The sequence below is a fragment of the Amycolatopsis sp. NPDC051758 genome (assembly GCF_044453095.1).
GTDB lineage: Bacteria > Actinomycetota > Actinomycetes > Mycobacteriales > Pseudonocardiaceae > Amycolatopsis.
The window spans coordinates 1-54,552 of record NZ_JBITCJ010000022.1 but is presented as its reverse complement, the minus strand read 5'-3'; the positions used below and the strand labels follow the sequence as shown (position 1 = coordinate 54,552).

52 protein-coding genes, 22 tRNA genes and 1 pseudogene (1 of these 75 only partly in view) are annotated in these 54,552 nt (G+C 68.7%); 8 read left to right on the top strand and 67 right to left on the bottom strand.

Going from position 1 to position 54,552, the window contains the following annotated elements:
• The 3 genes from ACIA5G_RS51285 to ACIA5G_RS51275 form a co-directional block, all read right to left on the bottom strand.
• Positions 1-1,303, bottom strand: partial view of a hypothetical protein gene (locus ACIA5G_RS51285; RefSeq protein WP_395937401.1) — the 5' portion only. It extends 716 nt beyond the left edge of the window; only the first 1,303 of its 2,019 coding nucleotides appear in the window; it begins with the start codon at positions 1,301-1,303; its stop codon lies beyond the left edge, outside the window.
• A 158-nt stretch (positions 1,304-1,461) separates the two neighbouring features.
• Positions 1,462-3,228, bottom strand: coding sequence for a hypothetical protein (locus tag ACIA5G_RS51280; protein WP_395937399.1), 1,767 nt, complete (start codon positions 3,226-3,228; stop codon positions 1,462-1,464).
• Positions 3,228-5,030 (bottom strand): tyrosine-type recombinase/integrase, encoded by a 1,803-nt coding sequence (locus tag ACIA5G_RS51275; protein ID WP_395937397.1) that lies wholly within the window; start codon positions 5,028-5,030, stop codon positions 3,228-3,230. The genes ACIA5G_RS51280 and ACIA5G_RS51275 overlap by 1 nt, the downstream gene beginning before the upstream one ends.
• Before the next feature lie 404 nt (positions 5,031-5,434).
• On the opposite strand from ACIA5G_RS51275, the gene ACIA5G_RS51270 reads away from it, so the two are divergent.
• Positions 5,435-6,247 carry a hypothetical protein gene (locus ACIA5G_RS51270; protein ID WP_395937395.1) on the top strand — a complete coding sequence of 271 codons (813 nt, stop codon included), beginning with the start codon at positions 5,435-5,437 and terminating at the stop codon, positions 6,245-6,247.
• A gap of 384 nt (positions 6,248-6,631) precedes the next feature.
• Here ACIA5G_RS51270 and ACIA5G_RS51265 read toward each other — a convergent pair whose 3' ends face one another.
• The 8 genes from ACIA5G_RS51265 to ACIA5G_RS51230 form a co-directional block, all read right to left on the bottom strand.
• The gene (locus ACIA5G_RS51265) at positions 6,632-6,928 is read right to left on the bottom strand and encodes a hypothetical protein (protein WP_395937393.1); all 297 of its coding nucleotides are present in this window, start codon (positions 6,926-6,928) and stop codon (positions 6,632-6,634) included.
• Positions 6,925-7,620, bottom strand: coding sequence for a hypothetical protein (locus ACIA5G_RS51260; protein ID WP_395937391.1), 696 nt, complete (start codon positions 7,618-7,620; stop codon positions 6,925-6,927). Before ACIA5G_RS51260 ends, ACIA5G_RS51265 begins: the two co-directional genes overlap by 4 nt.
• A gap of 269 nt (positions 7,621-7,889) precedes the next feature.
• Positions 7,890-8,414: a hypothetical protein gene (locus ACIA5G_RS51255; protein WP_395937389.1), complete on the bottom strand. Its 525-nt coding sequence runs from the start codon at positions 8,412-8,414 to the stop codon at positions 7,890-7,892.
• Between the two features lie 284 nt (positions 8,415-8,698).
• Positions 8,699-9,235, bottom strand: a complete 537-nt coding sequence (locus tag ACIA5G_RS51250) for a hypothetical protein (RefSeq protein ID WP_395937387.1) — start codon at positions 9,233-9,235, stop codon at positions 8,699-8,701.
• Positions 9,236-9,536: 301 nt separating this feature from the next.
• Entirely contained in the window at positions 9,537-10,721 is a 1,185-nt protein-coding gene (locus ACIA5G_RS51245; protein WP_395937385.1) for a hypothetical protein, read from the bottom strand.
• A gap of 426 nt (positions 10,722-11,147) precedes the next feature.
• Positions 11,148-12,053 carry a recombinase RecT gene (locus ACIA5G_RS51240; RefSeq protein WP_395937383.1) on the bottom strand — a complete coding sequence of 302 codons (906 nt, stop codon included), beginning with the start codon at positions 12,051-12,053 and terminating at the stop codon, positions 11,148-11,150.
• Positions 12,053-12,988, bottom strand: coding sequence for a YqaJ viral recombinase family protein (locus ACIA5G_RS51235; RefSeq protein WP_395937381.1), 936 nt, complete (start codon positions 12,986-12,988; stop codon positions 12,053-12,055). The genes ACIA5G_RS51240 and ACIA5G_RS51235 overlap by 1 nt, the downstream gene beginning before the upstream one ends.
• 454 nt (positions 12,989-13,442) lie before the next feature.
• A complete protein-coding gene (locus tag ACIA5G_RS51230; protein ID WP_395937379.1) occupies positions 13,443-13,862 on the bottom strand; it encodes a hypothetical protein in 420 nt (139 codons plus the stop codon).
• On the opposite strand from ACIA5G_RS51230, the gene ACIA5G_RS51225 reads away from it, so the two are divergent.
• Positions 13,861-14,169, top strand: coding sequence for a hypothetical protein (locus ACIA5G_RS51225; protein ID WP_395937377.1), 309 nt, complete (start codon positions 13,861-13,863; stop codon positions 14,167-14,169). The two genes, ACIA5G_RS51230 and ACIA5G_RS51225, sit on opposite strands and share 2 nt — an antisense overlap.
• Before the next feature lie 143 nt (positions 14,170-14,312).
• Here ACIA5G_RS51225 and ACIA5G_RS51220 read toward each other — a convergent pair whose 3' ends face one another.
• The 41 genes and pseudogenes from ACIA5G_RS51220 to ACIA5G_RS51020 form a co-directional block, all read right to left on the bottom strand.
• On the bottom strand, positions 14,313-15,008 hold the full coding sequence (locus tag ACIA5G_RS51220; RefSeq protein ID WP_395937375.1) for a hypothetical protein: 696 nt from the start codon (positions 15,006-15,008) through the stop codon (positions 14,313-14,315).
• Positions 15,009-15,257: 249 nt separating this feature from the next.
• On the bottom strand, positions 15,258-15,641 hold the full coding sequence (locus ACIA5G_RS51215; protein WP_395937373.1) for a DUF732 domain-containing protein: 384 nt from the start codon (positions 15,639-15,641) through the stop codon (positions 15,258-15,260).
• A gap of 235 nt (positions 15,642-15,876) precedes the next feature.
• Positions 15,877-16,338, bottom strand: a complete 462-nt coding sequence (locus ACIA5G_RS51210; RefSeq protein WP_395937371.1) for a hypothetical protein — start codon at positions 16,336-16,338, stop codon at positions 15,877-15,879.
• A 205-nt stretch (positions 16,339-16,543) separates the two neighbouring features.
• Positions 16,544-17,032, bottom strand: coding sequence for a hypothetical protein (locus tag ACIA5G_RS51205; RefSeq protein ID WP_395937369.1), 489 nt, complete (start codon positions 17,030-17,032; stop codon positions 16,544-16,546).
• A gap of 197 nt (positions 17,033-17,229) precedes the next feature.
• Positions 17,230-17,745: a hypothetical protein gene (locus ACIA5G_RS51200; RefSeq protein ID WP_395937368.1), complete on the bottom strand. Its 516-nt coding sequence runs from the start codon at positions 17,743-17,745 to the stop codon at positions 17,230-17,232.
• A gap of 142 nt (positions 17,746-17,887) precedes the next feature.
• A complete protein-coding gene (locus ACIA5G_RS51195) occupies positions 17,888-18,127 on the bottom strand; it encodes a hypothetical protein (protein ID WP_395937366.1) in 240 nt (79 codons plus the stop codon).
• Between the two features lie 229 nt (positions 18,128-18,356).
• A complete protein-coding gene (locus ACIA5G_RS51190; RefSeq protein WP_395937364.1) occupies positions 18,357-18,866 on the bottom strand; it encodes a hypothetical protein in 510 nt (169 codons plus the stop codon).
• A 15-nt stretch (positions 18,867-18,881) separates the two neighbouring features.
• Positions 18,882-19,652 (bottom strand): hypothetical protein, encoded by a 771-nt coding sequence (locus tag ACIA5G_RS51185; RefSeq protein WP_395937362.1) that lies wholly within the window; start codon positions 19,650-19,652, stop codon positions 18,882-18,884.
• 91 nt (positions 19,653-19,743) lie between these two features.
• Entirely contained in the window at positions 19,744-19,905 is a 162-nt protein-coding gene (locus tag ACIA5G_RS51180; RefSeq protein ID WP_395937360.1) for a hypothetical protein, read from the bottom strand.
• A gap of 318 nt (positions 19,906-20,223) precedes the next feature.
• Entirely contained in the window at positions 20,224-20,940 is a 717-nt protein-coding gene (locus ACIA5G_RS51175; RefSeq protein WP_395937358.1) for a hypothetical protein, read from the bottom strand.
• Positions 20,941-21,218: 278 nt separating this feature from the next.
• Complete coding sequence (locus tag ACIA5G_RS51170) at positions 21,219-21,806, bottom strand: HAD domain-containing protein (RefSeq protein WP_395937356.1); 588 nt, start codon at positions 21,804-21,806, stop codon at positions 21,219-21,221.
• Positions 21,807-21,913: 107 nt separating this feature from the next.
• Entirely contained in the window at positions 21,914-22,582 is a 669-nt protein-coding gene (locus ACIA5G_RS51165; protein WP_395937354.1) for a Crp/Fnr family transcriptional regulator, read from the bottom strand.
• A gap of 177 nt (positions 22,583-22,759) precedes the next feature.
• Positions 22,760-23,245: a hypothetical protein gene (locus ACIA5G_RS51160; protein ID WP_395937352.1), complete on the bottom strand. Its 486-nt coding sequence runs from the start codon at positions 23,243-23,245 to the stop codon at positions 22,760-22,762.
• 175 nt (positions 23,246-23,420) lie between these two features.
• Positions 23,421-23,516 (bottom strand): annotated as a pseudogene (locus ACIA5G_RS51155) (helix-turn-helix transcriptional regulator); the annotation flags it as partial.
• Between the two features lie 53 nt (positions 23,517-23,569).
• On the bottom strand, positions 23,570-25,762 hold the full coding sequence (locus ACIA5G_RS51150; protein WP_395937350.1) for a hypothetical protein: 2,193 nt from the start codon (positions 25,760-25,762) through the stop codon (positions 23,570-23,572).
• 232 nt (positions 25,763-25,994) lie between these two features.
• Positions 25,995-26,068 (bottom strand) — tRNA-Val (locus ACIA5G_RS51145).
• Between the two features lie 155 nt (positions 26,069-26,223).
• Positions 26,224-26,296 (bottom strand) — tRNA-Asn (locus tag ACIA5G_RS51140).
• A gap of 7 nt (positions 26,297-26,303) precedes the next feature.
• A tRNA-Arg gene (locus ACIA5G_RS51135) sits at positions 26,304-26,379 on the bottom strand.
• A gap of 5 nt (positions 26,380-26,384) precedes the next feature.
• Positions 26,385-26,458: transfer RNA gene (locus ACIA5G_RS51130), tRNA-Lys, on the bottom strand.
• Positions 26,459-26,490: 32 nt separating this feature from the next.
• Positions 26,491-26,563 (bottom strand) — tRNA-Lys (locus ACIA5G_RS51125).
• Between the two features lie 29 nt (positions 26,564-26,592).
• A tRNA-Ser gene (locus ACIA5G_RS51120) sits at positions 26,593-26,682 on the bottom strand.
• A gap of 117 nt (positions 26,683-26,799) precedes the next feature.
• Positions 26,800-26,890: transfer RNA gene (locus ACIA5G_RS51115), tRNA-Ser, on the bottom strand.
• Positions 26,891-26,898: 8 nt separating this feature from the next.
• Positions 26,899-26,986 (bottom strand) — tRNA-Leu (locus tag ACIA5G_RS51110).
• Between the two features lie 6 nt (positions 26,987-26,992).
• Positions 26,993-27,065 (bottom strand) — tRNA-Gln (locus ACIA5G_RS51105).
• Positions 27,066-27,080: 15 nt separating this feature from the next.
• Positions 27,081-27,152 (bottom strand) — tRNA-Gln (locus ACIA5G_RS51100).
• 7 nt (positions 27,153-27,159) lie between these two features.
• Positions 27,160-27,233: transfer RNA gene (locus tag ACIA5G_RS51095), tRNA-Leu, on the bottom strand.
• A gap of 32 nt (positions 27,234-27,265) precedes the next feature.
• Positions 27,266-27,341 (bottom strand) — tRNA-Thr (locus tag ACIA5G_RS51090).
• Positions 27,342-27,354: 13 nt separating this feature from the next.
• Positions 27,355-27,428, bottom strand: a tRNA-Leu gene (locus tag ACIA5G_RS51085).
• Between the two features lie 49 nt (positions 27,429-27,477).
• Positions 27,478-27,553, bottom strand: a tRNA-Phe gene (locus tag ACIA5G_RS51080).
• Between the two features lie 105 nt (positions 27,554-27,658).
• Positions 27,659-27,731, bottom strand: a tRNA-Glu gene (locus ACIA5G_RS51075).
• Positions 27,732-27,803: 72 nt separating this feature from the next.
• Positions 27,804-27,880 (bottom strand) — tRNA-Pro (locus ACIA5G_RS51070).
• Positions 27,881-27,919: 39 nt separating this feature from the next.
• Positions 27,920-27,992: transfer RNA gene (locus tag ACIA5G_RS51065), tRNA-Asp, on the bottom strand.
• Between the two features lie 32 nt (positions 27,993-28,024).
• Positions 28,025-28,098 (bottom strand) — tRNA-Arg (locus ACIA5G_RS51060).
• 119 nt (positions 28,099-28,217) lie between these two features.
• Positions 28,218-28,290: transfer RNA gene (locus tag ACIA5G_RS51055), tRNA-Gly, on the bottom strand.
• Between the two features lie 36 nt (positions 28,291-28,326).
• Positions 28,327-28,402: transfer RNA gene (locus ACIA5G_RS51050), tRNA-Arg, on the bottom strand.
• Positions 28,403-28,407: 5 nt separating this feature from the next.
• Positions 28,408-28,491, bottom strand: a tRNA-Tyr gene (locus tag ACIA5G_RS51045).
• Between the two features lie 147 nt (positions 28,492-28,638).
• A tRNA-Trp gene (locus ACIA5G_RS51040) sits at positions 28,639-28,708 on the bottom strand.
• A gap of 91 nt (positions 28,709-28,799) precedes the next feature.
• Complete coding sequence (locus ACIA5G_RS51035) at positions 28,800-28,943, bottom strand: hypothetical protein (protein WP_395937348.1); 144 nt, start codon at positions 28,941-28,943, stop codon at positions 28,800-28,802.
• A gap of 215 nt (positions 28,944-29,158) precedes the next feature.
• A complete protein-coding gene (locus ACIA5G_RS51030) occupies positions 29,159-29,950 on the bottom strand; it encodes a hypothetical protein (protein WP_395937346.1) in 792 nt (263 codons plus the stop codon).
• A 207-nt stretch (positions 29,951-30,157) separates the two neighbouring features.
• Positions 30,158-30,943: a hypothetical protein gene (locus tag ACIA5G_RS51025; protein WP_395937344.1), complete on the bottom strand. Its 786-nt coding sequence runs from the start codon at positions 30,941-30,943 to the stop codon at positions 30,158-30,160.
• 204 nt (positions 30,944-31,147) lie between these two features.
• Positions 31,148-31,921, bottom strand: coding sequence for a hypothetical protein (locus ACIA5G_RS51020; RefSeq protein ID WP_395937342.1), 774 nt, complete (start codon positions 31,919-31,921; stop codon positions 31,148-31,150).
• A gap of 282 nt (positions 31,922-32,203) precedes the next feature.
• Between ACIA5G_RS51020 and ACIA5G_RS51015 the strand changes: the two genes are divergently transcribed.
• Positions 32,204-32,476 (top strand): hypothetical protein, encoded by a 273-nt coding sequence (locus ACIA5G_RS51015; RefSeq protein WP_395937340.1) that lies wholly within the window; start codon positions 32,204-32,206, stop codon positions 32,474-32,476.
• A gap of 46 nt (positions 32,477-32,522) precedes the next feature.
• Here the strand turns inward: ACIA5G_RS51015 and ACIA5G_RS51010 are convergent, their stop codons facing one another.
• The 12 genes from ACIA5G_RS51010 to ACIA5G_RS50955 all read right to left on the bottom strand — a co-directional run bounded on the left by ACIA5G_RS51010 (position 32,523) and on the right by ACIA5G_RS50955 (position 42,314).
• Entirely contained in the window at positions 32,523-33,314 is a 792-nt protein-coding gene (locus ACIA5G_RS51010) for a class I SAM-dependent methyltransferase (protein WP_395937338.1), read from the bottom strand.
• 198 nt (positions 33,315-33,512) lie between these two features.
• Positions 33,513-33,779 (bottom strand): hypothetical protein, encoded by a 267-nt coding sequence (locus tag ACIA5G_RS51005; RefSeq protein ID WP_395937336.1) that lies wholly within the window; start codon positions 33,777-33,779, stop codon positions 33,513-33,515.
• A 331-nt stretch (positions 33,780-34,110) separates the two neighbouring features.
• On the bottom strand, positions 34,111-34,470 hold the full coding sequence (locus ACIA5G_RS51000; protein ID WP_395937334.1) for a hypothetical protein: 360 nt from the start codon (positions 34,468-34,470) through the stop codon (positions 34,111-34,113).
• A gap of 228 nt (positions 34,471-34,698) precedes the next feature.
• Complete coding sequence (locus ACIA5G_RS50995) at positions 34,699-35,478, bottom strand: NUMOD4 domain-containing protein (protein WP_395937332.1); 780 nt, start codon at positions 35,476-35,478, stop codon at positions 34,699-34,701.
• Between the two features lie 188 nt (positions 35,479-35,666).
• Positions 35,667-36,539, bottom strand: a complete 873-nt coding sequence (locus ACIA5G_RS50990) for a hypothetical protein (protein ID WP_395937330.1) — start codon at positions 36,537-36,539, stop codon at positions 35,667-35,669.
• Positions 36,540-36,618: 79 nt separating this feature from the next.
• On the bottom strand, positions 36,619-37,092 hold the full coding sequence (locus ACIA5G_RS50985) for a hypothetical protein (protein ID WP_395937328.1): 474 nt from the start codon (positions 37,090-37,092) through the stop codon (positions 36,619-36,621).
• 118 nt (positions 37,093-37,210) lie between these two features.
• Positions 37,211-38,356: a DUF932 domain-containing protein gene (locus ACIA5G_RS50980; protein WP_395937326.1), complete on the bottom strand. Its 1,146-nt coding sequence runs from the start codon at positions 38,354-38,356 to the stop codon at positions 37,211-37,213.
• Between the two features lie 845 nt (positions 38,357-39,201).
• Entirely contained in the window at positions 39,202-39,885 is a 684-nt protein-coding gene (locus ACIA5G_RS50975) for a hypothetical protein (protein WP_395937324.1), read from the bottom strand.
• Positions 39,886-39,913: 28 nt separating this feature from the next.
• Positions 39,914-40,252, bottom strand: a complete 339-nt coding sequence (locus ACIA5G_RS50970) for a hypothetical protein (RefSeq protein WP_395937322.1) — start codon at positions 40,250-40,252, stop codon at positions 39,914-39,916.
• Entirely contained in the window at positions 40,249-40,866 is a 618-nt protein-coding gene (locus ACIA5G_RS50965; RefSeq protein ID WP_395937320.1) for a hypothetical protein, read from the bottom strand. The genes ACIA5G_RS50970 and ACIA5G_RS50965 overlap by 4 nt, the downstream gene beginning before the upstream one ends.
• Before the next feature lie 201 nt (positions 40,867-41,067).
• On the bottom strand, positions 41,068-41,598 hold the full coding sequence (locus ACIA5G_RS50960; RefSeq protein WP_395937318.1) for a hypothetical protein: 531 nt from the start codon (positions 41,596-41,598) through the stop codon (positions 41,068-41,070).
• A 182-nt stretch (positions 41,599-41,780) separates the two neighbouring features.
• Entirely contained in the window at positions 41,781-42,314 is a 534-nt protein-coding gene (locus ACIA5G_RS50955; RefSeq protein ID WP_395937316.1) for a hypothetical protein, read from the bottom strand.
• Between the two features lie 597 nt (positions 42,315-42,911).
• On the opposite strand from ACIA5G_RS50955, the gene ACIA5G_RS50950 reads away from it, so the two are divergent.
• A complete protein-coding gene (locus ACIA5G_RS50950; RefSeq protein ID WP_395937314.1) occupies positions 42,912-43,184 on the top strand; it encodes a hypothetical protein in 273 nt (90 codons plus the stop codon).
• A 266-nt stretch (positions 43,185-43,450) separates the two neighbouring features.
• A complete protein-coding gene (locus ACIA5G_RS50945) occupies positions 43,451-43,846 on the top strand; it encodes an Lsr2 family protein (protein WP_395937312.1) in 396 nt (131 codons plus the stop codon).
• Between the two features lie 225 nt (positions 43,847-44,071).
• Here the strand turns inward: ACIA5G_RS50945 and ACIA5G_RS50940 are convergent, their stop codons facing one another.
• Positions 44,072-44,452: a DUF4262 domain-containing protein gene (locus ACIA5G_RS50940; RefSeq protein WP_395937310.1), complete on the bottom strand. Its 381-nt coding sequence runs from the start codon at positions 44,450-44,452 to the stop codon at positions 44,072-44,074.
• Between the two features lie 699 nt (positions 44,453-45,151).
• Positions 45,152-45,697, bottom strand: coding sequence for a helix-turn-helix domain-containing protein (locus tag ACIA5G_RS50935; protein WP_395937308.1), 546 nt, complete (start codon positions 45,695-45,697; stop codon positions 45,152-45,154).
• Positions 45,698-48,063: 2,366 nt separating this feature from the next.
• On the opposite strand from ACIA5G_RS50935, the gene ACIA5G_RS50930 reads away from it, so the two are divergent.
• Together ACIA5G_RS50930 and ACIA5G_RS50925 are read left to right on the top strand one after the other, a co-directional pair.
• Positions 48,064-48,261, top strand: coding sequence for a helix-turn-helix transcriptional regulator (locus ACIA5G_RS50930; protein WP_395937306.1), 198 nt, complete (start codon positions 48,064-48,066; stop codon positions 48,259-48,261).
• Between the two features lie 41 nt (positions 48,262-48,302).
• Positions 48,303-49,628, top strand: a complete 1,326-nt coding sequence (locus ACIA5G_RS50925; RefSeq protein ID WP_395937304.1) for a tyrosine-type recombinase/integrase — start codon at positions 48,303-48,305, stop codon at positions 49,626-49,628.
• A 202-nt stretch (positions 49,629-49,830) separates the two neighbouring features.
• On the opposite strand, the gene ACIA5G_RS50920 is transcribed toward ACIA5G_RS50925, so the two are convergent.
• Positions 49,831-51,135 carry a DUF2637 domain-containing protein gene (locus ACIA5G_RS50920; RefSeq protein ID WP_395937302.1) on the bottom strand — a complete coding sequence of 435 codons (1,305 nt, stop codon included), beginning with the start codon at positions 51,133-51,135 and terminating at the stop codon, positions 49,831-49,833.
• A gap of 1,428 nt (positions 51,136-52,563) precedes the next feature.
• Here ACIA5G_RS50920 and ACIA5G_RS50915 point away from each other — a divergent pair.
• Complete coding sequence (locus ACIA5G_RS50915; RefSeq protein ID WP_395937300.1) at positions 52,564-54,480, top strand: NACHT domain-containing protein; 1,917 nt, start codon at positions 52,564-52,566, stop codon at positions 54,478-54,480.
• Positions 54,481-54,552 lie beyond the last annotated feature (72 nt).

The following is a 54,552-nucleotide window of genomic DNA, read 5'->3' as shown; positions in this document are numbered from 1 at the left end:
GCGCGAGCCCGAGCCGCTGGCCGGCCGGGCTGTTCACCCACTTCCGGAACGTCCCGTAGGTGTTCTTGAAGACGGTCCGGCCGAACAGCAAGGTGCCGGGCTCGGGGTCGCCGTCCAGCAGCTGCTCGGCGAGCGCGATGGCCCGATGAACCTCACCGACGACCACCCATTCGTCCGCCTCACCGCCGTGACCACGGTGTTTGATGACCTTCCCCGCCAACCGGTAGCGGACCAGGCCGGGTGCCTTGCGCTCCGGCGTCAGCCGGCAGCCCAAGGCCAGCTCGAACAGTTCGCTGGAGCGCATACCCGTCGCGGCGGCAACCACCAGCAGGCATGCCGTGCGCACGACATCGGGCAGGACGCGGGCGTGGCGCTCAGACAACGGCAGTGTCCACGGCACCTCACCCTGGCCGTCGGCCCGCGCGACGAGCATCGCGTTGCGGCCGATCGGCTCGTCGATCCCCACCTGGGCCACGGCGCGTTCCAGCGCGGGCCGCAGGACCGCCAGCCATTCGCCGCGGAAGTGACCGAAGCCCGCCTCGGCGGCGACGTCGCGCAGCGAGATCCCCCACAGTGGATCGGACTCGTCGACGGCGTACCTGGTGATCGGCTCGATGCGCGATGGAACACGGTTGAACGGCCGACCCTCGGCCACACGCCGGTTGATGGCCTCCAGCAGCACGCCCCAGCCCGGACTGCGTGGCGCGGACAGCCGGCTGACGTGTTCTCGCTCCGCCTTGACACGGCGTGTCAGTGACACCACCTGCGGGCCGAGGGTGTCCACGACGTAGAGGGCCGCCGCCAGCATCGGTTGAAGGGTCTCGGCCGGCACCGGCGGCGTGCTGTTCTCGCCCGGTGTCTTCAGGCCGGCGACGGCAACGGCCGCCCGGCCACCGAAGGGGCGGAAACCCACTGGGTAGCGGTCGGTGGTGAACAGATCGCGATACTGGGCAAGGCCGCTGACAACCTGGGCGGCGCCGTTGACCGCACCGCGTTTCTCGACGATCGCGCCGTTCTTGTCGCGGCCGATGCGGCGCTCGGCGATGTAGGACTCGCAGAGGTGATCGGTGACCTGCCCCAGCTCGGTCACCTTGTGGTCGGTCAGCCAGTTCAGCCAGCGGATCAACTCGTAGTGCTTGTTGACACACGCGGGGACCGTGCGGGCGACGCGGAACGCGTTCGGCAACTCGCGCACCGCCTCGTGAGTGGGAACCATCAGCGCGACCAGGTACTCCTTGGCGACGATCCTCCACAGTGGATTGCGGATCGCGGCGAGGTTCCAGCGTTTGTGCGACGCGGCCATGTAGGCGGCCAGGTCGGTGACCGGGTTGAAGTCCCAGACGTCCTGGTCGAAGTTCGGTCCTGTCGCGCCGGGCGCGACGGTGATACCAATCTCCCGGCACAGATCCAGGCCCGCGAACGGGGACCGGCCGATGCTCGCGGCGGCGGTGGCAGGTGAAGTCATGGGGTGGTGCGTTCCTCCGGGAGCAGGGGCAGTTCAGTGTCGGTGTCCGCGACGTCGCGGGCCGCCCGGACCAGCAGCGCCGGGTCACGGTCGCGGAAGGCTGCGAGGATGGCGTCGATCCGCTGCGCGTACGGACCGAACAGCACCATGAACTGCGTGGAGGGCAGGTGCTGCCACTGGCGGGCGAAGAACGCCTGTATCCGCAACAGGTTCACCGCGTGCCGGGGCGTGAAGATCGCCAACGGGCAGAGCAGACACACCCACGGCCGGGCTGGGCACGGCTTGCCGACCGGCCCGTACAGCCCGGACAGCTGATCGGCGCACGCGGCGACGAACACGTCCCGGTTCGCGGTGGTGACCAACTCGGTGACCGTCGCGTCGTCCACCCCCATCGCGTGGATCGCGTCCGGGAACCGCTGTGCGAACTCGGCGGTGGCCTCGGTGCTCAACACGATGGGAGGTTGCGCCTTGCGTAGCAGGTCTGCCTGGCTGTTCTCGATGATCGTCGCGACCGCGTCGCGCTGCGCTGGTGTGGTCGCGGTGAGGTAGTTGTCCCCTTCGATCGTGGGCGTGTGGTTGGGGTCCACGGTGGACCGGTTGCTGCCGAACCAGGATTTGCGATCCCGCAAGGACATGAAGGTGGTGCGGATGCGTCGCCGGTCAATCCGCAGCGGGCTGCCGTCGTCAGCGACCAGCGCGAGACCTGCCGCGGCCACCGCCGGATGGCTGCGGCTCACCCACTCCGCGACCTGACCGGCGGTGAATGGAACCGTGACGACATCGCCGTAACGTCCGGGCACGTACCGGGTCCAAAGCGTCCCGCGTGCCTGCGGCGCAGCCATGCGCCGGGTCAGTGAGGAGTGCTCCAGCCACTGCTCCAGCAGCCGTACGGACCGGCGGTTGAGGGTCACGCTCTCCTGGCTGGTGCGACCCTTGAGATAGCCCAGCAGGATGGTGGCATCACCAGCCCAATCCAGATCCTCGACGCCGAGTGCCTCGATGCCGTCGGGGACGATCCCGATGGAGGTCCCCAGCAGCAGGCGATACGCCAGCGCGACGTTCGTGTCGACGAACAACGCCGCGCACGCCTTGGGCAGCAGCTCGATACACGCCTTGCCTACCGCGGAGCCGTACTGCCGGTCGAACGCGGTCCATGTCACCGGCCCCTGGAGGCGCAGCAGCCAGCAGAGATTGTCGAACGACCAGCCATGCGTACGAGGATCACGGCCCCGTTCGGCCGCGGCCAGCGCCGCGCGATGCTCCGTGAACGTGGTGCGGATGATCACGCGGCACACCTGCTGCAGCCGCTGCCACTCGCCCTCGGTGTAGGGCACCGAGGGGTGCTTGTCCCGGCGGCGCTGCGGGTTGAAATGACGCCCGCCGACCAGCGCACGCACCTCCGGGGTGAGCACCGACGTTTCTCGGTCCAGCGCGGCCACCATACGGCGGGTCTTGTACTCGCGGGCATTGCCCGCGCCCATCCAGTACTCCGCCAGCCTCGCACGGGACAACTCGCCAGCCCCGCCAACGTGGCCACGTTCAGCCAGCTCGGCCACGAACCGGCGAATCGAGGTCACATACTGCTGGAAGGTCTTCAGCTCGTCGATCGGCCCGTGTGGATGGACCAGGTTGACCAAGCCGACCAGCATCTCCCGAGCCAGCTGCGGATTGCAGCTCTCCCCGACGTACACGGTTGCCGTGACCCGACGTGCGGTGGACACGAACTCGATGCCCAACGGATCGTCAATCAGTTCCGCGGGCATCAGATGGCTTCCTCAAACTCGTCCTGGAACTCGGTGTCGGCTTCGCGTTCGGCCGCGGCGATCTCCGCGAGCCCGTGCTCCTGGCCGGCCCTGTCGTAGGCAGCGCGGTAGATCCGGGTCATATCCAGCCGACGCAGATACGCTTCCGTGGTCAGCACCGACGAATGGCCTAGCAGATCCCGCAGCACCATCAACGGGTCCGCTTTGGACAGATACAAGGCCAGCGCGGCGTCCGCGTCGGTGTCCTTGACCAGCTTGGCCGATTGGGCGTAGTAGCCCTCGACCAACATCTCCAGCGTCCGAATCGCGAACGAATGCCGGAGCCGGTGCGGGTTGACCGTGGGAAACCGAGGCTCGAACCGGTCCCGGATGCGATCCGACGCCCGTTCGAACACCGTCGCCCACGCGGTGAACGGACCGCCATCGCCGCGCACAGCGACCAGCATCGATCCGCTGTCCGCAGCGACCAAGCACAGACGTTCGGAAGGGCTCAGAGCCGCCCAACGTACCCGCTTGCCATTCACCCGGCCCCCGACCGAGTCAACCTCGGTAACCAGCAACGGCTCACCAGCCTTCACCGGTGGCCGCCACGTCGATCCCTCGACCGAGAGCGGACGAGTCAGATCGAGATAGTGATGTACCTCGACCAGAGCCTGGTAGCTGATCCATGTCGTGCGGTACTTACGTCCCTTGGTCACCCCCGCCGGTACTGGGAACGGAATCGGCAAAGCCGACGGCTTCGGCGGCAATAAGGGGATCTCCGGCACGAGCAAGTACGTGAACTCCTGGCGACGCAGCCCTGTCGCAAGCGCTAGGCGACCGATCGCCGCATTACGCGCGAGCTCCCGCCCGCGATAGCCGGTGTCCTCCTCGCCATCCGGCGTCAAACCCGCCAGCGCCTTGAGAAACAGCGCGGCGAAGTCCTGCTCCAAGTACTTGATCGTCACGTGCGCCTTGGGGCGGCGTCGGACGGCCAGGTTTACCTGGCGTTCCCGGACCTGATCGCCGTAGATGGTCCTGGCCTGCGTGTAGGTGAAGGGGACAGCCTGGGCGTGGCCTTCGTCGACCGCCCACCGGTAGAACGAGGACAGGACGCTGACGTGCCGGTCCCAGGTCGTTACCTCGAACCGAGCCTCGGCCGGGCCGCACGCCCGGTGCACCGCGTAGGCACTCAGCGCGTCCTTGAGCGGGCGCCGCTCGTCGAACAGGATCACGTCGAAGTCGGCGATGAAATCCATCCACGACCGCAGGACCCGAGCGTACGACTCCCACGAGGACGGTGCCGGGCAACCGCTCGACGGCAACTCACGCAGCCACCGATTGACCACCGTCGCTGGCCGCGGGCCGGATGCATCCTCAAACGCCAGATCGTCGTCAACGAGGACGGGCATGCCGTCCGGGATGATCGGCCGCCGCTGGATATCCCAGGACTCCCAGCCACCGGACGAGAAGAAGATCAACTCCATGTCTCGTACATACATTCGAGACAGGCAGGAGTGCAACACAGTTTCCCCTGGCAGCCGCTGGTGAGTCGCCCTATCGAGACACGGCAGCAAAGCGGAGAGAAGGCAGAACGTGCACGCGGACTTGTGCCAAGTCACCCCGAATTCGGCCAGCAGCCGGGCGGAGCACGCGGCGCGGGTCCAGCCCCAGTCGATCAGCGGGTGTGCCGGCGTGCGGGTGGTGGTGGTGGTGGCGTAGACCAGGTCGCGCTGGGCGCGCTTTGTCTCCTCCGCCGAGTAGCCGATCACATGCTCGAATGGGCGGCCGCGCAGGTTCTGACTGATCCACTGATCGAGCACCCAGCCCTCGAAGCGCAGGGAGCGTCCAGGGGCCACGGCGGTGCAAGCGGGTCGGCGTACGGGTGTCGTCGAGCACGACGATCCCGTCCGCTTCGAGCGGGCCTCCACGCGCCACCTGGACGGTCCGGATCCCGCGCTCGGCGAGCCCCGGGAGGACGAACCGCAAGCCCGTGAAATTGCATCAGATGCATGACTGACCTGCGAGTGGGTGCTGTTCGCCAGGGGAACGCTTGCCGCAAGGCGTGCCGCGCGCCAGGTTCGGTCGCCGTCGACACTGCGGCTACGTCTGCGATCGGACCCCATTGGTAGACATCCCGCATTGCTCTGGCGCAAGGTGGTGTTGAGCCTCGGGGTGCGCACGGCTGCAGACGTCAGACCCAACCGAGTTAGGAGGCACGAGTGAAATGGCTGAACAGCCGAGAAGCGAAGACAAAGCGGCGGCTCGACCTGGATCGGCTCGCCTGGGCGATCGGACCGCGTTTCAATACACCATCAAGTTCCTCTGCGGCAGCGCAAGCGAGACCGAGGGCAACGGTGTGCAGCAGGTCACGCGTGGCGTATTCTTCACGCTGATCAATGTACACAACCCGTCATCGCTGGCGGTGACGTTTTCGTGGAGAGCAATAGCCGAGACAAGGCTGGGAATCGCACTGAATCCTCCGCAAATCTATAGCCCCCGAACGATTGCAGTGAACAGTAGCAGCATCGCCAAGATAGACGCACTCGACCTTTTCTCGGCGATTACCGGATCTAGCGACGTCATTGTCGGCGGATCCGCGCTGGTCATGGGTTATGTGGCGATCCTCAGTCCCATTGAGCTGGATGTAACCGTGCTGTACACGAGCCGTCCCCAACAAGGGTACGTTACTTCTATCGACGTAAAGACAGTTCATCCACGCACGGTGACTGTTGCGCGATCGGCGGACTCTGGGATCAAGCGGCTCCAATCGAGGATCGCGCGCGCGGCCCAGCACAACCTCGCTCAGGCGCTCGCCAGGCTGGCGTCGGTGCTGGAGGCGCGCAGCGTCCGTGCTGATTTCCGCGGGGGCTTTGGCGGTGGCGGCGGCTTTGGCGGTGGCGGTGGCGGCGCCGGGCGCGACTTCGGAGGCCCTGGTAGTCCGGTTCCGGAGCCGATTCCACCTGAGCCCACGGAGCCGTCTCCTTCTCCGAGTCCGGTTCCGGAGCCGATTCCACCTGAGCCCACGGAGCCGGCCTGAGCCCAGGGCGGCATCGTGCAAGCCCGCGCCACCCGACGACTGGCCGGTCTGGCGCGACAGGTCGGTGTTGTAGCTTCAACATCGTTTGGGACCACGCGGAACCGCTGTTCTACGTCATGTCGGATCTCGCCAAGTCCCACGGATTGGGTCTTTCCAGCAGTCTCGGAGAGGCTGCTGATCACAGTACGATCGCGGGTGGTACGGCTGGCCTGGAACGTGAAGAAGCCCCTGGTAGGACGGGCGGTCGCCGCCCCTCCCCCGGGTGACCCGGCTAGCACGCGCCGGGCCGCCGTTGGCGTTGAGTTCCGGCATGAACTCTAACTCGGTTGCGAGACTTGTTGGCGCCATCTCGCCCGGCCCCCGGACACCCATCAAGATATGAGATCACCTGAACAGCACGCTGGGGCTCTGCAACGTAACGGTATGTAGCAGGGAACTCCACGGGTTCTGATAGCCGGGATTACCGACCTCGGCGTCGGCGAGAGTGGAGCGCCATTCGCTGCCGACGACGGCGTGGAGCACGATCAGGTCGGCCAGGTCGAGCCCGTAGTGCTCCTGTGAGGTCAGGACCTCGACCAGGTACGCGGTGGACTCGACGCCGAGCCCCCAGCTGACCAGGTGAACAGGCCGGCCGGGCGTGCTCGCGTCGGGAAGGTCGAGGGCCAGCGGCAGCTCGGTCATCGCGGGCCTCCGGCCGGCAGCGGTGACCGGGCGGGGACCGAGGCGGTGGCGAGCGCACGGACAGTCGCGACGAACTCGTCGTGCAGCTCGTGGTCGAAGTAAGGTCCGGCTGCGGCGGGGAACAGGTTCGCGGCCTGCTGCAGGGCCGCGACGACGTCGGCCGGGGCGACGGCGACGTGCAGTACCCGGCTGAGGTGCTGGTGATACGAGGTCAGCTGCTGCCAGCGGCTCACCGAGGCGGGGTGCTGCGGCTGAGCGAGCTCAAGCCGCTGCTGCAGGTCGGTCGCACGCAAGTCGAGGAACCGTTGGTAGGCGCGGATCAGGGTGATGCGGTCGGGGCCGACGCGTAGTGCCTGCCCACTGCTCGGGAATCCGGCGGTGCTTCCGGCCAGTTTGAAGATCCAGGGCAGCACGTCGGGCGAGGGCGCCTGGATCGTCCAGGTGATACGGGTGGCGGGCGCGTGTAGGAAGTAGGTGCCGTCGAGCTGGTGGCACAGCTGGGCGCGCCCGGCCGGGGTGTCGAGCAGCCACATGGTGGAGTCCTCGGTGGCGTCGATCCCGAAGTCAGGGGCGTGCAGGACGGTCGTGAGGTCGCGGAAGCTGGCGCGCAGGTGTCCGCGGGGGGCCCAGCCGGGCTCCGAGGTGGTGGGCGGCAGGTCCAGGACGGTGAGGTTGGCGCGGATGACGGCCACGTCCGGGCTCCGATCTGCTGGCGGCCGAACAAGTCCGGCGGGCGGAGGCCCCCTGGTCCGGGAGCGCCGCCGGATCGGTCGCCGCCGGCCAGCGGAGGCCGGGGCGCCGCGCTCGCCCGGCCGGGGTGATCCGGGCCGGCGGGTGCAAGTCGGTCGTGGGTGCTGCCGGATCACCCGGGCGGTGCGGGGCGATGGGGCATCGGGCACAGCGTCGGCGGCGATCACCGTGGCGGGGCCCGGACCGGTTCCCCGGCCGCCACGGCGGCCGGTCAGCGGCCAGATGTGCTCGCGGGGCGGCCGTTGTCGATGTCGGCGAGCATCTGCTCGCGCTCGGTCAGCGCGTCGACGTAGTCGTCTTCGGCCGCATAGGCGGCGTCGCTGAGCTGCTCGTGACGGCGGGCGCGGCGAACACCGACACCGAGAGACAGCCCGAGCACGACCGAGACCGCGGCGGTGGTCCACGCGTCGGCCAGCAGCAGTTGGCCGGCCAACACGGCCAGCAGCAACGTCACGCCCGCGAGGGCGAGCCGCCGTGAGCGGCGGGCGAAGCCGGTGAGCAGCACGTGCGCCGCGATGCATCGCGCATTCGCCGCGATGATCGTTCGATCGGCGGCGTAGAGCGTGTCGATGCTGGCGCGCAGCGCGTCGCGGCGAGCGGTCAAATCGCTGATCTCCCAGTGGTAATCGCCCCATTCGACCCACTGGGAGAAGTCGGCAACGTGGCACCGGTCACGCAGCTGGATGAGTCGCTCGATCTCGGCGGTCTGGTCGGCGATCGTCTGGTTGTAGGACATCGGGCTCCTCGGTCGGACGGTGCTGTGGACTGGAGCACGCCGAGCGAAGCCGGTGTGGACAGTCAAGGTTCGGCGGAGCCGACCGCGCAGCGGCGCGGCCTTGACCGTTCCCCCGGGTTCGCTGTTCTCGCCCCTTGCCACGCCCGCTGGCCGGGAGGCCGGTGCGGCTCGCCGGTGCTGCGCTTGGGCAGACCAGACCCCTGCGGGACTTCGCAGCGCCCGGCTCGGCGTCGGCTGGTGGCGCGTCTGACGGATACGGGCACCCGCCGGACGCGTTTACCTCGTCACCAGTTGACGGCCTGCACCGGTCGACCAGCGTCGATCTCTGCCATCGTGCGGTCGCGTTCGGCGATCAGCCCTCGGTGATCGCGGACGGCACTGACGAACTTGCCGAGGAAAACGATGGTGAACAACACATCTGCGGTGCAGCACCCTCCGACGAAAGCGGCAAGGTAACTCGCCAAGGCTCCCCACCAGCTCGTGGGAAAGAGGTTCACGCCGTACACCTGAGCCGTGATCGCCGCAGTGAGCAGTACAAAGGCAGGCCAGTCGCTTCGCAACGACTCGTTGATGTAGTTGCGCAGATCTTCTGCCGATTCCTTACGCTCCTCGACGGCGGCGGTGATGCCGCGGTCCAGGTCCTCCAGGGCGCGAATGCTGGCGCGCAGCGCGTCCTGGCGCGCGGACAGCACCGCGATCCGATTGTCAACGGCGTCTCGATCCAGCACCTGTTGCTCGTCGGTGGGGTCATAGCTTTCGCGCTGGCGGGTGAGCCGGTCGATCTCGGCCGTCTCGTCGTCGATCATGTTGAGGTAGCTCAACGTTGCTCCCGTCCGGAGGTTGTCGTGGACCGGGAAAGGGCGAGCAAGTCCGGTGTGGATGGTCAAGGTTCGGCGGAGCCGACCGCGCAGCGGCGCGGGCTTGACCGTCCACACGGATCTGCTGGGCTGGCCGGTCCGCGAGAACCGCGGCGCGGTCGCGCCGACAGCTGCGGCATGGCGGTGGCTCAGCCCGGGGAAGACGGAGAGCGTCGACGCCCTAGGACAGAGGTGTCGGGAAATGTCCGCAGCGCGGAGCTCGGGTGCCGGGCCGGGGCTGATGCGGGGTCCGGCACCCGAGCGGTCAGTCGGTGGGCCGCCGCACCTGCATCAGCAGGTGCCGGAACGCGGCGGGGTCGAGGATGGCGGCCGGGGTGTCGGCGAGGACGGCAGGCCGTACGGAACTGACGAGGTGCAGGGTGATCTGATCCGCTTCGGGGAAGGTGTCCAAAGCCTCGATGAAGTACTTGGCGTTGAACCGCACCAACAGGTCATCCTCCTCGCCGAGCCCGTCGACCTCGGCGTCCAGCCCGGGCGCGGCGACCTCCGAGGCTCGCTCGTCCAGCACTGGCAACACCGTGAGGGACAGCGGGCCAACGACCAGCTCTAGATGCTGATATCCGAGCCGCTTCGCGGCGGCGATGGCCGCGGCGCGCGCTGCCGCCGCGCGGAGCTCGGCGCGGTTCGTCACGACCGTGCCGGCGGCGGCGGTTGGCAGCAGTTCGCGGTAGTCGACGAACGAGTCGGTCGTGGAGCGGGTCACGACGGTCACCGGCCCGCAGGCCAACGAGATCGAGGTGGCGTCGTCAGAGCGCTCCCGGCCGATACGCAGACGGTCTCCGGCGAACCGCTTGGTGAGCTTTTCCAGCAGCTTGACCGGGATCACGCCGCCGCCGTCGGTGCTGGCAGTCCGGACGGTTATTGCGGGAACCGGCGCCACGGCCAGGCGAAACCGGTCGGTCCCGGCGACGGTGACAGCGCCGTCGCCGACGTCGAGCTTGATGCCGCAGAAGGCCGGCAGGACCTCGTCGGTGCTCGCGGCTTTGGTCACGCGCGTGACGGCGGCGGCGAAGCCGGTGTGGTCGAGCTGTGCGACCAGCGGCAGTTCGTCGCGAGCGTGTTGGAAGTCTTCCAGCGGGTAGGCCGTCAGCGGCACGCGCAGGCCGTCGTGCTCGAGTACGGGCTGCAGCGGATCGTCGGCGATGACGGTGACGGACATGGCGCTGATCTCGGCTTTCGAGCGGCCTTTCGCCACCGCGGCGAGGACGTTGCTGAGCTCGGCGTGGTCGATCAGCAGCTCGCCGTCGGCGTCCGCGTCGGGCACGCGGACGGCGATCGAGGTATGCCAGCTGGCCGCGGCGACCAACAGGGCTCCGTCGACGGCGGCGAGCAGAACACCGCCCAGCTCTGGTGCGGCAGGTCGCGGGTCAAGCGCCGGCTCGACGGTGGCGAGCGCGGCAACCAGGACGGTCTGGTCGCAGGTGAACACCGAGCGAGACTGCGCGGCGGGCTGGATGGGTTCGGGGGCGAGGGAAACCGCTGTCATGGCGATGCCTTCCTGCTCTGTGCGCGCGCCAATGCGAACCGGCGCGAGGGAAAGCCCCGGCGGGCCCGGGACATCCGCGCGCAGGACCGACGCCGATGTCCGGCGGGCAAGGCCTCGCGCTCGCCCGCCCGGTGTGGTCCGGGTTCGGAGGGAACTCGGGGATCCGGGCGCTGCCGGATCACCCGCGGCGGGCCGGGCGCCCGGGGCGTCAGCCGGACATCGGCGTCGGTCATCGTTCGCGCGGGCCCCGGGGCCGTGGCGGCGCGATGGGTCAGGCAGCGGAATTCGGCTGGAGATGGCGGGTACCCCGGACCAGGAACTGGTAGGTCCGGGCACCCGTCCACCGGACCGGCGGGCCCACCACCTCGGTCAGGACTGCTGGCTCGCGCCGCCGCTCGCGGCGGCGTCCAAGTCGACTAGGTCGGGCTCAGGCGGGACGTCGTCCTCCTGGTCCTCCAGCCGTTCCCCGACCTGGTAGCCGGGCGCGGCTGGGTCGAGGTCGCGGCGCACGGTGCCGTCGACGGCGATCAGGTCGACCAGCCGGGTCTGGCGAGGAATCTCGTCGAGCAGACGCAGCAGCACGGTCTTGCGGCCCATGGCGTCGTAGCCGTATGGATCGAACCAGGGTGATCGCTCCCCCGCCTTGACGAACTTGTCGCGGAAGTTCGTCATGTCCTTGTCGTGCCACCACACGAACGGCGACTCGCCATTGGCCAGCATGGCCAGTGAGAAGAACACGACCCGGCTGCCGCGATCCTTCACGGAGCCGATCAGCGGCTCGTAGGTCAGCCGGTTGATCGTGCCCTCCTCGACGGCGAAGAGGTCCCGTTCGTACACCACGCGGGTGGTGATCCGCAGGACTTCCGGATGCGCCTGCGCCATGCGCTGCAGCCCGCGGTAGTGCGCCTGGAACTCGGCCATCACGATGCCGCCGCGTTTCCTCTTCGGGATGATCCATGCCTCCTTGAACGGGCCCGGCCGCAGCCCGTACTGCGCGCAGTTGAGCAGCGCGCCGATCACCGACTCCGGTTGGGCCTCGAAGATCTTGGTTTTCTTGTCTGGGTCGAGCAGATCCTGCTGGACCAGGTTGAGCGCGTTGCTCACGAACTGGTCCGGATCGATGTCCGAGCCGCGCAGTGCCTGTGCGAACAGATCCCGCGACTGCGCGATCTGGTCCAGCAGCGTCGCCGTGGCGTGCCCGTCGTGCTCGTGGTCCTGCTCCCCGGCCGTGTCCACGGCACGTTGCGCGACGTGGGCGAGAATTCGTCCTGCCATCAGAGATTCTCCTTCAACTTGTTGTTCAACCGCCGACCGGTTTTTGTCTTGTGCCAGGTGATGACCTGGCGGGTGCCGACGTAGCCGGCGCTCTTGGTCCCGAGCTCCTGCTTGATCAGCGCGGAGAGGTCGGTGGCCACCCGGTGCCACTTCCCGCGTTTGGTGATCGCGGCCTTGTGCTGGGCGACCAGCCGCTGCTGCTGGGCGGTGAGCTGGATGTGCGTGCCGTCCGGCTCGGGGTAGAGCACGGCGAGCAACTTCTCCTCGCGCTCCCCGCCCCGGTGCTGCACCCGCGGCGGCACGCCGGCGAGCACGTGCTGCTCCCAGAACTGCCGGGTGTTCTCGACGACCGCGGCGATGTCGTCCTCGTCGCGGTCGATGACGAACTCGAAGTACTTGTTCCCGCCGACCAGCGCCGCGAGGTGCCAGCGGCGCGCGCCGGTCACGGCCATGCAGGCCACGCACTGCATCACGTAGTGCAGCGGCGGCTGCTCGGCCCATTCGTCGGCGAACATCTTGTCCGCGGTCTTGCATTCGAGCCCTTCACCGTTGGCCACGACCCGGTCGGGATTGGCCAGCAGCCACGGCCACGCGGTCGAGCGCCAGGTGCCGGTCCTGCGCACCGCAATGCCGTGGACGTCGGACCACTTCGTGGCGACGGCGTCTTCGAGCCGGTGCCCCCACTCCATCTCGTCGGTGAGCTCCAGCTCGCCGACGAGGCCGCGCTTGTCCAGATAGACCCGCAGTGGGGACGTCCAGGGGGAAGCGTCGAGCACGCCGGAGACGTCGGAGGCGCCGATGCCGGAGCGGCGGGTGGCCAGCCACTCGTCGTGCTCGGCACCAGTGGCGAGGATCTGTCGGCCTGCGGGCCACGCGGTCTCGTAGACGTCCGTCTCGGGAGGCGGCGCCGGGGGCGCCGGTGATGTTGTGGTCATGCGCGCTCGCTTTCGGTCGGTGCGCTCCCCCGGTCGGGGGCGCCACCGACCGCCCGGCCCAGGGCGCAGCGCCTGTCCGCAGGCGCGCGCTCGCCCGACCGGCGTGATCCGGGTCGCCGGGTTCGGCGCGCGACGGGCACTGCCGGATCACCCGTGTCGGTGCGGGCCAGGCGTGCCTCGGCGGGCGCCAGCCGGCCGGGCAGTGTGGTGCCGCCCCGACCGGGGCTGCGCCGAGCAGATTGCGGGGGCCCGACCGGGGGCGTCGCGGTTGTGCCCGATAACCTGGTGCGCGTTCCGGGGAGAAGGGCTCGCTTCGGTGGCCCGTGGTGACCGGAACGTCTTCTGCCGGCGGTATTTGGCACCCACCCGGTCACGCGGGAGGGCGACTTCGGTCGGTGCCCCGGCGGACACGGCCCGCCCGGCCTTTGCCGGGCGGGCCGCGCTCACTACCGGGTCAGTTCCCCGTGCCGCCTCGCGGCCGGTTCTCCCGTTCCACCACGAAAGCGCCGACGACGCGGAAGAGTTCGCTGTCGGTCTGCACGCTCCGGCGCACGTCCTGCGCGACGGTGTCCAACGTGCTCTTCAGGTATCGCATCCAGGAGTCGAGCGACAGCAGCGCCTGCACCAGGTGCCACCACTGGACCGGCAGCAGTTCGAGCGTCTTGATGTCGGGCGAGTTCAGCGAGCGTTTGAAGGTCAGCTGGGCCTTGTCGGAGTCGAACTGGTCGACCAGCAGCGGCGCACCGGCGATCGTCCACGTTGTGTAGGTGGGGCAATCCGGGGCGTCCGGGGGCAGCAACTGCACCTCGACGTGGTCGCGGCCGCGCTGTTCGGGCGGCAAGACCTCCGGTAGCCCCAGCAGCCGGGTGGCCATGATCCTCGGCCTGTTGCGCGAGGTCGCCGCAGCCTTCCTCGACCATCAGCATCGAATGGCGCGCCCCGGCAACTGGGTGGTCGATGATCCGGAAACCGTTGCTGTCGAGGATGACCAGCGAGGTGGGCCGCCTCGGGCCGACGCGCAGCGTCGTGGTGATGGTGAACGAGTACCGTTCGCGGATCGTGTGCATCGGCTGCGGGCCGCCTTCCTGTCCGGGTGGTGCGCTGACGGGCCCTGGCCTCAGCGCGCCGGACGGGGCCCGAAGGGCGGGCAAGGCAACGCCGGCTGGCCCATCCGGGTGTGATCGCGCGCCAGCGCGACCCCGAAGGGGCTTGTCTCACCCGGATGGGCTGGCCGGGGCCTTGACCGGAACCCCGTGCGGTGTGCTGACCTCCCGCGTCAGCGAACGCCGCGGTAGGACTCCGCCCCTCGCCGCGGCGCCGCGGTTCACGACACCGGACGTGCCGCTTCGGACGCACGCTGAACCAGGTCGGCCAGTCGGTCGACGAACGTCCCGACGCCGAGTTCATCCGCACTGGGGCACAGCCGGTTCCAGGTGTCGGCGTAGAGCGGGTGGGTCACCGCAGAATCGACGTCGGGCCGATACAGCCTCAGCCGCATGCCAGCCCCGTAGGACTTGGCGATCGAGGTGAGCGCCCGGCTGATGTCGTCGACGTCGGCGGCGGCGAAGTTCGGCGACTCCGCGCTCACCATGAGGACCAGCTGGTAGCGGCCGTCCGGGCGGCGGGTCAGCTTCAGGCGGTCGCAACGCTCCGGCGGCAGGTCGGACAGGGCCAGGCGGTGCTCGGCAGCTTCGGTCTGCGCCGAGGTCCAGCGGTCGTAGAGCATCGCCGGGTGCGTCTCGGTGAGACGCTGCTCGGACACGGTGCCCGGCTCGGCCATCCGCCGCAGCCGGTGCGGCTTGTCGGTGATGCCGCCAAACCCGAGCAGGTCGGTGGCCGAGAGCGCGCCGGAGATGAGGACCCGGTGGCTGGTCTCGCGGTCGGTGCTGCGAACCACTGCGAGCAGCCGGCCATCGGGTGTGCGCCGGCCCCACTTCGAGGCGGTGGCGAGCTCGACGAACCCGGGGCCGGGCGACCAGCGCGGCTCGGCCGCGGTGTAGGTCGCGGGCAGCAGCAGCACCGCCGTGGCCTGCCAGCACGAGTGGCCCGGGGAGTAGGGCTGCAGGGCGCGCAGCAGCCGTCGGCGAACGGAGCGATACTGATTTATCGTTGTCTTGTTCGGGTTTTGTCATGGATAGGGGCCCGGCGCCAGAGGATGGACAGCGCCGGCCGGGATCCTCGAGCCGGCCGGGGAGCGATGCACCGCCTCGCTCATTCAGCTGGTCGGAGGGGGAACTCCGCGCCGGTGGGCGGCGCGAAGATCGAGCGATTACCGCGTCGGAACACTCAGCTGCGTGGTGTGCTGCGGGCAGTAGTTGTGGATCGCGGCGACGACGACCACGCTCGCGAGATCGGGGTAGAACCGCTGGAGCACCGTCTTCACCGCCGCGGACACCGTCGTGCCCGTGCCGAGGGAGGCGCAGGTGTCGCGTCCGGCCGCGATCACGTTGAACGAGGCGGCCGGGGTGTTGAGTTCGACGGCGGCGTGCCGAATCTCGTTGAGGTACAGGACATCGGCGGTGCTGATGTCGGGGTCGGGGTGCGTCGGGCTCGTGGCGCAACTGGCCAGGACTATCCCGGTCACTGCAAGGCCGACGGCCACGGCGGCCGCCGTGACGGCGAGGAGCGAACGTAAAGGTCGTCGAGCTGTCATCGGGTTCTCCCGGTGCTTGCTGGTGCGTGGACGGGCGCACGCGATGCAGGGCCCGCGGGGCGGGGGCAAGGTCCGGCGCAGCCGGCCGCGAAGCGGTCTGCCTTGCCCCCGCCCCGCGGTTCTGCTGCGCTCCGGGGCGTCCACGCAGCGCCGACCGGGAAGCCAACTGGCGACACGAGGGTCGTTGCGCCTGGGCGAGGACGCCGATCAGGTCGGCGTCCTCGCCTGCCGGCGGTCAGTCCCACCAGAGCCGGATCCGGTACGGGTGCTCTCCTGGCTTGCCGACCACGTCCTGGTCGGTGGCGGGGTGCTGTTGCACGGTGATCTCGTCGGCGCCCATCGTGCGGGCCCAGTCGATGACGCGCTGGGCGTAGTCCTGCCGTTCGGCGTCGGTGTAGCGCTCGTGGCGCTTGTCCGTGCGAGGGCCGATGCACTGGTTCGGGAAGAACGCGGTTGTGATGTAGAGCACCGCGGAGCCTTCGGCGCCGAACTCGACGCCCAGCGCGTCGTCGAACAGCGATCCGATCGTGCGGGCGACCTCGGCGGGGTCGAAGCTGTTGCCGCCCTGCACTGTGGCCATGACCTTGTCGAAGGTCGCGCGGTTGCGCAGCGGGACGAGGAACGTCAGCGAGACGTTCTGGCCGAGGCGGGCGAATTCGACGACGTCGTTGTTGACGGCGTTCCGGCCTAGTGGCACGCGGTGCTCCTTCGTCGCGGTGTTCGTGGACACCGCGGGCGGAGCAGGCCGACGTCGGGGCGGGGCAGGGCTCGGCGCAGCCGACCGCGCAGCGGCACGGCCTTGCCCCGCTCGGGCGGGCTGCTGAGCTGCGCGGTCCACGACATGCGCGCCGGACGGGGCCGCCGGCCGGCCGGGCACGCGTACGTGCCTGCATGGCGGTCCATCAGCTGACGCGGGCCAGCTCGGTGCCGGGCTCGGTGCCGAGCAGCAGCAGCTGGAGGGTGTCGGCAACGAGGGCAGAGATCATCTCCTCCGGCAACGAGGCGTAGTTGCCGGAGTCCAGGTCGGTGCCCAGCAGGACCACGGGGCCGCGAGGATCGGGTATCGGCAGCTCACCGGCCAGGACCCGACGCGCTCGTGCCCGGTCGGGAGCGGAGGCCGGGAGGTGACCGTGAGCGGTGTTGGCCTGCAGCAGCGCGCAGGCGCCGCGGGCGCGCGTGTTGATTCGGTCCTGGGCGTGACGGCGGCCGCCGACGACGTCCACGGTGGTCAGTACGGTCGCCGAGGTGATCTGCTCGCCGAGCTGAGCGCGCAGCGCCGGGAGATGGCCGCACTCGTCACGAACGAAGTCGATGGCTTCGACCGGGTCGATCCCGCTGGCGGGGATCCAGAGGCCGCGGATGGAGTGAGACTGCTGGTCGGCGAGGCCCATTAGGAGGTCCTTCTGCTCGTCGGTGCTGCGTGGACGAGCAGATCTCCAGCGGGGCCGCGGTGCGGGCGCAAGGTCCGGCGCAGCCGGCCGCGAAGCGGTTCGCCTTGCCCCCGCACCGCGGTTGTGCTGCGCTCCGGGCGTTCGCGTGCGACGCGCGGGGTAGCTCCTCGTGGTTAGGGCCCGCTACAGCGACGGTGTCAGCTCTCGGCCCAGCCGACGAAGATCCAGCCGGTCAGGTCGAGCGATCCAGTGGTCAGGATGGTGGCGGTGGTGTGGCTGTCGACGTAGACGCGTTCCTCGTTGCCGCGGGGGCGGTAGTTGGTGAGGGTCGCGCTGGTGACGATCTCGCCGTTGCCGAGGTGCGTCTCGGCCGCGGCAAGCGCAGCGTCTTTCTGGCTTGGGTAGCCCTCGGCGCGGACTGGTACGGGCAGACCTTCCAGCGTCCGGTACCGACCGCACACCGCGATGGCGCCGGCCGGGCCCCACTCGTCGGCGATCCGTTCATCCTCGGCATCGAGCAGCTCTTTGGCGAGCTTCTCGGCCTCGGTTTCCGAGCGTGGGCTGCTCTCGATCACGACGAAGGAGTCCTTCTCGGCGATGGTGCCGGTGTTGCCGCCATGGCCGTGTTCGTACTGTGCCTCCGCGACGGCAGCAGCGAAAGCCACCGCGACATCGGCGCCTTCGGCGTAGGTGACGAAGTATTCCAAGTTCATCTGTGTCTTCTTTCCTGTTCTCGGGGATCGTGGGGGCGCTGCTCAGAAGTCCGCTACCGGCTCGCCGCCGGCAGGCCGCGAGATTTTCGAGTCGGTGGGCGCACCGGCCAGGTGCGATCGCCAAAAGTCCTGCGGCGGCCGGTCACGCGACCTGGTCGGCCTCTCGGCGAACGCCACGCGACCCGGCCACGAACGTGTGAACGAAGTCTTCGACTGCGGTGACGCCGTCCTGGTGGCCGGTGCAGGTGTCGGGGTTCGGGCACAGCGCGAGGCCGTCGACGTAGACGTCGTGACCGAGAAAGAACTTCTCGCAGCCGCAGTAGAGCTGTGCGAGGGTGATCGGCTCGGTGTGGACGTCGAGGCCGTCGATGGTGAACTTCATCGGGGCTCCTGCTGGTCGGTGCTGTCGGTGGACGGCGCTGTGTTCAGCGGGGCGGCCGGGGCCGGGCAGGGGTGGCCGCCTGCGGCCATCGCGAAGCGACGCTTCGCGCCTTTGCCCGGCCCCGATCGGGCTGCTGCTCTCGGGAGTCCACCTGGGACCGCTCAGCCGGTCGCCACGAGACGACGAGGGCTTCGGGTTGCCGGCAGAGCCACTCCGCAGCGCGGTGCGATCAGTGCGCCACCGCGCACGAATCGAACCAATGCGGGTTTCGCCAGTTGCAGGTGCCGCAGACCCAGACCAGGCCCGCGCGGACGGACAGGGCGTCGAGAACGGACGCTTCCGTGTCCGTTGCTTTGTCGTACAGCTCCTGCAGGACAGCGGGAAAGTAGGGATACCAGGAGGGATCGCGTTGGTCGCCGGTCGGGCGAAGACAGCCGTCCAGGTCGGCGGTGCCACCACTGGTGTCCGGGTCCTCGGGCACCGTGAGACTGACGGCCATCATGCTGATGGCATCCGGAATGGGGGTTTTCGGGATCTCGCGTCGGAGCCAGCCGACGTCGCCGTCGGTCAGGATCCGACCTGCCCATTCCGCGGCCTGCTCGGCGGTGACGAGCGCGGTGTCCGGCACAGCTCGCAAGGCGCCCGCCGCCTCGAAGAGGCTAATCAGCTCCATGGCCCGGTGTTGACCCACCTCGGCCGCAAGCACGGTTTCCAGGTTCTCCTGGTCAACGGTGATCATGAGATTTTCCCTTCGTTACAGGATGTTTAGTGCTCCGGCGGGGACGGAACTGGCTTCCGTTCGTGGACTGGCGGCGGTCTGCGCGCGACGGCGCAGTTCGGCGAGCGGGAGCGGCCGCACGACGCCGTCACGCTGTTGCTTGAGGATCGCGACGTTGCCGAACTCGGCCCGGAACTCGTCTTCGCGGCGCTCGTAGTCGGCGTATCGGTCGGGATGACGTTCCAGCAGGCGCAGCCAGTGCGCCTGGCCGGCCCGCACACAGCAGCCTGCGCAGTTGGCGTGGGAGAAGCCTTCCTCGTACGCGTTGGGCGGGGTCAGGTCGAGGGCACGGGCCTCGCCGAGCATCGCGTCCTTGGTCAGGTCTGGCTCCGCGGTGAGCGGGAACTCCACGTGCCAGGGTGCCCAGCCCTTGCGGATGCCGGGAATCCGCCGCGCTTCGGCGGCGTCGATCCCGACGTACAAGGTGGTTCCAACGGGGTCGGCGTGCTCGTCGAGCCAGCGGCGGGCGGGCTGCTGCTTCAGAATTTTGGAACAGGGCGCCAATCGCGCATTGCCGAGGAACCGGGCGTGCCAGTAGACCTCGAACGGGGTGCGACCGTCAGCGACGGTCACGAGTGGCGCGCCGAGCTGCGCGGCCGATTCGGTGAGGAATGTGTAGAGGCTGTCCTCCTCGACAAGCGTGTCACTGAACAACAGGATCAGGTTGTCGGTGCCGTGCTGGGCGGCGACGCGCCGGGCGGTGGCCCAACTGCCGATACCACCGGAGTACTGGACGACATGCATCATGGGCGAGCCTCCTTCCAGGAGGGACTAGCGCGGTCAGCACGCGAAGTGGCCGAGCACGCGCAGTGCCGCGCGCCCGGCCTCCGCCGCGCGATCAGTTCCCGCGCTGCGCGTCCAGCTCGGCCTGGGCCCGCTTGCGGCCCTCGACCGCCGCGGTCAGATCCGTCGGCGGCCTGCGGGTCTCTCCGGCCGAGGCCTGCCCCGCTGCATCGGAGGAGATTCCTCGGATGTACTGCTCATCGCTCTGCTCGCTCATCGACGTCTCACTTCCGTCAAGCCCTTGCCTGGCAAGAGCGCCGGTCGAAAGGCCACCGGTGACGCGGTGTCCCGCGCCGGGTCGCCCTGCCCCACCGGCAGGTGGGGCGCGAGCTGGGAGGACCGGGGCCGCGGACCGGCCGGGGCGCCGCGTTCGCCCGGGCGGGGTGGGATCGCGCAGCGACCGATCGCAGCGAGGCCTGTCTCCCCCGCCCGGCGCGGGCAGACGGGGCATCGGGCGCAGCCGTGGCCCTGGTCCAGCGTTCGCGCGAACCCACCGCCCCGGGCCAGGGCAACGGCGTCGGTTCCGCGGCGTGGTTCAGGCGGGCGCCGGTGCCGTGCTGGCGTCCGTGTTGTCGGTTGTCCAGTACACGTCGGTACCCCAGGCACGGCAGGTGGCGTTGAGTGGTTCCCACGGGTTGGCGCGGCGGAATCCGCAGTCGGCCAGGGCCGCGTCCGCAGCGGTGCTGGTGGCGAGGTTGCCGTCGTCGTCGACGGCGGTGAGGCAGGCCGGGGTGACGCCCATGTCGGCTCCGTCCGGTCCGGCGGCGAGCACGGTGATCTCACCGGTGGACGGGATCCAGCGGGTCGCGTATGGCTCCGGCTCGGTCGCGTCGCCGGTCGGCATCGCGTCGATCGCTGTGGACCACGGGACACCGAGCCGGGCGAGTCGCGCGTCGGGAGGCAGCTGGTCCAGCTCGCGAACCTGGGCGGTGGTGAACACAGCGGAGCCGTCGTGGTCGCAAGACGCCTCGAACCGGTGCAGGGCCGGAACGTAGCGGCGGAGCGAGCCGAGCCACTCGTCGGTGGGGTCGGTCTGGGCGGTGAAGGACATCTCCGGGGCGGTCTCGATGAGGTCGTCGGCCAGTTGGTCCACATCGGATGTGTCGATGGTGTAAGGATCTCCGATCTGCAGGGTCTTGCGGGCGGAGCCGTCGACGTCGACCTGCCAGTGTTCTTCAAGCGCGGTGGCGACGGCGCGTACGCGGTGTGGCGGGCAGGCGTGGATGGTCAGGTACGTGACGGTGTCGCTCATGGTCATCGTCTCCCTCGGATCGCGGGTTCTCGGCCGCGCCGGCTGGCGTCGGCCGGGCGCGGCCAGACGGCCCGGCACCGGGAAGCGGGCAAGCCGTCGTCCTCCCGGCTTGTCCTCGGCCCGGTGCCGGGGCATCGTGGGCGCGCGGTCGTCGCCTCCGCCGGGGCGCCGCGGTGAAGGCGATCCGGGTGATCGGACCGGCCGCCGAGGGACGTCGGTCACCCGCAGGTGAACGGCTGACCGACGTGCAAGGGCGGACCTCAGCGGGCGAGCGGGTGCTACCGGACTGCCGGCAGGGCCGCGGCCCACGTGCGGATCTCGTCGAGGTGCCCGGTCTGCAGGCCGGTGCTCGGGTCGACGTGACACAGCAGCGTCGGGCTGCTGCGGCGTTCGTGCTCGAATGCCGCGCGAGCCTCCGCGAATCGCGGGTCGGCGTGGTCGTCGTCGAGCCAGGCCAGCGGACGGCCGGCCGCGTAGGCTGCGACCGTCGGCCACTTCCACGCTCCGCCGGTCCGCCACCGGTGGCCGTCGCCGTCGCGCTCGAGGTCGGCAGGTGGATAGTGGATCACCGGCAGATCCGGGAGCCCGATCGCCGGGCCGATCAGGGTGTTGGCCTCTTCCAGCCACGTCGTGGCCCAGACCAGCTGCAGCTCTGCGTCCTCGGCCAGCGCGCGCAGCAGTGCGCCGTGGCCTGGGTGCAGCCAGACCCGGAGTCCTTTGTGGCGTCGAGCGTCGCGCCCGCCGAACCAGCCGCCGCCGCTCGCGCGGCGGAAGGTCTCGTAGCCGGGTGGCCGTAGGTTGGGTTTCGCGGCGTAGGGGTTGAGCGGTCCGTCGACGTCGAGCAGTAGCAGTCCTTTGTGAGCCATGATGTCGTTCCGATCTATTCGGTTTGTCGAGCTGACGAAGGCGCCCGGCACTGGGCAACGAGGCCAGTACCGGGCCGCGGAGGGAAGCCGCCGCCGGGCGGTCGGGGTCAGCGGGCCCGGCGCGCCAGGTGCTCGGGATCGGTGATCAACACGGACTTGCCCTCGAGCCGCAGCCAGCCGCGACGGCAGAAGTCGGACAGGGTCTTGCTCACCGTTTCGCGGCTGGAGCCCACCAGCTGGGCGAGTTCGACCTGCGTGAGGTCGTGTACCACGCGCAACCCACCTGATTCCTGAATCCCGAAGCGTGCCGCGAGCTGCAGCAGGGTCCTGGCGAGCCGCCCAGGGACGTCGCTGAAGACCAGGTCGGCCGCCGCGGTGCCGGCCCTGCGCACGCGCCGCGCCAGCACGCGCAGCAGCTCCTCGGCAAGTTCGGGACGCTGGCGGATAAGCAGCCGCAGCGTGTACCGGTCGAGGCTGGTCGCCCGCACCTCGGTGACCGTCGTCGCGGTGGAGGCACGTGGGCCGGGGTCGAACAGCGTCAGGTCGCCGAACATGTCGCCCGGGCCGACGATCCTGTGCAGGACTTCTCGGCCGTCTACTCCGCTGCGGCCGATCTTGACCTTGCCGGATTCGACGATGTAGAGCCGGTCCCCTGCCTCACCTTCGTGAAAGATCACATGGCCGCGGGGGAACTCCGCTATCTCGCCGACAGACTTGATGACGGCATCAAACGCCGCGTTCGAGGGAATGCCGGTGGCAGTGTTGGTATCGGACATGACGTGCCTCCTGGTCGGCGCCGTGCGTGGACCGGAGCAAGGAAGCGGGCCGGCGTCGGCGCCGTCCGGGCTCGGCGGAGCCGACCGCGCAGCGGCCCCGGCCTGGACGGCGCCGACCGTGTTTGCTGCCATCGGAGGTCCGCGACCCGCCTCGGCCAGGCGGCCCGCGGTGTCCGGCTACCGGAGGCGGGGCAGGTCGTAGACGGTGGTGCTGATCCCGGCGTCAACGAGCGTGTGCTCGATCATCGGGGCGATGCGCTCCCAGCTACCGCCTGCGAGGCCGCAGCCGATGCGCGGCATGTGGACGCTCGCGGCCAGCCGGTCCGCGTCCACCGCCAGGTTGGCCAGGCATTCCGCGAGCGCCTCGTAGCGCAGCGGGATCGGGTTTGCGGTGGCGCGGTAGCCGTGCTGGGCAACCATGTTCGCCACCCAGACGTCGGATTCGACCTGCACCAGGTGCGTGGCGCCGAGCCGGAAGTCCGCGGTGCTGCTCCAGTCGCGGTAGTCCTGTTCCGGCTCACGCCAGCGGCTGGACACCGCGAGCACGAAGCCTTTGCCCCAGCCACCGCGGTTGTTGCAGACGTGTGCGATGACCTTGGTGCCCGCGCCGGCGGGCGCGGTGGCGGGCGCGGTGGCGTCGCCCAGTGCGAACTGCAGCGTCATCGGGAGGTCCTCGTTTCAAGTGGGTCGTCACGTGCCGGGGACTGAGCCTGTCCCGAGCGGGCGGGCGGCTCACGGACCGGGCTGCGGTACGTCACGAAAACGACGATGGCCCGCCGAGTTGACCGGCGGGCCATCGTGAAGGTCGGTGCGAGGAGAGGGAGGGCACTAGGAACCATTAGCAGTTGCGCACGCCGATCTTCGCAAACGCGTTGTTGATGTGGGTCTTCACCGTCGCCTCGCCGATGAACAGCTCGGCGGCGATCTTCCCGTTGGGAGTAGAAGGAAGTCCCCTCATTGCCTCGCATGATCAGAATACCGGCCCGGTCAGGCCGGGATCAACTGGTTAAGCCGGTCCAGCGTGATCACCTCCGTGCCGTCCGGCACGGTCTCCGGTGCGTGCAGGCCGAGGAACGTCACCGGGCCGTCCAGCTCGGCGCCGGGCTCCCAGGTGGTGACCTCGGTGCCCGCGGCGCGCATCAGCTCGACCACGTAGCCGACGGTGAGGTACTCGCGCTGCAGCAGCCCCCGTGCGAGCACGGCGGTGCTGGCCCGGTTGGCCTCAACCTGGTTGAAGTTCGGGTTTCCGGAGAGGTACAGGTGCAGCCACGTCGCGGTCCAGCCGCCGTCCTCGCCGCGGGCGAACACGGCCGGCAGGGCCACTCGGCCGGTGCCGCGCATGTCCGAGCGGGTCCGCACGGTGCGGGCGTCGAACGGCGCCCCGGCCTGGTCGCGGTCGCGGGTCATCCAGCCGAACATCGACTCCGCGACCTCGTCGAAGCCCTCGCCGGAGTAGACGTTGACCTGCGGCACGACGTAGGCGGCGGACGTCGCGTCGGGTGAGTCCAGCGGGAGGTCGATGAACTCCGTCGCGCCGTCCGGCGCCGGTGCCTGGGTCAGGTCGCCCGAGTACACCGCGCCGCCGTCGTGGTAGTTCGTCCACGACACGTGCCCGGCGTAGCGGAACTCGGCGTCCAGCAGCAGCGCGGACAGGTCGAAGTCGGTGCGCTGGCTGGTCTGGCACCAGTGGGTGAAGAACCGCAGCACCTCGCCCTCGATCCGGCTGCGCGAGCCGCGGGGCAGCACCGCGAATCCGGCCTCGCCGGCCTTGCCCGACAGCGGCAGCGCCACCGACAGCACGGCCGGGTCGACCACCAGGCGCTCGCGCCGCGGCAGCCGGGCGGTCAGCTCGGCGTCGATCAGCGCGCAGGCCTGCGTGATGACCTCGTGCGGCAGCGGCGGCCGGGTGTCGTCGGTGACCCACGCCCGCCGGGTCCGGGTGGTGAACACCCGCGCGGCGTCCGGCTCGGCGCGGTTGGCCAGGTGCTCGCGCACCGAGCACAGCACGCGCCCGGACACCGTTCCGAGGACCTGCGTCATCGCCTCGAAGACCGCGTCGCGTGCGGGCGAGTCGGCGTGGCGCAGCAGCCGGTCCAGCGACCGCATCAGCATGCCCGGCGCGTCGGTGAGGATGTCGGCCGCGCCTGCGCGGTCGCCGCGCGCGAACGCCAGCTCCGCCCGCCCGGCCAGCGACATGACCGCCCGGCCGCGCGCGACCTCGAACACCTCGGCCGCGTGCGGGAACTCGTCGAACTCGTGCGGGTGCAGCCCCTCGCCGAGGCGTTTGAACCGGTTCGCGAACCGGGCGACGTCGCCGAGCTTGCCCTCGCCGCCGGCCACGACGCGGTCCAGCGCCGCCATCAGCGCACGACGCTCGCGGCGGGTGAAGCTGCGGAACTTCGTCGGCGAGGCCAGGGAGACGTCGCCACCGCTGGCCTGGCACGCCGCACGCAGCACGTCGAGCACTGTGTCCACCGCCAGCAGCGGGCGGCCCGCGGCGAGGCGGGCGGCGTTGAGCACGGCGCGGTTCTCCCGCACCGGCACGCCGTCCACCTCAACCTCGCCGCAGGTCTCGGCGAGGTCGGCGAGCAGCTGCAGGTCGGCCTCGCCCAGCGGGGTGGTCGACTCGGCCAGCGCCCGGTACAGCGCGGTCGTCTCCTCGGCGACGGTGCCACCGAGCCGCACGAGCGTGACGTGGTCCTTGACCGAGGGGATCAGCTCGTCGTGCGCGGCGAGCAGCTCGGCGTAGGTGTGCTGGTAGCGGCCGTAGCGGGGCAGGTCCAGCAGCCCCACCAGCCGCTGGTCGAGTGCGGCCAGCAGCTCGGCGTCGGTCGGCGCCGCTGCGGATCCGCGGGCGTGCGGCGTGACGAGGGCGTCGCGCAGGCAGCTCACCCAGAATTCGACGGTGTCGGGCACCCCGTGCGGGAAGTCGCGGAAATAGGAGTTGTGGGCGACGTGGTCGCCGACCAGTTCGCGGACCGCCGCGACGACGTCGACGGCCAGGTCCATCGCCGCGCCCGGCTGCAGCCCGGAGACGTGCTCCAGCAGGTCGCCGGTGGCCTTGAACCCGGCGCCGGCCAGAACCGCGTCCATCTGCCGGGCCACGGCAGCGCCGTCGCCGGCGGCCGCGGGGCTGCGCGGGGCGCGCAGCGTCCTGGTGATGATCGTCCTCGCGTGCATCCTCACGTCCTTCGCTCGGCAGGTGATCAGGCCCGCGCGGTGGCGGAGCCCGGATGTCGGTGCCGCCCGGCTCGGGCGGATGCGCGTGCCCTCGCTGGCCGTCGCCGCTGGGTGCGCAACCCGTTCCGCGAAGCGGGGTTGCGGACCCGGGCGCGCGGTCAGCGACGCTGCGCGCGGCGGCCGTCGACCGGCGGCGCCTCGGGATCTGCACAGCGGAGCAGGACGTCGGCGGAGACCCACCCGGGAGTCGAACCCGGGACCGGCCCGGTGTGAACGGGCTGCTCTTCCGCTGAGCTACAGGACGTCGCCCCCGCGCGGAACGGCGCGGGGGTCTTGGTGCTGGTGGAAGACGTGGGTGTCGAACCCACCACGACGATCTTGCAAGGATCGTCTGCGCTCCGGCGCGTCCCCCGATCGCGCGTCGTCCCTGGCTCCACAAGGGGACGCTGGGCGCGACGCAGCTCCCCCGCCAGGACTCGAACCTGGTACCTCCCGATTAACAGTCGGGTGCGCAGCCTGTTGCGCCTCGAGGGAATGAACGTGGTGCCCCCAGCAGGAGTCGAACCTGCACTCTCCGCCGTCGGAAGGCGTCGCCGTATCCGTTGGGCCACAGGGGCAAAGGTGGGCCGCCAGGGATTCGAACCCCGAACCCGCCGGGTAAAAGCCGGCTGCTCTGCGCGGTTGAGCTAACGGCCCGCGGCGCGGCGCTCGTGCTGTGCCGGGTGGAGTAGGTCGCCGGGGACTCGAACCCCGAACCTGCCGAGTAAGAGTCGGCGGCTCTTCCAGTTGAGCTAACGACCCAGGTCACCGCCGGTACACGGGCGGCGCGGCGGAGGATGCAGGATTTGAACCTGCGCGGCGCTCGTCACGCCGACCACCGTTTTCGAGACGGCTGCCTTTCCGGGCTCGGCCAATCCTCCCTGTGCGGCACCGGTTTCCGGTGCCGCACGCGGTCGAGGCGCCAGGAGTCGAACCTGATTCTTCGCATAATCAGCGCGCTGCACAGACCGCCGTGCTCCACCCCGGGTGTTGATGCGCGGAGGGCGCGCGATTCGAACGCGCGCCGGGACCTCGGCCCCGGACCACGGGGTAGCAACCCGGTGCCTTGCCTGGCTCGGCCAGCCCTCCAAAGTGCGTGCCCCCGGCAGGAGTCGAACCTGCATGCCCGCCACCGCGGGCGCGCGGGTTTGAGCCGCGTGCGTCTGCCGATTTCGCCACAGGGGCCGTGTGCTGCCCGTCGAGGATTCGAACCTCGGATCTCCGCGATCAGAGCGCGGTGTCGTGCCAGCTGGACCAACGGGCATCGGGGTGCGGCCGGCTCCCGGTCCAGGGCTCGAACCTGGGCTCACGGATCCAAAGTCCGGCGTGCTGCCAGCTACACCAACCGGGAATGTACGTGCCCCCACCAGGATTTGAACGTGGACTGGCCGCGGCCTGAACGCGGTGCCACTTCCAGTTGGGCTACAGGGGCCTTGCCGCCGCCCGGCGAGCCGGACGGTGCGGTGGAGCCGCACCTGGGAATCGAACCCAGTGCCTCCCGTTTACGAGACGGGTGCTCGGCCAGGTGAGCTTGTGCGGCAAGTCGGATCGCGTGCGGCCCCGGGGAGTCGAACCCCGACTGGACTGGACCTCGGCCAGCTGCCTCTGCCGGTTGGGCTAGAGCCGCGCGACGGCGCGCCCGGCGCTCGCGCCGTGGTAGCCGTCGAGATCGTGCGTGGTGGCTCCCCAGGGACTCGAACCCTGAACCTCCGGGGCTTCACTCCGGTGCTCTGCCTGCTGAGCTAAAGAGCCGTGCGGGAACGTGTCGTCGGAGCTGGAGCACCGCGCCCGAAGGCGAAGCCCTCCGCCCCGAGGGGGCCACCCTCGGGACCCGGTGGCGAGCCGGGACCCCTCGCGTAGCGCGTACGGGACTCGAACCCGTGTCTCCCGGGCGAGAACCGGGGATCCGTGCCAACTGGACCAACGCGCCCTTCGGGCCCGCAACAGCGGGACCTGGGGAAGGCCGGACGTCGAGCCGGGCGTGCCGCTCGAGAACCGGCCGTGGTCGGATACCTGGGAGTCGAACCCAGTGCCTCCTGATCCCAAATCAGGTGGGGTCGCCAGTGCCCCTCGCATCCGGTGCGATCGGCGCGGCCGCACGGCCGTGCCGATAGTGAGCGCTCACGACGGGACTCGAACCCGCGATCGCCGCATCGACAGTGCGGTGCCCTCGCCGCTGGGCCACGTGAGCATCGGGACGCCGGCGCGTCGCGCGCCGGCCAGCACCCCTACCAGGACTCGAACCTGGCACCTCCGCGTTCGTAGCGCGACGCTCTGTCCAGCTGAGCTACAGGGGTATGTCGTTGGTGCGTAGCCGATCCGGGTATCGATCCCGGTCCCCCACCTTGAAAGGGCGGTGACCTAGCCAGCAGTCGCATCGGCCTTGTCCCGGGCCGGAAGGCGCCGAGTTGTTGCGAGCGGCCGGAGGGCATCGAACCCTCTGCTTCGGTTTGGAAGACCGACGTGTCCGCCGAGTTCACCACGACCGCATGATCGCGTCGCACCGGCCTCTCGGCCGTCGACGCTGGTGCCCCCAGCAGGACTCGAACCTGCGCCCGTCGGCTTAGGAGGCCGCCGCTCTGTCCGCTGAGCTACGGGGGCTTGGGTGGTGAAGGAGGGAGTCGAACCCCCTGTGCCACGAGGACGCCCGGTTTACAGCCGGGTGGGGCTCCAACAGCCCCATCTTCACCGGTGGGCCCGGCCACGCGGTGGGGGCCGGACCCGGTGCTCGCCCTGGCCACCGGTGCGGCGACGGGGACGAGCCTGGGAAATGTCTTGCTCCGCTGTGTAGATGTCAAAGAACCGCACCGGCCCATCGTGAAATGGGCGGCGTGAAGCACCGGCGGAGGGAGTCGAACCCCCGGCAAACGGTTTTGGAGACCGCCGCGCTACCGCTAGCTCGCCGATAGGAATTAATTGTTTTTGGGTGCGCGAAATAAAGAAAGCCGCCCGGATCGGTTTCCCGATGGGCGACTCCCTCGACATGACGAGACCTACGTCATGGTGGGGAGCCTGCGCCGCCCAGAATGCTCTCTTCCTGCCAGGAGAAGGGCTTCTGGTGGTTGTCGTTCGACGAGCACACGACAGCGATCGCGGCGGCCAGATACTGGCGTCGCGTCCCTCGCTCCCGCATGGTCGTCATGATTGCTCCTTCGTTCGCTGATGTGCATTCATCATCGCCTACAAGTCAGCGTGGGTCAATCGTATTTTGCAGAAAAGTCGAATACGTGGTTTCCCGTCGCGGTCGGTCTCGCAATTCCTGGACAGCGCGGGACGGCCAGGGCATCGGTCCGGCAGTACTGTTGTGCCCGTGCCGGGCGGTGACGGGGGTCGTCGTCACCGCCCCGCAAGTGCTCGTCAGTACCCGGCGTCCGGCTCGTAGTTGGGGTCGTCCTCGGTGCCGGCCGCGGCGAAGCCCCAGAACGCCGCCAGCGGGAACAGCGCGCGCAGCGGGGACGGCAGCGCCGGGTCGTTCGGGTCGCTGTCGGGGAAAAGAGCGGCCCAGGCGTGGTAGGCGTCGAGCGGGAACTGGCGGCGCAGCTCGTGCCAGGTGCGGTCGGAGCCGAGAATGCCGTAGGCGTTGACGCCGTGGTCGCGGTCCTCGTCGTCGTCGGCCGCGACGAATCCGGCCACCATCGCGTGGGAGACCGTGTTGAGGCGAACGGTGACGAGCGCGGAGGACTGCGGGGTGAGGTTCCCGGGTACGGATGTTCGCTGCTGGTCGGTGGTGGCGACGCGGTAGGCGATGACGGCGCGTTGGTCCCAGGTCAGCTCGACCTCGATCGGCTCGGGGTCGGCGTCCCGGACGGCCCGCGCGGTTCGGTAGGCGTCGGCGATCGACCACGGGGTGGTGTCGAAGCACGCCCGGCAAAGCCGGTCCGGGTCGATGTCGAGCCGGACGAGCGCGGTCAGGATGTCGAGCATCCTCGGCGCCTGGCCCTCCGGGCCGGTGACCTGGGCGGCGGCGAAGTCGATGGTCTTGGTGAGGCTGGTGCCGCACTGCAGCAGATGGGCACGGTCGACGAAGTGGTCACCGGTGCTGCAGTGCAGTTTCCGGTTGAGCTGACGGCGGCCGTCTCCACGGATGCCGCTGGTGTAGCCGAGAAGTGCGTGCGCGACGTCGGTGTCGAGTGTGCAGGTGAAGGGCATGGTGGCGGTCCTTGGGCCTAGACGGGCAGGGACCCGCCCGCCCGGATGGCCGCGGCGCGCGTCGCGGGACCGGGGTTGCCAGGCGGCGGGTGCGCGTCCGACCGCCGTCGGCTCCGGGGTCCGGCACACCCGTTTCGAGCGGAGCGAGGGTTGCCGGGCCCCGGGTCGGGGGCGATGCTTCGCGCGCCGCCGGCGAACGCCCCGGGGTCACGCTGCGCGTGCGGCGGCGTGGCGCCGCGCCATGCGGTCGTGCCAGTCCTCGGCGTAGATCAGGCAGCTGGAGCAGACGCGGTGGAACGCGGTGCACTGCCAGTGTTTCGCGCGGCGTGCGCGCGCTGCCTTGCTCCAGCTCATCGAGTCGACGTCGTCGAACAGGCCGATCGCGTCGGCGTGCACCCCGAACCCGTGGAGCCGGGCGCCGGTGAGTTCTCGCAGCGCGGCGACAATGTCGATGACCTGGGGAAGATCGGTCTTCTCGCGGCGGCACACCGAGCCCACGCCCACGATGGCGGCCGCGGCGAGGTCGGCTCCGTGGTCGCCGAACATCTGCCAGCAGCGCACGTAGGACTCGGGGGTGTCGCCCTGCACCACCATCCGGAACGGGTTCGGCCGCCGCGGCGCGAGCCGCTGCCACCAGGCGGTGAGGTCGATGTAGGACTGGACGGACAGCAGCTGGTGGGCCGGCACGGTCAGGCCGGTCTTCGCGAGCGATTCCGGCTCGCAGGGATAGTCCTGGGGCGAAGCCCAGCTGAGGTTGCGGATCTGCATGTCGTAGGTCCGGACGGCGCGGACGTAGGTTTCGGGGCCGTCCGGGAAGGCGCCGTGGCGGCTGATCACGTCGTACGCGCCGGAGTCGAGCACCCACGGCGCCGAGTGGGCGATGGGAAGGCTGAAGGCGTGCTTGATCCGGCGCAATCTGTTGTGCGACACCATAAGCGGCCGGTTGGACACCCCGATCCATTGTGGATCGGGCGCACCGAGGTAGAAGGTCATCGGCGAGTTCCTCGACGTCGGGGCCGAGCGGACTCGGCGCGGCTGCCCGGAGCCGGGCGGCGTCCGGTGGAGCCGGCCGCACCGGGGCGTTGTTCGCCTCGAGGAGGTAGGCGCGGTCGGCTACGGTGCGCCCGCCCGGCCCCGGGGGCGAGCCGCCGCCTTCGGCGGTGGTGCGGGGCGCGTCGGCCGCGCCCCGCACCGCGGTCAGAACGGGAGGTCGGTGTCGTCGGGTTCGTTGGGCAGCTCGCGGGCGGACAGCAGCTGCGGGTCGACGCCGAGACGCTGCCAGGCGCGGGTGGACGGGTAGCGCGGGTCCTCGACGTAGGAGGTGATCTCCGTCTTGCCCTGGGGGTAGGCGTCGAAAAGCCCGGCCAGGAAGCAGGCGTGGAGGTCGTCTCGGTCGTCCCAGACGCCCTCGGCGCAGATCCGCAGCGCGATCCCGATCCGCCAGATGCCGTCGGGAAGCTGGGTCAGCGACGGCATCGGCGGGCAGCTGTACTTCAGCGGTTCGAGCCAGTTGTACTGGCACTGCCACACCAGCTCGTCCCAAATCCCTTCGATGAAGCGGTGCCGCAGGCCGACTGGGTGATCCTCGGGCAGGACGGTGCGGGTGGCGGTGTCCTCGACGGCGAACCGGTCCAACAGCTGCGGCCGGTCGTAGACGCCGTTGACCCCCATCAGGTCGGGCAGCGTGACGGTGCCGGTGGTCAGGGTGAGGAGGTCGCCGTGCTGGCGGGCGGGGGCGGCGGCCACGACGTCGTAGTGCTCTGGCGCCTCCGCGGGGCGGGCCCACAGCTCGCCAGGAACGAGTTCGGCGTGGTTCTCCGTGGGTGACCAGGTCGGCTCGTCGCCGACGGTCGCGGTGCTGAGCAGGATGCTGACCAGCAGCGGGTGACCGCCGTTGGGCTCGTTGTCTCCGCGGGCGTTGAGCATTCGGGTGCGGACGTCGTGCAAGGCCCGGCGGGCTCGTTCGTCCATCGGCTCTCCTCGAAGCTGGTGCTGGCGCGGGGGTTCCGCGCGCCCGGAGCGGTTCCGGGCACGCGCGGTCACGCCGGCGTTCGACCGCGGCGGGCAAGGGCGGCCAGGCTCGGCCGGGCCGAGGATCCGCAGCGCAGCGAGGACCGTCCCCGGCCCGGATGGGCTGGCGTCCTTGCCGGGGCGGATGGCGTCGGCCAGCGTGAGCGCGGCCGGGGCCGCCAGGCGGCGGCCACCGCCGCGGCGTGCCTGGCCGATGCTCGGCTACGTGGGACGATGGGCGTCATGAGCGCGACGAACATCAACGTCATCACGGCGGGCGGAACCAGCGTCACCATGCCCGCCCGCGCCACCGTCGACCAGCGCCGCTACATGCGGTTCTGGCTGACCCAGTTCGGGGATGAGGCGGGCGACGTCGGCGTCACCGCCGAGATGTGCGGGGACGGCGGCGACGTCCGGGTGCTCTTTCCCGCCGGAGACGGACAGCTGCAGCAGATGTTGATCAGCGCAACCGGCGGCACCCACAGCGGAGGACCCGTCGCGACGCCGTCGCGTTAGCGAGACTCGCCGGGCAGCGAGGCAGCCGCCCGGCGAGCTTCGGACCCTAGACCTCCGGGCGGTCGGCCCACACGAGGAAGGTGTGGATGCCGAGCCCGGGAAACGACTTGTCGGGCAGCGTCATGTCCCCGCCGTGCGCGCGAATCAGTTCGCGGGCGGCGGTGTGCTTGCGGTCGGTGCGGAACGCGTACCCGCCGGGCACGACACTGACCAGCCGCCCGCCCGGTGCGAGCAGGTCCCAGGCCAGCATCAGGTGGGTGATCCAGGCTGTGTAGTCGTGGGGCAGGGCGAACGGCGGGTTCATCACCACCAGGTCGTAGGTGGGCCGGGCGGCTGCTGCGGCGAACGTCTCGAAGGTGTCCACCTTGAGGTCGACGCGGGGGTGCTGCGGCAGCTTGGCGGCGCGCTCGGGGTTGGGCTCGACCGCGGTGACCTGGACGTCCGGGTTGGTCGTCAGCATGGCGCTGACGAACGCTCCCTCGCCGGCGGAGGGCTCCAGCACGCGGGCACCGGAGGGGAGGACGTCGAGGTCGGTGTGCTCACGCAGGATCCGGGCGGCGAGTTCAGGCGGGGTGGCGACGAACCCTTCGAGAGCGCGGTCGGTTCCGGGAATGTCGGCGCCGGAGAGGACATCGGCGATGGCGTTTGCGGCGTCCCCGTCGAAGACGTGGGCTCGGTGTTTGCGGCTCCAGGTGCCGCCGAGCCTGCGCAGGACGACGTCGACCGCCTTGTACTCCTTCGGCGGGAGTTGCTCGGGCAGGCGCAGATGGCAGCCCTCGGTCTCGGCGGCGGCGAGAACTTCGCGGGTGCGGTCGCTCACGGGCTGGGTGACGCGCATCGGTTCCTCCTGGTCGGCGCGGTGTGCGTGGACCAGGAGGTCGTGAGCGGCCCTGTGGCCGGGGCGGTCCGGGCTCGGCGCAGCCGACCGCGCAGCGGCGCGGCCTGGACCGCCCGGCCGGGCTGCTGGCATCACCGGGCCACGCCACCGCGCCGGAGAAGCGTCGGCCCGCGCACGATGGGCGGCCCGCCGCGGAGGCTAGAACGGCGGTTCGTCGGCGCAGCCGGCGGAGGCGGGACAGGAGTCGACATCTCCGCGCTGCTGCGCTGTCAAAGCCGCTTCGGCGATGAGCAGGAATTGGGCAGCGAGCGCTCTGGCACGCATGTGCACGACTTCGGGCTGCCCGCGTTCGAGGGCGGCCGCGAGTTCGCCCAGGTTGCTGTAGACGGGCAGGAGGAATCCGGGCTCGCTGATCGAGAGACCTTCCTGCGCCAGGGCTTGGTGGATCCGCTCGACTTCGGCCATCACGGGCGGGGACGCGAGCTGGTAGTGCTCGGTGTCGAGGATCTACTGGAGGGCGGCGCGGACGGCGGCGGTCGTGGTGGGGTCGCCGGGTTGTTGGCTGCTTCGGCTCATCCGGGCTCCTGGTGTCGCTGGGGTGAGTGGACGGGCGCACCCCAGCGGGGCTGTGGTGCGAGAGCAAGGTCCGGCGCAGCCGGCCGCGCAGCGGTTCGCCTTGCTCCCGCACCGCGGCCCTGCTGCGCTACCGGCGGTCCACGTGAGCCAGGGAATCGGGGGCCCGGAGGCTGACGCGCCGGCCAGGTCGCTCTGCTTGGACAGCGCGTCAGCCAGCTGTTCAGGCGGGCACGATCGTCATCGCGTCGGCGGCCAGTTCGTCGGCGAGGCGGCACAGCGTGATGAACCCGGGCTCCGGCTGCACGCCGGTGCCCTTCGTCGCGTACAAGGAAGTGGAGTCGTGCCAGTTCGACGGCGCGTTGCTGAGGACACGCGTCCATTCGCCAGTGGCAGTGAGCACTTCGGCCATTGCGGTGGACTGCTGCTCGTAACTGTCCCGTTCGACGGTGACCCGGAAGGTGCGTTCGCCGCGTCGGTAGAACCGGGTCACCGAGTAGCGATGGCGGGCGGAGACGTCGTCGGTCGTCTCGAGGAAATGCCGGATCGGCGAGGGCGTTTGAGGCTGTTCGGGCGAGGGCATGGGGTCTCCTGGTCGTCGTGGTGTGCGTGGGCCGGGAGGTCGTGAGCGGCTCGGTGGTCGGGGCGGTCCGGGCTCGGCGTAGCCGACCGCGTAGCGGCGCGGCCTGGACCGCCCCGACCGGGGCTGCTGGCGTCGCCGGTCCACGTTCACCGCGCCGGTCGGGGGGCGTAGGCCATCCGATCTGCAAGGTAAGCGAGTTCGGCGAGCGGGAAATTGCGCTCGGTGGCCTTATATGAGGCCGTCGCGCACCGCTTGCCGCTTGGCGCGCTGTCGTTCGCGCCGGCACTTACGGCACTTCGGGCCGCAGCCGGGGCGATCCCGGTACACGTTGCCCTCTGTCAATTCGTGGCCCTCGGGGCACGTGCCGCCTTCAGTGGCAGTGTGGGGCCGTGTGCGCTTACGTTCTGCCCATTCCAGGTTCACCAGGCGGTCGTCACGTCGATTGTCGTTGAGGTGGAGGACGTCGCGTCGTTTGGTCGGGTAGGCCTGGCTGGTGCTGAACGCTTCGAGTACCAGGTGGTGGACGCGGGCCTGTACACCGGGGCGCGTATCTCCGGCCCGAATGAGCCGGAGGACGTGGTACCCGTCGCCACCGACTTGCGCCTTCACCAATCGTCCTCGCGGGTCAGCGTGGTAGCAGCGCACTCGTCCCATCGTCGACACGTCGTACAGCCCCTCGAACCCGCGGACGCTCGCCCAGCGCTCATCCAACGGACCGTCCAAACCACCGGCTGCGAGATGAGCGCTGCCGTCGGCGTCGACGACGATCTTTCCCGCCTCCAAAATCCGGCTGTAGCTATCGGCCGCCATCTCGTTTACCGGAAGCCACGCTTCGGTGCGGGTGCCGTTCGGGTAGTGATGCCCGAGATATTCCCAGGTTCGGTCAGTGTCGGCTCGATTCTTCAAGCGGACCCTGCCTGAGATGTGCAGGTTCCATAGAAGCATGACGTCGCGCGTGATCGCGGGCGTCGGTAAGATCTGTTCTTCGTGTACTTCGGGCAGTCCCACCTTGGCTCCTGTTCCGTACGGCTGGGCGGACGGGAGGCGCCGCAGCAGGGGCGAGCCGAGGCGGAGCAGGGCTCGGCGTAGCCGACCGCGTAGCGGCGTGGCCTTGCTCCGCCTCGGTCTCGTTCTGCTGGCGTTCCTAGTCCGCCGCGGCCGGCGAGCACCGGGAGTCGCGACTGGCGAGCAGGGCACTACTTTGCGGTGTCGTCGGGTTCGGCGACGTCGATGCCGTGGGTGCGCAGCACTGCCTCAGCCGCGTCAAGGGCGGCCTGGCGGGCCCAGGAGGCGGCTTGCCAGACCGTCAGCGCCGGCCAGATCCGAGCGTGGTCCGACTCGCTGGTCAGGTCGATCGGTGCGGCGTGGGTGATCGCGGCGTCGGCGATGGCATCGACGTAGGCACGGTCGACGCGCCGGTGCGGATCTGAGGCCCCGTCGGATCCCGGCAGCTGCCAGTGCCGCAGCAGGTTTCCGACGTAGCGGAAATGCCCGACTTCGCTGGTGTCGCGCCAGCCGCTGCCGGTGATCGGCCGCGGGTCCTCGCCGAGGACCTTCCACCGGGTTTGCCAGCCGACCTTGCAGCACACCACGACAACCCCGCTGACGTCGTCGATTCGGACGTCGCCGTGCTCGGCGTGCACCGCGGCGACCGGTTCGGGCGGTCGCCGGAACAGGTGCCTCTCCGAGTCGACGATCGCGGTGTCGAGCTCGCGCAGTGCGGCCGCGGCCGCACTGGCGGACAGCTTCACGACGACGGCCAGGTGGTCATCCGGCCCGCTGGCCACCGACAGGACGATCTGACCGTTGCCGTCGTACTCGGCCGTCAGGCGGTTGTCGTCGCCTGCGGTGGACAGCACCTTGTGCGTGGCGATCAGCTCGCGCCAGCTCGAGGTCAGCTTCTCCCCACCTGGCGTCTCGTGTTCCCAGTAGTCCTCCTGCTTCTCGTCGGTGAACAGCTTCGCGTCGTCGCGGCGGCGGATCCAAGTGCGGCCGCTGGGATCGGTCACGGCCAGCAGCCAAATCGGCGGTGTCCGGTCTTTCCTGATGGTGTGCAGCCAGAGAACCATCGGCGGTTCCTCCATTGTGGATTGTGGTGGAGCGCTGCGGGCCGGTCGTTTGCCGGCGGTTGGCACGCGGGCTGGGGGTTCAGGCCCGGTTCGGTTGCTCGAAAATCCGGCGGTCGCGGATGGGCCAGGTGGCATCGGTGAGCTGGCGCCAACCGGGCAGCATGCAGACGGCCATGCGGTGCAGGGCGTCGCAGAAGGCGGAGGCCTCGCTGTCGGGCCAGCCGGGGTGCTCGCACGATTGGTTTTCCAGGCAGGAGATCGCCTTGAGCACGACCACCGGATCCGGGTCGCCGGCCAGCTCGCGGAAGAGATAGGGCGGTTCCCAGTCATCGCGCTGGTGGGCGTGGTTGACGCTGCGGGCGTTTTCCGCCAAGAGCATCGCGCCGACCCGGCCGGCGGTGTCCGAAGTCAGTCGCCAGGCCAGCGCCGACAGATCGTCGAGCGCCGCGCCGTCGGGTATCGGGTGGTACCAGGTCAGAGTTCCGAGCTCGCGGCCGTAGGCGAGCCCGGCGGTGAGCAGGGCGTCGATGTGGTCGGCCTCGACGAGGAACACGTGTGCGGACATGGCAACAGCCCCTCCTGGGCGTGCCGAGGGCGCTGCAGCGCCGCGTGGACAAGGGGGAACGCGGGGCGCCGGCCGGGCTGTGGGCCCTGGCCGACGCCCTGGTGAATCACCGCTGGAAGGCGGCCGCGGCCTCAAGCGCGCGCAGCCCGCTCTTCTCCATCTCGTAGCCGTCGTCGGCGTCCGGGAGGGTCTGCGCGGCGCTGGTCACCGCGTGCAGGACGCCGCCGGCGGTGGTGTCACCGCCGCGGATGAAGTGCGACAGGATCCGCTTCTGCTCGTCGCCGGTGTACCCGACGACCCGGCCGACGTGTTCGATGGTCGCTTCCGGGTCGATGACGTCGACTCGGGCGCGGCCGCTGACTTCGTCGAGCTTGCGGACCATGTAGTCAACATTGATGAACGTCTTGACCGCGTCGCGGGCGCGGGAAGTCGCGGTCGCCAGCTCCTTGCGGATCGTCTCCTCGGAGTACCGGATGACGCCGTGCTCCAGCTTGGAGCCGTTGTGGATCGTGCGCATGGCGTCCTTGGTGACGGTGAGGCCGTTGGAGCAGACCTGGACGGTGAACTGCGGCGTGATCGTGGACGCGCCGAACCCGAGTTCGCTGTTGGTCAGCACCGCGCCGGCCGCGACGATCGGGTGGTCTCGGCCGGACCTGCCGGTGAACGGCGAGCGGTAGTACTTCAGCAGGTCGGTCGCGTCGGTGACCACGCGCGGGGCGACGATCTTCACGACCATCATCCGGTCGGTCAGCTCGCCGGTGATCTGAACGTCGGCGCCGCGGTCGCTGATTCCGTCCAGCACCGCCATCAACAGGGGCAGGTTGTCCCGGATGCCGTAGGAATCGCTCAGCAGCGCCCGGCCGACGCCCGGCTCGGCGTCGGTGCCCTCGAACAGCCGCACCAGGAACGGTCGGTTGGGCTCCAGCCGCAGCCAGGCGTTGACGTTCTCGGCCAGCAGCGGCAGCTGGTCGTACTCGCGCATCCGAGCCAGGTAGGTGGCCGGCACCTTCAGCTTGCCGGCGACGCCGGAGTCGAAGGTCTTCGTCAGCCGGAAGTGCGAGACGTCGCTGACGCCGCTGGCGGTGATCCGCGGCTCGTCGATCTCCAGCAGGCCGTCCGGGGTGACCCGCATCTTGTGCGCGGGCACGACCAGGTCCTGCTTGCGCTGTTCCTGCTCCTGAAGCTTGGTCAGCAGCTGCTCGATCGACAGGCGGGTACGGGGCGTGAACGGCGCCAGCTCGGTGGTGGTCATCGCGCTGGAACTCCCTTCGGTCTCGTGGAGCGCCCGGGCTTTGGCGGGGCCCGAGCGGCGAACGGCACGCGGCCAGCGAACGGTCGCCGGACGTCGTGTCGCCCTCCCCTGTTGTGGGTGGGGCGCGGCTCCGGAGGACCGCCGGCGCGGACCGGCCGGGGCAGGCCGCTCGCCCGGGCGGGGCGGGATCGCGCGCAGCGCGACCGAGCGCAGCGAGGCTCGTCTCCCCCGCCCGGCGCGGGCAGGCCCGCATCGGGCGCAGCCGCGCCGGCGGTCCAGAGTTCGCGGCCACCACCCACGGGCGGGGTGTCACGAACGGCGGCAGTCGCACGCCCCGAGGCCACGGCGCGGTGACGGGGTATGTCCGGAGCGATAGGACCCGGTCCAGAACGGAGGTTGATGAGCGAGCAGCGCGCGGTGATCCGCGACGAAAGAGGCAAGTCCGAGGTCATTTGGACATGTCGAAAGCGAAATGGCAGCTCGCTGCGGAAGAAGGTGCCGACCCGGCGGGAGACTTCTACGAGGTGGCGTTCATCGAGCACACCGATGGCGTGACCTACACCGTGATGCGCATAGCGCGCGAGCCCGAGGCTCGGCGAGCCGACAGCGCAATGGCTTGGCATAGGGGTGCGGTTGCCCGGCCTCCCCGGATGCCGTGGTCGCGTGCCGGGGCACCGGGCTGCTCCCGCATGCTGCGGCGTGGCGGCCGGACGTGGTCCCACTGCCTATAGCCACGCACGAGCGTAAGCTCACGGGATACGCGATCAACGGTGCTCGCCACTGCTGCAGGATGCGTTGGCCTCGGTTGCTAGCCCAGGCCCGCCGAGTTCGTCACCCTGCGCCAGCTACGACCCGTCACTTGGCTTTTCGGGCTCCGTGATTTCCGTCCGTGCGCAGAGCACGCGGTCGACGGCCTCCCGGAGGATGTCGCCGGTGGTGGTGATGTCGGCGCGCAGCTGGTCGCGGTACCGCATGGCCTGCACGCCTGGGGATTCCCCAGGTCGGGGGTCAGGCAGGTCCGGTGAGTCGCCGAAGACGTCGTAGAACTGCTCAAGTTGGCTGGCGAGGTCGAGGTTCTCCCAGTAGCAGGCGCGCTCCAGGCGTTCCCCGATCTCGGCGGGAAGCTCGAGGACGACCCGGCGAGTGGATCCAGGGATGTTGGTCGAGCCCCAGCGGCGGCCGGGCCCTCGCCCGCCAGCCGGGACCGATTGGTACGGACCGGTCCTGCCCCGCTGATCGAGCTCAGCAACAACGGCGGAGGCCAGGAGGGCGCCGCGGCTGGGCACGAGGGCGCCTTGCGCCACCGCCCGGGCGAACTTGTCCTTGTACTGGCCGCGGGCCTTGGCGAGTTCGCTGGGCTTCTCGATCCGGGCGAGCCGCTTCTTGCGCGGTATCCACCACAGCCGGATCCGCGCACGTTCGGCGTCCATCACGGCGGTCAGCTGCTTGCGTCGATCTTGGGTGAGGTAGACCGCGAACTGCATAAACAAATCATATGCTTTCAGTGCGACCGGGTCGGCCAGCGGCACGGTGAGCGGCGTCCCGCTGGCCGGTGGGTCACGGCTGGCCGGGTTCGCCGAACTTGCGGGTCCAGGCGGTCAGTTCATGTTGCCCGGCGGGCGAGAGGTCTACGCCCTCGTTGTTGTCGAGGCTGGGTGTCGCGGTGAGCAGGCCGTGCTGGTCGAGCTGGCGCACGGCGCGCTGGAGGACTGAGCTGGGACGGTCGTCGGGGGTTCCGGCGGTGTAGAGGTGGTCGGGCAGGCCGCTGGCGGGGTCGGTCTTGCGCGGGTTGCGCCGGCGTGTCCAGCGCCGCTCCGTGCGCGCGGTGGCGGCGATCTGCTGCAGGAGTGCGTGCCGCAGCGGGCTGTGGCGCAGGGGGGGGGAGCTCGTGGTCATGGTCGATTCTCCAGAATCTTGTTCGCGGCGCGGTTCTGTCGGTTCAGCAGGTCACGCGCAACTTCGGTGAGGATGCCGGTGAGGTGGACGGTGGAGGCGCGGGCGGTGAACGCCCGGGAGGCGAACGCCCGGGAGGCGGCGCGGTAGGACCAGCCGCAGGCGCAGGGCGCGGTTGACGAACCGTCGTAGACGCGGCCGCCATGCCGGTCCCGCCCGACATGGCCGACGAACCGGGGATCGTCGGCCAGGCGATGCCACCCGCGTGGCGCGGTGGTGCGCGTGTGGTACTGGTGCCGAACCAGAGCAGTGAGTCCGGCACTCGACAGCGTCGCCTCAGCGCCGTGGTCGAGCACGAGCACGGACACCCAGCCGCGGCTGATCAGCCCGTCCGTGAGCTGTGCCAGGAAGCCGGCGAGCCCGGCGACGAGGGTGATCCGGGCGTCGCGGTTACGCACCCGCCCAGGTCGGTCGCGGAGCAGTGCGAGATCGGCGGCTTGCCGCTCGCTTGGCCTGGTCTGGTGGGTCGGTGTGAGCAGGACCGTGCCTTCAGTGCTCGGCCGCCGGATGCGGATCGAACCGTCTGCGTTCGGGCCGATGTCGTAGCCGCGGCGCACGGCCCTGGCGAAGATCCGGTCGTCGTGCCACGCGGTGACGTCCCCGATGTCTGTGGCTCCGTCCGCGCGGGTGACCGTCTCGCGGTAGGCGAGGCTGTGGTTCAACCGGGCGACGGGTTCAGGCTCGCACCGGGCGGGGTAAGAGAAGCTATCCGCCATGTTCATTCGTCCAATGTGGACAGTGCACGCCGGGTGTCAGGATTAGTCCTCGACTTCGCGCGGCAGGTGGACACGGGTGCCGCAGTGGTCACAGGCGTACTGGTCGTGCACGAAGTCGATGTCGTCGAGGGCGGCGTATACGTCGCCGTCTTCCACGAGCAGGGGGTGATAGCGGACGGCGACGTCACGCTCGAAGATCTCGCCGGCCGTCTGGCACACCGAGCACACCAGATGGCCGCCGTCGATGACCGCCGAGGGTGCGCGGTGCAGGGCGACCCGGGCGGCGACCCAGGGGGTGACGCCCTCGGCGTACGAGCTGCGCCAGGTCTCGTCGGTGAGGTCCTGCGGCAACGCGTTCGTCAGGTCGGCGAAGGCGAGGCTCGCGTCGAGCAGCCAGAGGGTGAAGTTGCGGTCGGCGCGGCCGGCTGCTTCGGCCGCGCGGCCGAAGTCGGCGTGTTCGAGCAGGACCTCGAGGACGCGGCGGTCGCCGTGGCTCAGGGCGTCCCAGCTGCGGCGGCCGCGGGCGCCAGGGCCGGAGTCGGCGTGCTCTTCGTCGGTGGTGGTTGCGCTCATCGGCTGCTCCTTTGTCGGCGGCGTGGACGAGCGATGGCATGCGGGTCGCCGGGCCGCCGGTCAGGGCTCGGCGCAGCCGACCGCGCAGCGGCGGCGGCCTTGACCGGCGGCCCGGGAGCTGCTTGCCTCGGCCGCTCACCACGCTGGCGGGGGCAGCGGCGCGCTGGGCGTCCGGAAGCCGGTCAGGCCCACTGGACTTCGCGCCCGTGCTGCGCGCACCACGTGGCGAGGTCCTGCAGTTCCCGCAGGCGGCGCTGGAGGTAGCCGGGGCGGCGACCGCACTCGACGAACCGCGGGGTCGGCTCGTGCCACGGAGCGCCCGCGTCGGCCGGGGCGAGGGCCAGCGCGGTGAGCACGCGGCCGGTGAACTCGTCCGCGGTGGCCGTGCCGGCGATCACGTCGTCGGCGGGGACGCGGTAGCCGAGGGCGTCGAGCAGCAGCGCGGCGTTGCTGTCGGTGACGTTGACGCTCGGGGCCTCGTGCTCCTCGTGCGGGAGGATGGTCAGGAAGCTGTCCGGGCAGACCTCCGGCCAGGCGCACCCGGGCAGCACGGCCCGCCGCTGCCCGGACGTGTCCTCGAGGGCCCGCAGCTGGACCAGGGCGTCCGCGGCGTCGTCGTAGTCCCCGTACCTCGGTGCGATAAGGGCGGCTTCGCGGCAGCAGGCGATCGTGAATCCGACGATCGAGCCGAGCTGGGCGGTGAAGGTGACGGACATCGGGCGCCTCCTGGCCGGTCGGTGGTGCGTGGACCGGAGGGTGGGCAGCGGGGGTGATGCCGGGTGTCAGGGCTCGGCGCAGCCGACCGCGCAGCGGCGTGGCCTTGGCACCCGGTCGTCAGCGCTGCTGTGTTCGCCTGGCCACGCACTCGCCCGGCTCAGGCACACGAACTCAAGGACGAGCCGACGTTGGCTCACTCAACGCCATCCGGCCGGCCAGGCCAGCCTCATCAATGAAGGACTCCGGTCCTGAGTGCGGACGCGGGACGTTCGTGGTGGGACTACCCGAGTCTGCTGTCGCAGATCCCGCACCGTCCGGCGTCGAGGCGATCGACCCCGCAATGGGGATCCTGAACAGGTTCATAACGCCTTGTCGGCGACCGAGTAGATGCGGCTGACCGGTGACGTCAGCGATCTAAACTACCCAGCAACAACTCAAGCCGCGTCACTCGCGATTACCACGGTGGCGACGGCCACATCGGCATCACGCCAGTACCATTGGCTAAGCAAACCTCACCTCGCCGGCGTCGCCCGGCGAACCTCCGGGACATACGTGGCCTGCCGCTTCCACGGACCAGCGTAGGCGAAAGAGAGGGCATGGTCATGACAGCGCAACACGAGGGCGAACCGACCACGTACCTGCTCCAGCTCGGCAACGGAGGGACTGCTGACGCCCGATGGATGCTGGGAACCACGGAACCGGGAATCGGCTTCTTTGGCGAATACACCTATCGCTGCCCTCACACTCCCCCAGGTGGCGAGCCGACCGAGGCAGTTGCCGACTGGGTGGCTGATGCCCTCGGCGTATCAAACGTCGAACTCGAGATCGCTGCTAACGAGAGAGCTTGGTCGGTCACAATCGTCGTTTGAGCAGTTCTCCTTAGCAGCGCTGGACCAGGCCGGGCGCCAGTGAGCCGACGCGCCCAGTCGCACACGCCGCCTGATCGGCATACACGCCAACCATCGTCGGCGCTTCAGGCGCGCCCAACGACGCAGAAGACCACTGAGGCTCACCGTGACACAGCGGGGGCAAACTACTTTTTGCGCACTACTGTGGATATACTTCGCAGGACGACATCTCACCAATGCGCAGATTCCAGTGCAAGTTGCTAGAGTAGATTAACAGAGGAGCATCAATGGCCCAGAAGGTCCTCGTCGAGATCCTCGACGACATCGATGGCAGCGCGGCCACCGAGACGGTTCAGTTCGGCCTCGACGGTGTCACTTACGAGATTGACCTCTCGGATCTGAACGCCACTGCCCTTCGCGACGAGCTGGCCCGCTACGTCGGCGCCGGCCGACGCATCGGCGGCCGCAAGGTCCGCGTCGCTACCGGCCAATCGCCGACCACCGCTTCCGACCGTGAGCGGAACCAGCAGATCCGTGCGTGGGCCAACGCGAACGGATACGAGGTCTCGGAACGTGGCCGGCTGTCATCCGACGTGGTGTCAGCCTACGATCAGGCGAAGGCCGCCGAAGCGGACGCGACTGCGCCGCGGAAGCGCGCCTCGCGCAAGAAGACCGCCGCCTGAACACCACCGTGGACTGCGTCGGCGGCGAGGACTGATCCCTCGCCGCCGGCCGAGGCGACCTCCCATTCTCTTATGCCGCGCCGGCTACTCGACTCGCTCAGCACGCTGCACGATCCCGCAGCTGCACCACTCGCGCCGGACGCTCTCTCCCATCGCATCAACGCTGGCTAGCGATCCCAACAAGACTCTGTGTGCGAATCACGTCGGCAGAGTTCTCGCTTGCGATCACTCAGTGTCCGCTCCAACAATCGTCGCCCGAAGCGCCCGTGGTGCCGGCACGGCGAACTCAAACAGGCGCCGGACGAGGACGAGTGACGCAAGGCTAGGCAGAGCTTCTAAAAGGACATGCCGTCCATCGACATAAAGTCGAGTGCCGGCACCGAAAGCACCTTTCTCAATTTGCCGCTGTGCGAGATGATTGAGCACACCAGCAGAAGTCTGCTGGTCCAGACCGTCGCAGAAGATTTCAGGCAGCCCCTGACTTGTCAGTCCGACGGTGTAGGCATAGGTCGAGTTTTCTCCGACGATGACGGGCACCGCCCACCCTACCCGTTCGATCTGATCACGGATGCGCTGTAAATATGCGTTCATATGGGCTTCGAGCATTGAAAGTCCCTCGATTCGCTCGTCGGGCGCGGACCAAGCCGATGAAGCAGAGCTGGCTGCCCTTCGTCAAAGGGATCGCGTGCGACGCCGTAGGCGCTTTGACGAAGGGCAGCCGGGTCTGCTGCGGTGAAGTAGTCCGCAGTCCCGAGCGCCTCCGGGGACTCGAGCCGTGCACGATGAGCGTCGGTCGCTTGACTGCCGCAGGGTGAAGATAACGACCAGGTGCACCCATTGGTGCAAGTGCAGATCAGATCGAGCCCTGCGACCCCGCGGTTGAACTGGTTCAGCGAGAACTGGCTGGTGGGATTTGCGGCGGGACGGCGTAGCTGGCATGTCGCCAGCCCTCTGCGCCGGAACGCCTAAGTACAAGGTACGCATGCCCGATCGGCCACACCGAGGAGCAGATTGGAGTACAGTCGAGCTCTGAAGCAAAAGACAGTCACTATCGGACGTGCGGGGGCGGCATAGGTATGAGCAGCATGATGCTCGATCAGGCGACGGGTGAGCAAGGCTCCCCTTGGCTGCGTTTACTACAGCAGGTGAACAGTCAAACACGAAATGCAGTCGCTAGCCGGCAAGTCAACTTGCCGGCTCAACGCTTCGAAACGGCGAAGCTGTCGCTCATCCAAGCACTGATGCCACACCTTGACTGGACGCTGCTCCGTCATCTTTGAGCCGATTTGAGCCGCAATTGCCCCCTTAGTTGCACGACGGCTCTTTAAACTCGACGCCGGCACTGCCACGAGCGGCAACGCCGGAGGATTCATGCATTCCCTCGGCGGCGACGTCAAGCAGTCTTCGAAGTTCTACAACGGCGACAAGTTCAACAGGCTGTTGCGCGGGAGAAGCGAGCAATTCGCGCAGTTGATCGACATCTATCTCGCGGTCAAGCAGTGCGGCATATAGATCAAGCTGTGCGGCGACGTACATACCAACCAAGGGATCATCGTCCGTCAACACAGCCGTTGACACTCCAAAAAACCTCGATGTATTTCGAATCAGATCCAGAGACGGGTTCGACTCAGCACCGCTTCGCAGCTTTGACACATATGACTCGCTAAGACCAAGTGCGCCCGCAAGCTCTCTAGCCTTCCATTTACGCGCGCGCCCACTCCTGGACTTTTCCGTCGGATGTCGAGCCTTTTCAAACAACAGATTTAGGCGAGCGGCAAAGCTGTACTCGGACGCACGCGGATCATCCTCCGACACAGCGAATGTGCCCTTGTCGTCGATCCCCTCTGCCATGCCGATCTCCAGTCGCCAACGATGCGTCGACGTAATGATAGCATCGCGTCGAACGCCGACGCGCTACCAGCTCGCCCGACCGTCAACTAAGCTGACCTGGCGGAATGCCGGAACTCACGCGAGCCCGGCGCAACAACTCGGGCAGACCGCGGGCAATCAGGGCCATCCGATCTTGCAGCAGGTTCAGTTCACGGCTGGCCGCCGACGGCAAATGAGAGCCCGTAGCCTCCGCAAGTAGATTTGCAGTCAATCGCGCTCGTTCTTTGAGCCAGGCAATCCACGCCACACGATCCTCCGGACCGAGAGCCCGAATCAGCAATCGCCGTCGGCGGCGGCAAAGCCGCCTCTCCGCATCGGTTCGGGCCTTCCACCAGCGGCAATGACGTAGTACCACCCTGGAAACGGAATCCTGTCGCTGGTTCGCCGCAGAACTCAATAGGCGAACGTCAGCAGAATCGTGAAGGAATCTTTGCCACGCTTTTCGTTCGCTGTCATGACGCATCTTAAGAGAGTAATTATTTGCTGATCCGAGCGAACGCGCGTAGGGGGCGTACCGCCCAGTGGGGGATTTCCCGGCGCAGATATAGCTTCGCGCAAGGCGCGTGGGCAGCCATGCATCACAGGATTCTGCATTGCCATCAAACTTCGCAGCCTGACAGAGCAGGCCCAATTCTACTGCCGCATCGCGTGCCCGTCTGACCGTCTTCGGGTCGAGTCTGGCAGCCTCCGCCCATGCGCGGACCGAAATCGATCCACCCCTCACCACAATAGGTTTGGCCAGCGCCACCAGCGCTGCGCACAGGGAGTTGAGTCGAATGCCCCCCGGGAGACGCCGCCTCACGCTCGCTAGACGACATGCTGCCGCAGTAAGGCCGGCTGCCGTAGTAGCGATCTCTGCGTCCTCATGGTCAGGCGAACCAGACCCTGCCACAGCGTTCACGGAGCTAGGGGTGCGCAGTCGCCTCCTTCGTGGACGCTCGCGCTGGGCCTCCAGTACCGCGGGTCGCCACCGAAGCTCGAACCATCCAGAGCGACCCAAATGGTCAGCCTGCTCCAGCGATGCGCGCTTAAAGTTCTCCCACGCATCGTTCATCGACACCCCTCGCTCGGCGTCAACAAGCGTTACGGCCGCGGACCAAACCCAGCGAGACCAGCCGCGCTCACCCATCTCGGCCGCTTTTGTCCCACGACGACGCAGCTCGACCCACGCATCTTCCCTGTTCCAACCGGCCCGCACGCGCGCGATGGCATCACCAAACTCGCCCTCCGACCGACTTCGCAAGTCTCGAGATCGACGCGGCGCTGCTGCTCGGCGTGGTTGACCAGAGGACCGTACGAGCTTCCCTGCAGGTGAATCGCGACCTTGAACAGGTCCGAGCATGTTGCCGTCGACAACTGGCGATTCGAGCCCAAGACGGTGAGGAGCAGCCAACGGACGCAGGCTCGTTCGCACGGAAGCAGATACAGAGTTCCACATCGCAAGCCGACGTACGACCTCTCGAAAACCGTCGATCAAAGCCGATGGGACCGAAGCGACGATGTGCCGGTGACCTGGTCGTCCGGACGCGCGGTGTATCCACCCGATCCCAGCTCGGTCACACCACGCCGCAACCCCGTCGCCAACAGCAACTCCCGCCTCAGGGTCAGCACTTGAGTCGCCGGGATCGATGTCCACCGCGAAAACCCCTGGGCGAAGCTGTCCCACGAAGCTCGCGAAACGCGGGTCCGCCAACGCGGCGCGGGCGCCGGCCAGGCTCGGAGCCGACCCCACCGCCCGATTCTCGGAGTTGATCAGGACGTACGGTGGCGCGAAGAACTCGTCATCGACGTCTTGGATGCGACGTGGGTCAAGGTGCGATACCCCCAACACGTGCCCTCCCCTACGGCCGCTGTGGGCCGAGAACTCAGATTCAGATGCATGACCTCGAGCCTCGCTTCTGACACAAGCGCAAGCCCCTGCCAGCCAGCCGCGGTGGGCCTATGTTGATCAACCAACCCCGCAAGCACCGCCCAGAGCGTCGGGCCGCGCGACACCATGTCAGCAGAAACTTGAGTGAGCGTCAAGTTATCGGTGGCGCGCCATAGGGACCGCGGCCTAAACTTGACTCACGCACAAGTTATAGGCACAGCGAGCTGACTGAGGAGGCAGGGTTGCTCAATACGGCAGACGACTGCGCAGACCTGCGGCTTCCCTCGAAGCGCTTGCGTCCAGCGGATCTCACGAGAGCGAGCGACCATCGATCGACATACGCCGCACCACTCGAAGCGCCGTCGGCGCCGGGGTCACCAGCGCCGCCAGCGGCATCCCTTGAGGCGCCAGCGACCAAGCTTTCGGCGGTATCCATCGCCGTGGCTGGAGGCGACCGATGACGCCTGCAAATAACAGTGCCGACAACGACGAGTTGTGGACGGCTGACGATCTCTCCAGCTATCTCAAGATACCAAAGAAGACTCTGGCGCACTGGCGACTACACGGAACAGGTCCGCCATGGCTTCACATCGGAAAGCATGTACGATACAGGCCAAGCGATGTCCGCTCCTGGTTGACAGAGGCGAGCACTTGACGCTCCAATAATCAGCGATAGCACCCCCAGAGGTAGTCTGCGTGGCAAGTATTGATGACCGCTGGATGCAGCAAAAGAAGGATCCACGATCCGGAAAAAAACTGTTCGATGACGAAAATAAGCCGATCTTGGAGCGCACTGATCGATACGGAAAAGGCTTGCGGTATCGCGTTCGATGGTACGACGTAAAGGGTGAAGAGCAGTCGCTCTCCTTCCCAGACAAGACTTTGACCACAGCACGAGACTTCGCAACTAAGGTCGAGCATGACCTTCGCGTTGGCACGTTTATCGATCCACGCGCTGGCGAGATTCTTGTGGAGAACTGGGGCAAATCATACCTGCAGGGAAGGTCGCAGGATGAGTCGAGCCAGTTAACCCTTGGAAACATGATCAAAAGTCTTGTCGTGAAGTTCCTCGGAACCTGGCAGCTCAACGAGGTGGACGACGCTCGAATTCGCGAGTGGAAGCATTGGCTTGCCAATGAGAGCGGAGCCTCGGCAAACTATCAGGCGGACGCCTGGGAGGTTGCCAGCCTCATGTTCGACGCAGCCGTCGATGCGCGGAAGATCTACAGCAACCCCTTTAAGCGACGGTCGATCACGGGGCCTAAGCGCACGAACCGCCTGGTGACGCCGTGGCTAGAGTCCAAGATGTACGCGATCGAGGGCGGGCTTCGCGAGCGAGACAAGATCAGCGTGCCCATTGCGGGCGGACTTGGCCTTCGACTTGGCGAGACGCTCGCGTTTTCGCCAGACTTCATCGACCGCCGCCGAATGATGTATCGCTGCGCCCGACAGCTTGTATATAGAAACGGGGTTCTGAAGTTCAAGCTGCCTAAGAATCACAGAGAGCGCGAGATTCCTATCAGCGCGGGTGTTCTCCAACGAATCGACGAGTACTCCGAACTGTTCCCATCTGTTAAAGTCACTCTGCCGTGGGCCGAGCAGGACGGTATCAGGACCATGACTGTAAACCTGCTCATCACCGATGACCGGAACAATGCATGGCGCCCCAGTGTATGGAGTTCCGAGATCTGGAAGAAAGGCTTCAAAGCTGCCAACGTAGAATACGGCGGACGAGAAGACGGTCTGCACGCCCTACGCCACCTGTATGCGTCATACATGCTCACTCAAGGCGTGAGCATCAAGGAACTCGCGATCTTCCTTGGACACAAGAGCGAAGGATTCACCCTTAGGACGTACGTCCACCTGATGCCATCAGGCTATGAGCGGGCACGCCTGGCAACGGATACAATCTTCCCTCCTACGCTCCACCCGGACGCGCACCGCGATGGCAATCAACGCCAGCCTCACCGGGTGTCGATTGCAAGTCGTCGCGCCGCAGGCATTCGACGACCTGGGCGATGAACCGATCTTGAATCTGACGGGGCAATTTGGGCGTCAGGACGACTCAGAGACGTGGGCGGCAGATAGGCAGACTTCCCGTGGACGAACACATCTGAATAGGCGTTGTTACGATGACCGTCGGGCGAGCAAAATTGGATCCTTTGACGCCCGACGGCTCAGGGTTCAACCGCTGTAGAGTTTCGCACATTACGCTACCCAGAATCTAGCCTGGTGCCGAATCGGGTTCTCTAGGGTCTTTACTCGACACAAGTACGCCGTCGAGGCGGTTTTCTTGAGTGCCCATTTCTTTCTTCAACTCCGACCTGAGGATGCGGGACCGCTTCGGGCTAATACGTAGCGCGACACGGAGGGGTTCTGCCTTGACATCCTCTCCCGTCATCCATCCTTTTTCGCTGGCCACTTGGCGCGCGAGCGGTAACAACTCCGGAATCGACAGGACCCGTCGGTCCCCTACGTGATCGACGGATCGTTTCGACGACTCAGAACGTTGGTCGACGGCCCGAGGGGCCTCTCGCCTGCTCGATCGCGAATCATCCGCAGGGTGGCTCGCGATCGAGTTTCGAGTCAACCCGATCGAGTCAGCTTTCTGGTTGAAGTCAGGGGTCAGCTGGGAGCTGACTGGCGCGGCCTCGCTCCGCCCAACGTCGATCGACGACCCTAACATCGACTGGACCGGTCGACGGCTTCGAGACTGTTTGCTTCCGCCTTTGGCGTCACTTGATCCGATCCCGATCTGTTTACCTCGCCTGAGCCAGCTCCAAGTCGATCCACCAAACCGTTTGGTAGGCATCGACTTGCCAGCCCTGGACCTCGATCCGACGCTTGCTCCGTTCAGTGGATTGAGATCAGCGATCGGCCTTCGCGCGTCGACGGATCGCCGATCGCGGCACCCGACCGGACGATCGACCACTCCCGGCTGGGCGCCGGCGTTGGCCGACGCCTTACGGTGCCGATCGATCGATCGACGCACCGTTCGACGCCACGATCGACTACCAACGCGAAGGCCAGCGACCTTCGCGTGTCGATCCCTGCGCGCAACGGCGAGCGCTTCTCCAGCGGTCTCGATTCGATCTCGCACCGCGCACCGATACGCATGCATCGACCAGAGCGGGAACAGAAGAACCTGATCGATCGGGAACCGCGGCCGAACAGGTCGCGGGGTGAGTTTGCCGAGTTGGTGCAGCCTGACTCGCTGCTGAGTCCACTCGTGCACCTCCCAGGCGACCGGCCCCGCCACCGACATTGCCGCCAACACCAGGCCGTTGTGCACCCAGTTGCTGTACGCCGAGAACACGATCACTGCCCAGCCGAAACCACGAACACGAATCGCCCGATCGCGTAGTTTCCCAAGCTGTCGAGCGTTGGCGAACATGCTGAGGCCGAACAGCTCGAGAGCCGTCGCTCCAGCAGCCGAGAACACAACGCCGAGCGCCTGAGCCTCACGAAGGTACCGATACTGCCCGTACCAGGCCGTCGCCGCGGCCATCGCGACCAACAGCATCACCAAACGGCCCGCCAGAGCCCTCTCAAACCGTGCTCTTAAGTAGGCTCGCTTTAGACGACGTGTCCGCCGCTTGAGCCGCCGGACACGCCTATGCGCTTCCGAACGCGCCTCAGCGTCGCGACGGCTGTCGTCTCGTAGCTGCTCTGCTCGCAGCGCAGCAACAGCCCTCTCCCGTTCAATCAGGTCAAGTTCTGCGTGACGAGCTCGAATCGTTCGTTCAAGGTCGCTATCGGCGAGCCGGATCTCGGTTTCGACCGCCTGCGCGGACATATCTGACCTCACGCGGCCTGCGCGACGACGCTTAGCCCAACCGATTCCCTTCATCGCACAGTCGCCCCGACAGCTGGGACCTGCATCGGTTCATGTCGTGCGGACATCGCCCCTCCTGGTCTTCGTGAAGCTCGTGGACCAAGAGGGCAATGCAGGTCGAGGCGAAGCGGGCCGGGCTCGGCGTAGACGACCGCGCAGCGGCTCCGGCCTGGCTCGCTTCGCCTCGACCTGCTGCAATCACCGGTCCACGTGCGGGAGCGAAGCAGTCAAGGGCGCGTTTGTGCCGCTGTGCAGCTGCTGTAGTGGGTGGTGTAACTCACCGCCGATACCTGGTCGGCCTGCGGGTTGCCCCGTCCAAGGAGGCGTTGCCGCGCACCGCAAGGCCGGTGAGCCCGCCGAGGTTCAGTCCCGCGGAGCCACGGACCCTTAGAGCCGACGATGTGGGTTCAAGCAACGGCCCGGCAACGGCTGTTCCTCCGCTCGGTGGGCGCGAGGAGCCAGGGCGGCGCCTTCTGGAACGGGTACAGCAGTTCGCCGCTCGGGCCGATCTAGTAAGGCGGGTGGGCCGGCAGCGGGGTGCGGGGTGCCAGCCAGGCTGTGGTGGAAGACACCGTCGGTGCCGCGTTCCAGCGCCGCGCCGGAGAGCGGGTCGATCTGTCAGAGTCCCGGCGCGAGCGGTTCGGGGTCGGTGCCCAGGCGCCAGCGGAACGTCGGGCTGCCGATACGGGACCCGTCGGCGCAGTACAGCGCGCCGACGATGACGGCCAAGCGCGCGGCGCGTCAGCTCGGCGGTCCTGCTCAGGGACGCGACTTCACTGGTGGTGATGCCCAGCAGGTGCGGCCGATCCCCCGCACGGGCGCCCGACGTGGAGCTCGGACCGCGTCCAGGAATCGGCCGAAGGCACTGCCCACCGCGTTGATCCCGAGGTCGACCCGTCAACCGCTCGGCGGTGCCGGCCCACCGCACCAGAGCGCTGGGCCACCCGACGTCGCCACCGCGGTCTCCACCGGCGTCTCGCGCGCCCGGTCGCGGTACCGGTCTGGGACGCGGCCGAGCACAACCGATCGCCCGCCCGCCACACCATGACCAGCGGGCGCCGAGTAACCCGAGCGGCTGTTCCGGGCGATTACCGATCGAGGGCCGGTCTGGGAGGATGGTGCATGGGCAATCGAGTCCGGTTGATCTTCGTCGCCGAGTTGCTGGCCGCGCTGACCGCCGTGACGACGAACGTGGCCACGAACGTCTTGCCCGACTCGTGGCGGCCGTATCTGTGGCTCGCCTGGCCCGTGCTCGCCGTGTTGGTCGCCGTCGGCATCGTGCTCGCGGTCCTCGTCCACCGCGCCGATTCGGTGCGGGGTCCGGGTTCTCCCGAACGGACCGTGTACTACCGCCGTGCCATGGTCGCGCGGCTGCGCCGGGTCTGGGTCGAAGACGCGCTGGAGCGGACGCTGTTCCGGCGCACTCTCGTCGAGCTCGGGCTCACCGAGCGGCCCGACCTGCTGCAACGGTCGTGGGACGTCGTCGTGGACGTCCCCGACGAGGAACCGCGCCCGCTCGGCCGGGATATCCCCCTCGCCGACGTCGTCGAACGCCACCGTAGCTTGCTCGTGCTCGGTGCCCCCGGTGCGGGCAAGACGACCATGCTGCTCGCCTTCCTGCGGGACCAGTTGGATCGGGCGGAGCAGGATGGCATCGTCCCCATCCCGGTGGTGTTCCAGCTCGCGTCGTGGGCGGCGGAGGGCAAGCCCATGGCCGAGTGGTTCGCCGACGAGCTCTCTGGCCCCCGCTATGGCCTGCCGCCGGACCTCGCCCTCGACTGGATCGCCGGCGACCGCGTGCTCCCGCTGCTGGACGGACTCGACGAAGTGCCGCTGGACCGCCGCATCGCATGCGCTAGGGCCATCGACGCCTTCCACCGCTCGCACCGGTTGCTGCCGTTGCTCGTCACCAGCCGCAGCACCGACTACGACGCCCTCGGCCTTCGCATGTCCCTCGGCGCCGCACTGGTGATCAAGCCGCTGGATCCGACGCAGATCGACCAGCACCTCTCCCGCCTCGGCGCGTCCTTGGCCGGTCTCCGCGAGGCGATCCGCCGCCAGCCACCACTCGCGGAACTGCTGAGCTCCCCGTTCCTGCTCGACGTCGCCATCCGCGCCTATCACGACCTCCCCGCCTCGGAGGTCCCTGACCGGCCCGGCCCGGCGCAGTGGCAGGCCACCCTGTTCTCGACGTTCGTCAACCGCGCGTTGCGGCGCCGGGAGACCGGCCCGGTGCTTGAGGCTCCGGACGTCGTCCGCATGCTCGCATTCATCGCGCGGGCACTGGGGCAGAAGCTGGAGACGTCGTTCTTCCTCGAATCGGTGGACCCGACGTGGCTGCCGGCGCTAGGCCGGCGCGTGCTGAAGGTGGCGACTGCGTTCCCGGCCGTCATGCTCGTCGGCGGCGCGGCCGGGATGCTCGCGGGCCTGGTCCTCGGCCTGCCCGCCGGAATCGCCTCGGGCGGGCTCGCCGCCGCCATGACCGCTGCCGTGCTGGTGCTGGCGCAAGAAAACCCGCCTCTGACCTACGGCGGATCCGGCAACCGGGTCGTCGGTATGGTCCACCACGTCAGGAAGCTGGCCGTCGGCGCCGTGGTGGCGAGCGTTGCTTTGGGACTCATCGCCGGCCTGTGCGGCGCCTTGCTGGAACTAGCTGTATTGCCTCGTGAAATTGGGGACGCGACTGGCCGGTGGCTGATCGCGGGCGGATCGTTCATCGATGTGCTCGGCTCCTGGGCGTACGTGGCCGCGGTCGCCGGGGCCTTGACGGGAGCGGTGGTTTCCGCTGTCCACAAGGCCGACGCCGCGGACCGGAGCGCCTTGCGAGGCCGTCCGATCGGCGCGGGTCTGCGCGACACGGCGTGGACGTGGGGCATCATCACGGCGGCGACCGGCCTGCCGGCCACTGTGATGCTTGGGGGCGCCTTTGGATCACCCGGGCTGCTCGCCGGTATCCTGCTGGCCCTGGCCTTCGGCTACACGCGCAGCGGCCGCAGCCTGGTCGAGTACTGGATCAGGGTCTGCCCAGACTTCGGTTGACACCGGAGCTGACTATTTTCAGGCCGCTGCTGCGGTGGTGTAGATGGTCTCAAACTCGACTGGGGTGAGCTT

What these genes read in the sequence shown, in the direction of transcription:
- ACIA5G_RS51280 (WP_395937399.1), bottom strand. Translation starts at nt 3,228, where the DNA reads ATGCCCGCGGAACTGATTGACGATCCGTTGGGCATCGAGTTCGTGTCC.
- ACIA5G_RS51270 (WP_395937395.1), top strand. Translation starts at nt 5,435, where the DNA reads ATGGCTGAACAGCCGAGAAGCGAAGACAAAGCGGCGGCTCGACCTGGA.
- ACIA5G_RS51265 (WP_395937393.1), bottom strand. Translation starts at nt 6,928, where the DNA reads ATGACCGAGCTGCCGCTGGCCCTCGACCTTCCCGACGCGAGCACGCCC.
- ACIA5G_RS51255 (WP_395937389.1), bottom strand. Translation starts at nt 8,414, where the DNA reads ATGTCCTACAACCAGACGATCGCCGACCAGACCGCCGAGATCGAGCGA.
- ACIA5G_RS51240 (WP_395937383.1), bottom strand. Translation starts at nt 12,053, where the DNA reads ATGGCAGGACGAATTCTCGCCCACGTCGCGCAACGTGCCGTGGACACG.
- ACIA5G_RS51235 (WP_395937381.1), bottom strand. Translation starts at nt 12,988, where the DNA reads ATGACCACAACATCACCGGCGCCCCCGGCGCCGCCTCCCGAGACGGAC.
- ACIA5G_RS51225 (WP_395937377.1), top strand. Translation starts at nt 13,861, where the DNA reads ATGATCCTCGGCCTGTTGCGCGAGGTCGCCGCAGCCTTCCTCGACCAT.
- ACIA5G_RS51230 (WP_395937379.1), bottom strand. Translation starts at nt 13,862, where the DNA reads ATGGCCACCCGGCTGCTGGGGCTACCGGAGGTCTTGCCGCCCGAACAG.
- ACIA5G_RS51215 (WP_395937373.1), bottom strand. Translation starts at nt 15,641, where the DNA reads ATGACAGCTCGACGACCTTTACGTTCGCTCCTCGCCGTCACGGCGGCC.
- ACIA5G_RS51205 (WP_395937369.1), bottom strand. Translation starts at nt 17,032, where the DNA reads ATGGGCCTCGCCGACCAGCAGTCTCACTCCATCCGCGGCCTCTGGATC.
- ACIA5G_RS51200 (WP_395937368.1), bottom strand. Translation starts at nt 17,745, where the DNA reads ATGAACTTGGAATACTTCGTCACCTACGCCGAAGGCGCCGATGTCGCG.
- ACIA5G_RS51195 (WP_395937366.1), bottom strand. Translation starts at nt 18,127, where the DNA reads ATGAAGTTCACCATCGACGGCCTCGACGTCCACACCGAGCCGATCACC.
- ACIA5G_RS51190 (WP_395937364.1), bottom strand. Translation starts at nt 18,866, where the DNA reads ATGATCACCGTTGACCAGGAGAACCTGGAAACCGTGCTTGCGGCCGAG.
- ACIA5G_RS51185 (WP_395937362.1), bottom strand. Translation starts at nt 19,652, where the DNA reads ATGATGCATGTCGTCCAGTACTCCGGTGGTATCGGCAGTTGGGCCACC.
- ACIA5G_RS51180 (WP_395937360.1), bottom strand. Translation starts at nt 19,905, where the DNA reads ATGAGCGAGCAGAGCGATGAGCAGTACATCCGAGGAATCTCCTCCGAT.
- ACIA5G_RS51175 (WP_395937358.1), bottom strand. Translation starts at nt 20,940, where the DNA reads ATGAGCGACACCGTCACGTACCTGACCATCCACGCCTGCCCGCCACAC.
- ACIA5G_RS51170 (WP_395937356.1), bottom strand. Translation starts at nt 21,806, where the DNA reads ATGGCTCACAAAGGACTGCTACTGCTCGACGTCGACGGACCGCTCAAC.
- ACIA5G_RS51165 (WP_395937354.1), bottom strand. Translation starts at nt 22,582, where the DNA reads ATGTCCGATACCAACACTGCCACCGGCATTCCCTCGAACGCGGCGTTT.
- ACIA5G_RS51160 (WP_395937352.1), bottom strand. Translation starts at nt 23,245, where the DNA reads ATGACGCTGCAGTTCGCACTGGGCGACGCCACCGCGCCCGCCACCGCG.
- ACIA5G_RS51150 (WP_395937350.1), bottom strand. Translation starts at nt 25,762, where the DNA reads ATGCACGCGAGGACGATCATCACCAGGACGCTGCGCGCCCCGCGCAGC.
- ACIA5G_RS51035 (WP_395937348.1), bottom strand. Translation starts at nt 28,943, where the DNA reads ATGACGACCATGCGGGAGCGAGGGACGCGACGCCAGTATCTGGCCGCC.
- ACIA5G_RS51030 (WP_395937346.1), bottom strand. Translation starts at nt 29,950, where the DNA reads ATGCCCTTCACCTGCACACTCGACACCGACGTCGCGCACGCACTTCTC.
- ACIA5G_RS51025 (WP_395937344.1), bottom strand. Translation starts at nt 30,943, where the DNA reads ATGACCTTCTACCTCGGTGCGCCCGATCCACAATGGATCGGGGTGTCC.
- ACIA5G_RS51020 (WP_395937342.1), bottom strand. Translation starts at nt 31,921, where the DNA reads ATGGACGAACGAGCCCGCCGGGCCTTGCACGACGTCCGCACCCGAATG.
- ACIA5G_RS51015 (WP_395937340.1), top strand. Translation starts at nt 32,204, where the DNA reads ATGAGCGCGACGAACATCAACGTCATCACGGCGGGCGGAACCAGCGTC.
- ACIA5G_RS51010 (WP_395937338.1), bottom strand. Translation starts at nt 33,314, where the DNA reads ATGCGCGTCACCCAGCCCGTGAGCGACCGCACCCGCGAAGTTCTCGCC.
- ACIA5G_RS51005 (WP_395937336.1), bottom strand. Translation starts at nt 33,779, where the DNA reads ATGGCCGAAGTCGAGCGGATCCACCAAGCCCTGGCGCAGGAAGGTCTC.
- ACIA5G_RS51000 (WP_395937334.1), bottom strand. Translation starts at nt 34,470, where the DNA reads ATGCCCTCGCCCGAACAGCCTCAAACGCCCTCGCCGATCCGGCATTTC.
- ACIA5G_RS50990 (WP_395937330.1), bottom strand. Translation starts at nt 36,539, where the DNA reads ATGGTTCTCTGGCTGCACACCATCAGGAAAGACCGGACACCGCCGATT.
- ACIA5G_RS50980 (WP_395937326.1), bottom strand. Translation starts at nt 38,356, where the DNA reads ATGACCACCACCGAGCTGGCGCCGTTCACGCCCCGTACCCGCCTGTCG.
- ACIA5G_RS50970 (WP_395937322.1), bottom strand. Translation starts at nt 40,252, where the DNA reads ATGACCACGAGCTCCCCCCCCCTGCGCCACAGCCCGCTGCGGCACGCA.
- ACIA5G_RS50960 (WP_395937318.1), bottom strand. Translation starts at nt 41,598, where the DNA reads ATGAGCGCAACCACCACCGACGAAGAGCACGCCGACTCCGGCCCTGGC.
- ACIA5G_RS50955 (WP_395937316.1), bottom strand. Translation starts at nt 42,314, where the DNA reads ATGTCCGTCACCTTCACCGCCCAGCTCGGCTCGATCGTCGGATTCACG.
- ACIA5G_RS50950 (WP_395937314.1), top strand. Translation starts at nt 42,912, where the DNA reads ATGGTCATGACAGCGCAACACGAGGGCGAACCGACCACGTACCTGCTC.
- ACIA5G_RS50945 (WP_395937312.1), top strand. Translation starts at nt 43,451, where the DNA reads ATGGCCCAGAAGGTCCTCGTCGAGATCCTCGACGACATCGATGGCAGC.
- ACIA5G_RS50940 (WP_395937310.1), bottom strand. Translation starts at nt 44,452, where the DNA reads ATGCTCGAAGCCCATATGAACGCATATTTACAGCGCATCCGTGATCAG.
- ACIA5G_RS50935 (WP_395937308.1), bottom strand. Translation starts at nt 45,697, where the DNA reads ATGGCAGAGGGGATCGACGACAAGGGCACATTCGCTGTGTCGGAGGAT.
- ACIA5G_RS50930 (WP_395937306.1), top strand. Translation starts at nt 48,064, where the DNA reads ATGACGCCTGCAAATAACAGTGCCGACAACGACGAGTTGTGGACGGCT.
- ACIA5G_RS50915 (WP_395937300.1), top strand. Translation starts at nt 52,564, where the DNA reads ATGGGCAATCGAGTCCGGTTGATCTTCGTCGCCGAGTTGCTGGCCGCG.